General features: G+C 72.8%; 32 protein-coding genes and 3 pseudogenes. 2 read left to right on the forward strand and 33 right to left on the reverse strand.

Annotated elements, in window-relative coordinates; translation table 11 throughout:
• A pseudogene (locus ABZW10_RS35030) lies at positions 1-99 on the forward strand (ATP-binding protein); the annotation flags it as partial.
• 102 nt (positions 100-201) lie between these two features.
• On the opposite strand, the gene cimA reads toward ABZW10_RS35030, so the two are convergent.
• From cimA to ABZW10_RS35165, 27 genes and pseudogenes are all read right to left on the reverse strand, one after another.
• Positions 202-1,812, reverse strand: coding sequence for a citramalate synthase (gene cimA / locus ABZW10_RS35035; RefSeq protein ID WP_355374493.1), 1,611 nt, complete (start codon positions 1,810-1,812; stop codon positions 202-204).
• A gap of 325 nt (positions 1,813-2,137) precedes the next feature.
• Positions 2,138-2,707: a Uma2 family endonuclease gene (locus tag ABZW10_RS35040; protein WP_355374496.1), complete on the reverse strand. Its 570-nt coding sequence runs from the start codon at positions 2,705-2,707 to the stop codon at positions 2,138-2,140.
• A gap of 92 nt (positions 2,708-2,799) precedes the next feature.
• A complete protein-coding gene (locus tag ABZW10_RS35045; protein WP_355374499.1) occupies positions 2,800-3,912 on the reverse strand; it encodes a branched-chain amino acid aminotransferase in 1,113 nt (370 codons plus the stop codon).
• Positions 3,913-4,130: 218 nt separating this feature from the next.
• Positions 4,131-5,168, reverse strand: a complete 1,038-nt coding sequence (locus ABZW10_RS35050) for a 3-isopropylmalate dehydrogenase (protein WP_355374501.1) — start codon at positions 5,166-5,168, stop codon at positions 4,131-4,133.
• 118 nt (positions 5,169-5,286) lie between these two features.
• Positions 5,287-5,442 (reverse strand): annotated as a pseudogene (locus ABZW10_RS35055) (Uma2 family endonuclease); the annotation flags it as partial.
• A 102-nt stretch (positions 5,443-5,544) separates the two neighbouring features.
• Positions 5,545-8,946 (reverse strand): S8 family serine peptidase, encoded by a 3,402-nt coding sequence (locus ABZW10_RS35060; protein WP_355374504.1) that lies wholly within the window; start codon positions 8,944-8,946, stop codon positions 5,545-5,547.
• 263 nt (positions 8,947-9,209) lie between these two features.
• Positions 9,210-9,371, reverse strand: a complete 162-nt coding sequence (locus ABZW10_RS35065) for a hypothetical protein (RefSeq protein WP_355374506.1) — start codon at positions 9,369-9,371, stop codon at positions 9,210-9,212.
• A 310-nt stretch (positions 9,372-9,681) separates the two neighbouring features.
• Positions 9,682-11,265 carry a phosphoglycerate dehydrogenase gene (gene serA / locus ABZW10_RS35070; protein WP_355374508.1) on the reverse strand — a complete coding sequence of 528 codons (1,584 nt, stop codon included), beginning with the start codon at positions 11,263-11,265 and terminating at the stop codon, positions 9,682-9,684.
• A gap of 241 nt (positions 11,266-11,506) precedes the next feature.
• Positions 11,507-12,505 carry a ketol-acid reductoisomerase gene (gene ilvC / locus ABZW10_RS35075; RefSeq protein WP_350550163.1) on the reverse strand — a complete coding sequence of 333 codons (999 nt, stop codon included), beginning with the start codon at positions 12,503-12,505 and terminating at the stop codon, positions 11,507-11,509.
• A 157-nt stretch (positions 12,506-12,662) separates the two neighbouring features.
• Positions 12,663-13,187 (reverse strand): acetolactate synthase small subunit, encoded by a 525-nt coding sequence (gene ilvN / locus ABZW10_RS35080; protein WP_030302941.1) that lies wholly within the window; start codon positions 13,185-13,187, stop codon positions 12,663-12,665.
• Between the two features lie 35 nt (positions 13,188-13,222).
• Positions 13,223-15,076, reverse strand: a complete 1,854-nt coding sequence (locus tag ABZW10_RS35085; RefSeq protein WP_355374512.1) for an acetolactate synthase large subunit — start codon at positions 15,074-15,076, stop codon at positions 13,223-13,225.
• Between the two features lie 310 nt (positions 15,077-15,386).
• On the reverse strand, positions 15,387-18,314 hold the full coding sequence (locus tag ABZW10_RS35090) for an EAL domain-containing protein (protein ID WP_355374567.1): 2,928 nt from the start codon (positions 18,312-18,314) through the stop codon (positions 15,387-15,389).
• Between the two features lie 618 nt (positions 18,315-18,932).
• Entirely contained in the window at positions 18,933-21,968 is a 3,036-nt protein-coding gene (locus tag ABZW10_RS35095) for an AAA family ATPase (RefSeq protein WP_355374515.1), read from the reverse strand.
• 152 nt (positions 21,969-22,120) lie between these two features.
• A complete protein-coding gene (locus ABZW10_RS35100; RefSeq protein ID WP_355374517.1) occupies positions 22,121-22,282 on the reverse strand; it encodes a hypothetical protein in 162 nt (53 codons plus the stop codon).
• A gap of 268 nt (positions 22,283-22,550) precedes the next feature.
• Positions 22,551-24,062 (reverse strand): Asp-tRNA(Asn)/Glu-tRNA(Gln) amidotransferase subunit GatB, encoded by a 1,512-nt coding sequence (gene gatB / locus ABZW10_RS35105; protein ID WP_355374520.1) that lies wholly within the window; start codon positions 24,060-24,062, stop codon positions 22,551-22,553.
• Between the two features lie 74 nt (positions 24,063-24,136).
• A complete protein-coding gene (locus ABZW10_RS35110; protein ID WP_355374523.1) occupies positions 24,137-24,376 on the reverse strand; it encodes a hypothetical protein in 240 nt (79 codons plus the stop codon).
• On the reverse strand, positions 24,373-25,866 hold the full coding sequence (gene gatA, locus ABZW10_RS35115; protein ID WP_355374526.1) for an Asp-tRNA(Asn)/Glu-tRNA(Gln) amidotransferase subunit GatA: 1,494 nt from the start codon (positions 25,864-25,866) through the stop codon (positions 24,373-24,375). The genes ABZW10_RS35110 and gatA overlap by 4 nt, the downstream gene beginning before the upstream one ends.
• Before the next feature lie 5 nt (positions 25,867-25,871).
• Positions 25,872-26,168 carry an Asp-tRNA(Asn)/Glu-tRNA(Gln) amidotransferase subunit GatC gene (gene gatC, locus ABZW10_RS35120; protein WP_035845952.1) on the reverse strand — a complete coding sequence of 99 codons (297 nt, stop codon included), beginning with the start codon at positions 26,166-26,168 and terminating at the stop codon, positions 25,872-25,874.
• 241 nt (positions 26,169-26,409) lie between these two features.
• Positions 26,410-28,068: pseudogene (locus ABZW10_RS35125) on the reverse strand (bifunctional diguanylate cyclase/phosphodiesterase); the annotation flags it as partial.
• A 374-nt stretch (positions 28,069-28,442) separates the two neighbouring features.
• Complete coding sequence (ligA, locus tag ABZW10_RS35130; protein ID WP_355374570.1) at positions 28,443-30,800, reverse strand: NAD-dependent DNA ligase LigA; 2,358 nt, start codon at positions 30,798-30,800, stop codon at positions 28,443-28,445.
• Between the two features lie 24 nt (positions 30,801-30,824).
• Positions 30,825-31,853: a methionine synthase gene (locus tag ABZW10_RS35135; RefSeq protein ID WP_355374529.1), complete on the reverse strand. Its 1,029-nt coding sequence runs from the start codon at positions 31,851-31,853 to the stop codon at positions 30,825-30,827.
• A gap of 32 nt (positions 31,854-31,885) precedes the next feature.
• A complete protein-coding gene (locus tag ABZW10_RS35140; protein WP_355374532.1) occupies positions 31,886-32,575 on the reverse strand; it encodes an SDR family oxidoreductase in 690 nt (229 codons plus the stop codon).
• Between the two features lie 13 nt (positions 32,576-32,588).
• Complete coding sequence (locus tag ABZW10_RS35145; protein WP_355374533.1) at positions 32,589-33,113, reverse strand: TIGR00730 family Rossman fold protein; 525 nt, start codon at positions 33,111-33,113, stop codon at positions 32,589-32,591.
• A gap of 52 nt (positions 33,114-33,165) precedes the next feature.
• Positions 33,166-33,723: a Uma2 family endonuclease gene (locus ABZW10_RS35150; RefSeq protein WP_355374536.1), complete on the reverse strand. Its 558-nt coding sequence runs from the start codon at positions 33,721-33,723 to the stop codon at positions 33,166-33,168.
• Positions 33,698-34,213: an NUDIX domain-containing protein gene (locus tag ABZW10_RS35155; RefSeq protein ID WP_355374539.1), complete on the reverse strand. Its 516-nt coding sequence runs from the start codon at positions 34,211-34,213 to the stop codon at positions 33,698-33,700. The genes ABZW10_RS35150 and ABZW10_RS35155 overlap by 26 nt, the downstream gene beginning before the upstream one ends.
• 94 nt (positions 34,214-34,307) lie before the next feature.
• On the reverse strand, positions 34,308-35,447 hold the full coding sequence (gene mnmA, locus ABZW10_RS35160; RefSeq protein WP_355374542.1) for a tRNA 2-thiouridine(34) synthase MnmA: 1,140 nt from the start codon (positions 35,445-35,447) through the stop codon (positions 34,308-34,310).
• A 63-nt stretch (positions 35,448-35,510) separates the two neighbouring features.
• On the reverse strand, positions 35,511-36,692 hold the full coding sequence (locus tag ABZW10_RS35165) for a cysteine desulfurase family protein (protein ID WP_355374545.1): 1,182 nt from the start codon (positions 36,690-36,692) through the stop codon (positions 35,511-35,513).
• A gap of 172 nt (positions 36,693-36,864) precedes the next feature.
• On the opposite strand from ABZW10_RS35165, the gene ABZW10_RS35170 reads away from it, so the two are divergent.
• On the forward strand, positions 36,865-37,620 hold the full coding sequence (locus tag ABZW10_RS35170) for an IclR family transcriptional regulator (RefSeq protein ID WP_355374548.1): 756 nt from the start codon (positions 36,865-36,867) through the stop codon (positions 37,618-37,620).
• Here ABZW10_RS35170 and ABZW10_RS35175 read toward each other — a convergent pair.
• The 6 genes from ABZW10_RS35175 to ABZW10_RS35200 form a co-directional block, all read right to left on the reverse strand.
• On the reverse strand, positions 37,556-38,215 hold the full coding sequence (locus ABZW10_RS35175; protein WP_355374551.1) for a trimeric intracellular cation channel family protein: 660 nt from the start codon (positions 38,213-38,215) through the stop codon (positions 37,556-37,558). The genes ABZW10_RS35170 and ABZW10_RS35175 overlap by 65 nt on opposite strands.
• Before the next feature lie 190 nt (positions 38,216-38,405).
• Positions 38,406-39,452 (reverse strand): dipeptide ABC transporter ATP-binding protein, encoded by a 1,047-nt coding sequence (locus ABZW10_RS35180; protein ID WP_355374553.1) that lies wholly within the window; start codon positions 39,450-39,452, stop codon positions 38,406-38,408.
• 34 nt (positions 39,453-39,486) lie between these two features.
• On the reverse strand, positions 39,487-40,557 hold the full coding sequence (locus tag ABZW10_RS35185; RefSeq protein WP_355374556.1) for an ABC transporter ATP-binding protein: 1,071 nt from the start codon (positions 40,555-40,557) through the stop codon (positions 39,487-39,489).
• Entirely contained in the window at positions 40,554-41,564 is a 1,011-nt protein-coding gene (locus ABZW10_RS35190) for an ABC transporter permease (RefSeq protein ID WP_355374558.1), read from the reverse strand. Before ABZW10_RS35190 ends, ABZW10_RS35185 begins: the two co-directional genes overlap by 4 nt.
• Positions 41,565-41,662: 98 nt before the next feature.
• Positions 41,663-43,447, reverse strand: a complete 1,785-nt coding sequence (locus ABZW10_RS35195; protein ID WP_355374561.1) for an ABC transporter substrate-binding protein — start codon at positions 43,445-43,447, stop codon at positions 41,663-41,665.
• Positions 43,448-43,503: 56 nt separating this feature from the next.
• Positions 43,504-44,493: an ABC transporter permease gene (locus tag ABZW10_RS35200; protein ID WP_355374564.1), complete on the reverse strand. Its 990-nt coding sequence runs from the start codon at positions 44,491-44,493 to the stop codon at positions 43,504-43,506.
• Positions 44,494-45,091: the final 598 nt, after the last annotated feature.

Raw genomic sequence — 45,091 nt, forward strand, 5'->3', positions numbered from 1 at the left:
GACACCCCCGTCATCACCCTCGACGCCCGACGCCGCGACAGCGCCAAGAGCGCCCTCATCACCCTCGTCGAACACGCCCTCCTCGCCCGCCTGCGGTGAACCGGGGGCCGTGCCCGACGACGTACGGCCGCACGGCGCGGCCCGCGGACCCTCCGGTCCACGGGCCGCGCCGTCGTGCCTCCGCCCGCCGCCAGGCCGGCCTCAGGCGGCGTCCGGCTCCAGGCCGGCCCGCAGCAGGCCGTGGGTGTAGGCGTCCTCCAGCGCCAGCCAGGAGGCGGCCACCACGTTGTCGGCCACCCCGACCGTGGACCAGGTGGAGGTGCCGTCGGCGGTGTCGATCAGCACCCGGGTCTTGGAACCGGTGCCGTGCTGGCCCTCCAGGATGCGGACCTTGTAGTCCACCAGCTCCAGCTCGGCCAGCTGCGGGTAGATCCGCTCCAGGGCGGTGCGCAGCGCCCGGTCCAGCGCGTCGACCGGGCCGTTGCCCTCGCCGGTGGCGATCATCCGCTCGCCCTTGGCCCAGAGCTTGACCGTCGCCTCGTTGCCCGTGGTGCCGCCCGGGCCCTGCTCGCTGATCGTCCGCCAGGACTCCAGGGTGAAGAAGCGCTCCCGTCGGCCGCGCACCTCGTCGCGGAGCAGCAGCTCGAAGGAGGCGTCGGCGGACTCGTAGGTGTAGCCGAGGCTCTCCTGCTGCTTGACCTTGGCGACCACCCGGCCGGCGAGGTCCCGGTCGGTGGAGAGGTCGTAGCCGAGCTCCTTGCCCTTGAGCTCGACGGAGGCGCGGCCGGCCATGTCCGAGACCAGCATCCGCATGGTGTTGCCGACCGTCTCCGGGTCGATGTGCTGGTAGAGGTCGGGGTCGACCTTGATCGCCGAGGCGTGCAGCCCGGCCTTGTGGGCGAAGGCGGAGAAGCCGACGTAGGGCTGGTGGGTGGAGGGGGTCAGATTGACCAGTTCGGCGATCGCGTGCGAGATCCGGGTCATCTCGGCGAGGCTGCCGGGCGGCAGCACCCGGCGGTCGTACTTGAGCTCCAGCGCGCCGACCACCGGGAAGAGGTTGGCGTTGCCGACCCGCTCGCCGTAGCCGTTGGCGGTGCACTGGACGTGGGTGGCTCCGGCGTCGACCGCGGCCAGGGTGTTGGCGACGGCGCAGCCGGTGTCGTCCTGGGCGTGGATGCCGAGCCGGGCGCCGGTCTGTGCCAGGACGTCGGCGACGATCTCGCGCACGCCGGAGGGCAGCATCCCGCCGTTGGTGTCGCAGAGCACGACCACGTCGGCACCGGCCTCGTGGGCGGCGCGGACCACGGAGAGCGCGTACTCCCGGTTGGCCCGGTAGCCGTCGAAGAAGTGCTCGCAGTCGATGAAGACCCGGCGGCCCTGGGCGCGCAGGTGGGCGACGCTGTCCCGGACCATCTCCAGGTTCTCGTCGAGGGTGGTGCGCAGCGCCAGTTCGACGTGCCGGTCGTGCGACTTGGCGACCAGGGTGATCACGGGCGCGCCGGAGTTCACCAGCGCGGCCAGCTGCGGGTCGTCGGCGGCGCGGCCGCCGGCCCGGCGGGTGGCGCCGAAGGCGACCAGCTGGGCGTGCCGGAGGTCCAGCTCCTCGGCGGCGCGGGCGAAGAACTCGGTGTCCCGGGGGTTGGCACCGGGCCAGCCGCCCTCGATGAAGCCCACGCCGAACTCGTCCAGGTGCCGGGCGATGGCCAGCTTGTCGGCCACCGTGAGGTTGATGCCCTCACGCTGGGCGCCGTCGCGCAGGGTGGTGTCGAAGACGTGGAAGGCGTCGTCGGGGAGGTTGCTCGCCTGGGTCATGACCCTGGGTTCTCCGTTCCGGGAGGTCGGTTACTGCTCTGCCGGTTCTTGTCCGGCTCCACTGTCCAGCATCCCGCGCGCACCCGGTGTCCCTCGGCCCCTTGTGGGGGCTCCGGCCGGTCCGGGGGAAACAAAAAGACCCCTCGCGGGTGCGAGAGGTCTGCGCGCGGGTCTGGACGCTGGTGGTCGCCCCGCATCGGGTGGTGCGGTGGCGGTCACTGCGGACCGGCGCGCCTGCTGCTAATCATCAGCGACAGCGAGGACACGCTCGCAGTCTAGGCACATCCTCCGGACCGCGGCCCACCCGTCTCGCCATCCGGAACACCTACTCGACGAGCTCGGCGGTGTCGAGGGTGAAGTCGAACGGCTCCGGCAGATCGAGCGGATCACCGAGGGGGACGGTGGTCACGGTGGTGTAGTCGCCGCGTGAGGGCTCGCTGTGCAGCACGACCACGTTCCGGTCACGGTCGACCAGCAGGTAGAGCGGGATGCCCGCAGCCGCGTATCCCTTGCGCTTGTCGTGCCGGTCCGCGTCGGGCCTGCTCGACGTCACCTCGGAAACCATGAGAACGCCCTCGGGCTCGGACCAGGATCCGTGGCCCAGCATCGCGCCGCGGACCGTGAACGTGCCGTCCGGAATGAACCTCCCGGTCGGGACGATCAGCCCCTTCCCGCCGCCGAAGTCCATGTCTTTGGCACTCCGGCGGGCCACTTGCCAGCTGAGCCTGCCAACCACCGTCTCGTGTTCGCCGTCCGGCGGTGGGGTCACGACGATCTTCCCCTCGATGAGCTCGGCCTTGAACCCCTTGGGGGTGTCGAGGGCCAGAAAGGCTTCGAGGAGGTCATGGTCCGGAGCGCACGACGTCTCGGCGTATCCGTGCGGCAGAGCGGTCACGGTCCCTCCCTCTGTTTCGCCGGGCTCAACGACCTGAGCAGTTCGAGGTTACGGCTCCGGGTGCCCCGGTGTCCCGGGGCACCCGGGGACCGTCAGACGATCTTGTGCAGCCAGCCGTGGGTGTCGGGGGTCTGGCCGCCCTGGATGGCGAGGAGGGCGCGGCGCAGCTCCATGGTGACCGGGCCGGGCTCGCCGGCGCCGACGGTCCAGTCGCCGCCGCGGGACTTCACCGAGCCGACCGGGGTGATGACGGCGGCGGTGCCGCAGGCGAAGACCTCGGTGAGGGTACCGTCGGCGTTGCCCTGCTTCCACTCGTCGGTGGAGATCCGGCGCTCCTCGACCGCGTGGCCGAGGTCGGAGGCGAGCTGCAGCAGCGAGTCGCGGGTGATGCCGGGCAGCAGGGCGCCGGACAGCTCGGGGGTGACGATCCGGGCGTTCTCGCCCTCGCCGAAGACGAAGTAGAGGTTCATGCCGCCCATCTCCTCGATCCACCGGTGCTCGGCGGCGTCGAGCCAGACCACCTGGTCGCAGCCCTTGGCGGCGGCCTCGGCCTGGGCGACCAGCGAGGCGGCGTAGTTGCCGGCGCACTTGGCGGCACCGGTGCCGCCCGGGGCGGCGCGGACGTAGTCCTCGGAGAGCCAGACCGAGACCGGCTTCACGCCGCCGGGGAAGTAGGCGCCGGCCGGCGAGGCGATGATCATGAAGAGGTAGGAGTTGGCCGGGCGCACGCCCAGGCCGACCTCGGTGGCGAACATGAACGGGCGCAGGTAGAGGCTCTGCTCCGGCTCGTTCGGGACCCAGGCCTGCTCCTGCTGGACGAGCAGCTCGACCGCCTCGACGAAGGCCTCGACCGGCAGCTCGGGCATCGCCAGCCGGCGGGCGGAGGCCTGGAAGCGGGCGGCGTTGGCCTCCGGGCGGAAGGTCGCGATCGAGCCGTCGGCCTGGCGGTAGGCCTTGAGGCCCTCGAAGATCGCCTGGCCGTAGTGGAGGGTCATGTTGGCCGGGTCCATCTCGATCGGCGCGTAGGGCGCCAGCTGGGCGTCGTGCCAGCCCACGCCCTCGGTCCAGCGGATGGTGACCATGTGGTCGGTGAACACGCGCCCGAAGCCCGGGTTGGTCAGCCGGGCCTCGCGCTCCGCCTGGGGAAGCGGGTGCGCGGAGGGCTTGAGGTCGAACGTGATGGGCGCCTGGGTGGGCGTGCTCATGACTGTGTGTCCTTCACCGTGGGGTTGGTCCGGGCCGCCCGCCGGGTGGCGTCCCGCCCTTGTCGGGCAGAACGGACGCACGACGACACGGCCCACTGTCGATACTCGCATCCAGAGGGCCGTGCCGAACAGCCGCGGACTCGTTGGATGTCCGCAAGCTGCCGTTATCGGGTCCGGCCCAGCGGGGGCCGGAACACCGTCTGTCGGGTTCCGGCCTCCTAGGCGGATACTCGGGCGGCGAGCGCGTCGCCGACCTGGCCGGTGGTCCGGGCCCCGGTGCGCTCGGTGAGGTCCGCGGCGACCGCGTCCTCGATCCGGGCGGCCTCGGCGGGGTACCCGAGGTGGTCGAGCAGCATGGCGACCGACAGCACGGTGGCGGTCGGGTCGGCCTTGCCTTGGCCGGCGATGTCCGGCGCCGAGCCGTGCACGGGCTCGAACATCGACGGGAAGGCGCCGCTCGGGTTGATGTTGCCGCTGGCGGCCAGGCCGATCCCGCCGGTGACGGCGGCGGCCAGGTCGGTCAGGATGTCGCCGAACAGGTTGTCGGTCACGATGACGTCGAACCGCTCGGGCTGGGTGACGAAGAAGATGGTCGCCGCGTCGACGTGCAGGTAGTCGGTGGTGACCTCGGGGAACTCCCGGCCGACCTGCTCGAAGATCCGGGTCCACAGGTGGCCGGCGTGCACCAGCACGTTGTTCTTGTGCACCAGGGTCAGCTTCTTGCGCGGGCGCGCCTGGGCGCGGCGGTAGGCGTCACGCACCACGCGCTCGATGCCGAAGGCGGTGTTGAGGCTGACCTCGGTGGCCACCTCGTGCTCGGTCCCGGTGCGCAGCGTGCCGCCGTTGCCGACGTACGGGCCCTCGGTGCCCTCGCGGACGACCACGAAGTCGATCTCCGGGTCACCGGCCAGCGGGGACTTCACCCCGGGGAAGAGCCGGCCCGGACGGAGGTTGATGTGGTGGTCGAAGGCGAACCGCAGCTTGAGCAGCAGCCCGCGCTCCAGCACGCCGGACGGCACGCTCGGGTCGCCGATGGCGCCGAGCAGGATCGCGTCGTGGGCCTTGAGCTCGGCGAGGACGCTGTCCGGAAGGGTCTCACCGGTGCGGTGGTAGCGCCGGGCCCCGAGGTCGAACTCGGTGGTCTCCAGCTTCACATCGGCGGGAAGCACCGCACCCAGCACCTTGAGGCCCTCGGCCACCACTTCCTGGCCGATACCGTCACCGGGGACGACTGCGAGACGAATCGTGCGAGACATGCTCGGAGGCTACTCCGGTGTCCCACAGCCTGACATCTCGCGTCCACCATCCGGACAACGGGCCACCCGGGAAGGCTGTTTCCAGAGCCCGCTCAAGCCTGCGGAGCGTGCGCATGCGGAAGAGGGTCTGCGGGCTCACGAAGACCAGGCTGCCGTCGAGCAGCTCGGTGTGCGGCGGGAGATCCGGCAGCCGGTCGAGGTCCTCGGCGGTGTAGCCATCGACCGGGGGCCGAAGCCAGTCGGGGTACGGCGCGACGCTCACGGTTCCTCCCATACAGGCATCCTCGTGGCCTTTCTCGGGCTACTCGGACCGATCCCCCGGGACTTCATCCTTCCGAAGGGCGTGCACAGATCCGTGCACGCCCCTCGGCCGTTCCTAGGGCAGGGTCAGGATCTGGCTGCGGCGGGCCTCCGGGTTGAGGTGGTGGAGGAGGAGGATCCGGGACCGGTCGCCGGGGGTGCGGCGGATGTCGAGGACGGTGGCGGGGCGGACGGGGGCCGCGATCGCGGCGGCGCCGGGGGCGGTGCGGATGTCGACGGCGGGCTGCAGGACGTCGACGGCGAGGGTGGGCCGGGCGCCCTCCAGGCCGATCGCGGAGAAGGCCTCGGCCGGGTCCGGGGTGCCGGAGCCGGTGAGGCCGGACCACAGGGCGTAGTGGACGGTGCTGTGGCCGGGGCCGATGCCCGGCAGGGCGGACAGCCGGACCGGCAGGACCACCGCGTCGGAGTCCAGCAGGGCGGTGTCGGTGTCGCCCCAGCGGGCGTTCAGCGGCTGGACGTCCAGCTCGGCGCCGGTGCGGGCGTCCAGGGCGCGCGCCACCAGGACGTCACTGCCGCGCAGCCGGTCGGCCTTGACGATCACATCGGTGACGCCGTCCCCGTCGGTGTCCAGCGCGGCCCGGACGGCGAACAGCCCGACCGGGGTGGCGGCCGGCGCCCACACCTGGGCGCCGAGGTAGAGCCGGCCCTCGGCGAGCGGGTCGCCGGGGAGGGCGGGCGCGTCGGTGGCGGCGCCCACGGCGCGCAGGTCGGCGGCCCGGTCGCCGGGGCGCTCGACGCAGAGGTCCTGGAGGTGCCCGGCCTGCCCGGTGCCGTTCTCCTCCGGGACGAAGCCCGCGCCGGGGCCGACCTCCGCCCCGCCGTCCGGCGGGCAGTCGGGCCAGCGCCCGCCCTCCCCGCCGAGCGCGAAGGCGCTGACCAGGCCGGGTCCGCCGCCGGGGACGCCGGTGCCGGTGAGCGGGACCAGCGCGCCGCCGTGGGCGGCCCGGACGGGGGTGGTGGCGACCAGGTCGGAGGCGGCCCGCGGAGCGGCGAACAGCGGCACCCGCAGCCCGGGGGCGGCCGGGTCGTCCGGGGTGAGCAGCAGCCGGCCGGAGAGCTCGCCGCGGTAGCTGCGGGCCCGGCCGCCCTGGAGGGTGGCGGTCGTCGGGTCGGGGGCGCGGCCGAGCGCGCCGGGCACCCGGAGGGTGACCCGCACCCGCGCGGCGCCGCCGGGCGGGACCTCGACCCGGGCGGGCGCGAGCTCGAAGCGGGCGCCGGGCGCGTCGGTGGCGGCCGCGTAGCCGGTCCGGTAGGCGACCGGGGCGGCGGAGAGGTTGCGCACCTCGACCTCGCGGACCGGGGCGAGCGGCCCGGTGACCTCGACCGGGCCGAAGGAGACGCCGACGGCGCCCTCGACCGCCCCCTCCCCCGCCGCGTAGGCGACGGCCGGGGTGCGCACGGCGCGGTCCACGGCGGCCCGGCCGGCGCCGGTGCGCTCGGGCCCGTAGACCGGGCCGGTGCCGCCGTCGCCGAGCCAGGTGTCCCCGGCGGTGTTCATCAGCGCGGCCTTGACCTGCTCGGCGGTCCAGTCCGGGTGGACGGCGCGGACCAGTGCGGCCAGCCCGGCGACGTGCGGGGTGGCCATCGAGGTGCCGTCCTCGCGCTGGCCGCCGGTCCCGCTGCCGACCAGGGCGGACCAGATGGTCTCGCCGGGGGCGGCGAGGTCGGGTTTGACGACGCCGGGCACGCCGATGCCGCGCGAGGTGAAGTCGGTGAGGGTGTCGAGCCGCTGCGGCTGGTCCTGGGAGACGGCGCCGTGCAGCGGGTCGCCGGACGCGGCGAGGCGGACCCGGACCGTCCCGGCGGCGGCGCCCGCGCGCAGCCGTTCGCCGTCGGCGCGGCCGAGCAGGGCGAGCGGCACCCGGTCGTTGCCGGAGATCTCGGCGAGGTGGTCGTCGTCGGCGGCCAGCAGGGCGCCGATCGCGCCCGCGTCGGCGACGTGGTCGGCGCGCGGGCCGGAGCCGCAGGCGCGCTCGGACTCGCGGGTGCTCCAGGCGAGCACCGCGATCCGCCCGGAGAGCCGCTGCCGGTCAGCCTCGGAGAAGGCCGCGCAGCCGTCCGACTGCTCGGCGGGCAGAGCGAGTTCGCCGGTCACGTCGGCGGTGGACCAGTCCCGGTAGCGGGCGCTCCAGTGGGCCGGGACGACACCGGCGAGCGACGGCGGGTCGAGCACGGTGATGCCGTCGGCGTCGCCGTGCGGGTCGACGGAGGCGGCCACGGCGACGGCCCGGGCGGCGGTGCCGGGGCTGCCGCCGATGCCGTAGACGTCGCCCTCGTTGCCGGCGGCGGCGACCACCACGGTGCCGAGGGCGACGAGCCGGTCGACGGCGAGGGCGTCGGCGTCGTCGGTGGAGCCGAAGCGGCTGCCGAGCGAGAGGTTGAGGACGTCGAGGCGGTCGCTCGGGTCGCCGTCGCCGTCCGGGTCGGCGGCCAGGTCGAGGGCCTGGCCGAGCTGGTCGGTGGAGCCGTCGCAGCCGAAGACCCGGATCGCGTACAGCTGGGCGCCGGGGGCGGCGCCGGGGCCGACCTTGAAGCCGGCCGGGTCCAGGCCGGGCCGGTAGGGGCCGCGGTAGGTCCGTCCGTCGGCCGTGACACCGAGGCCGGCGGCGGTGCCGGCCACATGGGTGCCGTGGCCGTTGCGGTCGCAGTCGATCGGGTTGTCGTCGGGGTGCGGGTCGGGCTGGTAGTGCGGGGCGCCCGGGTCGGGCTGGTAGTCGTCGCCGACCAGGTCCCGGCCGCCGATCACCTTGGCGTTGGGGAACAGTCCGGCGGGCGCGGGCCCGGCGCCGTCGACGGACCGGAACGCCTCCTCGGTGCCCGGACCGCCGAAGTCGGCGTGGGTGTAGTCGATGCCGCTGTCCGCGACGCCGATCCGCACGCCCTGCCCGGTGCTGCCGGACGCCCCGTCCACCGCCGCCGCCGCACCGGCGGCCGGGCCGCCCGCCCAGACCTCGGGCGCGCCGGTGACCGGCACCGAGTGGGCGTTGTCGCGCCGCTTGCGGACGATCGGGTGCACGGCCGTGACCCCGGGCAGGGTGCGCAGCGCGGGCAGCCGGCCGGCCGGCACGCTCACCGCGAGGCCGGTGACCAGGGTGCGGGTGCGGTAGAGCTCCCGGGCGGCGGGCACCGTGCCGTGGACGGCCCCGGCCAGCCGGTCCAGCGCGGTGGAGACGCGGGCCCGCTGCTCGGCGCCGGCCCGGGCGGCCTCCCGGCGGACGGCGTCCGGGGAGCGCCGCCGGCTCCGGGCCTCGTCGCCGGCCCGCCGCCAGGCGGGGGCGACGGGCTCGGTGGCGAGTTCCAGCAGGACGGAGACGGGCCGGTCGGCGGCCCGGGCGGGCGGGGCCGTCGGCGGGCTGCCGGCGGCCGGGGCGGCGCCGGTGAGCAGCACCGGTCCGGCCAGCAGGGCCAGGGCGAGGCCGATCCGGGCGAGCGGTCGGCGGACGGTGGGACGACGCATGGGGTCCTCTCCCCCGGCCGGGGGAACTGATCCGCGTCCCGTACCGCTGACGCCCGCCCGCGCGGCCGTCGATCACCCTTCCGGGGGCCCCAAATTAGGAATATCGCGCCGGCCGGGGCGAGCAACCTCCCCTGAACGGTGGCAAGTTGCACCCCTTGGAGTGACATTCCACCGGCCCGTTCGGCCCATTCGGCGGATGAACGCCACTCGGGCGCCCCCGGCGCGAAGGGCCGGCCGACGATCGGCCGACGATCGGCGGAGGGTCAGTGGTGGCCGGTCACGCCGCCGTTGTCGCGGCGGTCCAGCGCACGCTGGAGCGCGGCGGCGGCGAAGGGGTTCGGCTCGGCGGCCCGGCGGCGGCGCGGAACGCGGGTCTGCGGAGCGGCGGGGGCGGAAGCGGCGTGACGGTCGGCGGTCGGGGGCATACCGGGCTCCTTGGTTCGATACGCGCCGTGGGGACGGACGCGGCGGTGGGGAGGAGGGGGGTACACCGGGCGGGGGTCACCTGCCCATGGGGCGTACACGCACGCACGGGCCGCACACCCTGGCTGCAGGGGCGGCGCACCGTACGGCTTCCACCACGGTAAGGCCCGGGACCTGCGGTGTCTGCACGAATACTTGGATTTCCTACTATCTGAGACGGCTGTCACCCTGAGGAACGCGCCAGGGCCCGGACCGCCGTACGTACGGCGGTCCGGGCCCTGGCGCGAGGTGCGGCGCGGGGCGGTCCGGGGCTCAGGCGCCCAGGTCGACCGAGCGCGCGAAGCGGGCGCCGATCTCGGCGGCGATGGCCGAGAGCACCTCCTGCGGGATCTCGCTGTCCACGGTGAGGGAGGCCAGCGCGCCGCTGCCCTCGCGGGCGACCTGCATGCCCGCGATGTTGATGCCGGCGTCGCCGAGGTGGCGGCCGAGGACGCCGACCACGCCCGGGCGGTCCTCGTACTTGAAGAAGGCCATGTGGTCGGTGAGCGCCACGTCCACGTCGAAGGCGTCCACGCCGACGATCTTCTGGATCTGCTTGGGGCCGGCCAGCGTGCCGGAGATGGCGATCTCCTCGCCGTTCGCGAGGGTGCCGCGCACGGTGATGACGTTGCGGTGCTCGGGGCTCTCGCTGGAGGTGGTCAGCCGGACCTCCACGCCGCGCTCCTGGGCGAACAGCGGGGCGTTGACGTAGGACACCGTCTCCGCCACGACGTCCTCGAACACGCCCTTGAGGGCCGACAGTTCGAGCACCTTGACGTCGTGCTGGGTGATCTCGCCGCGCACCTCGACGTCGAGCCGCACCGCCACCTCGCCGGCCAGCGCGGTGAAGATCCGGCCGAGCTTCTCGGCCAGCGGCAGGCCCGGGCGGACGTCCTCGGCGATCACGCCGCCCTGGACGTTGACCGCGTCCGGCACCAGCTCGCCGGCCAGCGCCAGGCGCACCGACCTGGCGACGGCGATGCCGGCCTTCTCCTGGGCCTCGTCGGTCGAGGCGCCCAGGTGCGGGGTGGCCACCACGTTGTCGAGGGCGAACAGCGGGGAGTCGGTGCACGGCTCCTTGGCGTAGACGTCCAGGCCGGCGCCGGCCACCCGGCCGTCGCGCAGGGCGCTGAGCAGCGCCTCCTCGTCGACGATGCCGCCGCGGGCGGCGTTGACGATCCGGACCGACGGCTTGACCTTGTGCAGCGCCTCGTCGCCGATCAGGCCGATGGTCTCCGGGGTCTTGGGGAGGTGGACGGTGATGAAGTCCGAGACCTCCAGCAGTTCCTCCAGCGAGACCAGCTTGACGCCCATCTGCGCGGCGCGGGCGGCCTGGATGTAGGGGTCGTACGCGACGATCTTCATGCCGAACGCGGACATCCGCTGGGCGACCAGCACGCCGATCCGGCCGAGGCCGACGACGCCGAGGGTCTTCTCGCTCAGCTCCACGCCGGTGTACTTGTTGCGCTTCCACTCGCCGCCCTTGAGCGCGGCGTTGGCCGGCGCGATGTTGCGGGCGACCGAGATCAGCAGGCCGCAGGCGAGCTCGGCGGCGGTGACGATGTTGGAGGTCGGAGCGTTCACGACCATGACGCCGGCCTTGGTGGCGGCGGAGACGTCCACGTTGTCGAGACCGACGCCGGCCCGGGCGACGACCTTGAGCTTGCGGGCGGCGGCCAGCGCCTCGGCGTCGACCTTGGTGGCGGAGCGGATCAGGATGGCGTCGACGTCCGCGATGGCGGTCAGCAGCTCGGTGCGGTCCGCGCCGTTGCAGTGACGGATCTCGAAGTCGGGGCCAAGGGCGTCGACCGTGGCGGGCGAGAGCTCTTCGGCGATCAGAACTACGGATTTGCTCACGACAGTGTGTCCTTAACTGTCCGGTTCCCCCGAGCACGAAGGTGGCGTGGAGGGCGGGGGAAGGTGGCATGCCGCGTAGGTAGACGCACGACGCTGTGGGCCTGACGCGCACTCGGAGTGTATCGGCGGGCTGGATAGCGGGCTGCTCCCGTCCGGCGAAATCACCCGGACGGGAGCAGCCTAGTTGTACAAGGGCGTTACAAAATCGAGAGGGTCCGATTCAGTGCGCGCCCGGCGTCGCTCAGGCCTCTTCCTTGACCCAGCTCATCAGCTTGCGCAGCTTCTTGCCGGTGGTCTCCAGCAGGTGGTCCTCGTCGGCCTTCTTGTACTCGTTGTACTTGGGCAGACCGGCCTTGTACTCGGCGATCCAGGTGTTGGCGAAGGTGCCGTCCTGGATCTCGGCGAGGACCTTCTTCATCTCGGCCTTGGTGGCGTCGGTGATGATGCGCGGGCCGGTGACGTAGTCGCCCCACTCGGCGGTCTCGGAGACCGACCAGCGCATCTTCTCCAGGCCGCCCTCGTACATCAGGTCGACGATGAGCTTCAGCTCGTGCAGGCACTCGAAGTAGGCGATCTCCGGCTGGTAGCCGGCCTCGACCAGGGTCTCGAAACCGGCCTTGACCAGGGCGGCGGTGCCACCGCAGAGGACGGCCTGCTCACCGAACAGGTCGGTCTCGGTCTCCTCGGTGAAGGTGGTCTTGATGACGCCGGCCTTGGTGGCGCCCAGGCCCTTGGCGTAGGACAGCGCCAGGTCGAAGGCCTTGCCGGAGGCGTCCTGCTCGACGGCGACGATCGCGGGGACGCCGCGGCCCTCCTCGTACTGGCGGCGGACCAGGTGGCCCGGGCCCTTCGGGGCGACCATGCAGACGTCGACGTCGGCCGGCGGCTTGATGAAGCCGAAGCGGATGTTCAGGCCGTGGCCGAAGAACAGGGCGTCGCCGGCCTTCAGGTGCGGGGCGATGTCCGCCTCGTAGACGTCGGCCTGGATCGGGTCCGGGACCAGGATCATGATGACGTCGGCCTCGGCCGCGGCCTCGGCGGGGGTGACCACGCGCAGGCCGGCCTCCTCGGCCTTCTGGCGGGACTTCGACTCCGGCTTCAGGCCGACGCGGACGTCCGCGCCCGAGTCGCGCAGGGACAGCGCGTGGGCGTGGCCCTGGCTGCCGTAGCCGATCACCGCGACCTTGCGGCCCTGGATGATGGACAGGTCGGCGTCGTCTTCGTAGAACAGCTCGGCCACGGGGGCACATCTCCTTGCGAGTGGTTTTCCTGGGTCTGCTTCGGTTCCTACCGTATGCGGACCCGGTGAAGGGGTGGGGCGGTACACAGGGGTGCCGCGCGCCAGCGCGCCGTTGGAAGGGCGGTGGCGGGCGACGTGGGCGGGACCGCGGCGCGGGTCAGGCGCTGCGGTCGAGGGCGCGCAGCGAGCGGTCCGTGATCGAACGGGCGCCGCGTCCGATGGCGACCAGGCCGGACTGGACCAACTCCTTGATGCCGTAAGGCTCCAGCATCCGGAGCATGGCCTCCAGCTTGTCCGAGCTGCCGGTGGCCTCGATGGTCACCGCGTCCGGGGACACGTCGACCGTCTTGGCGCGGAACAGCTGGACGATCTCGACGATCTGCGACCGGGTCTCGTTGTCGGCGCGGACCTTCACCAGGACCAGTTCCCGCTGGATCGCAGCGGACTGGTCGAGTTCGACGATCTTGATCACGTTGACGAGCTTGTTGAGCTGCTTGGTGACCTGCTCCAGCGGGAGGTCCTCGACGTTGACCACGATGGTCATCCGGGACACGTCCGGATGCTCGGTGGGGCCGACGGCGAGGGAGTCGATGTTGAAGCCCCGACGGGAGAACAGCGCGGCGATCCGGGCGAGCACGCCGGGCTTGTTCTCGACCAGGACGGAGAGGGTGTGCTTGGACATGGGTCGTGGGTTCCCTTGGTCGTTCCGGAAGGGGCTCAGTCGAGGTCGTCGCCGAAGTCGGGGCGCACCCCGCGGGCGAACTGGATCTCGTCGTTGCTGGTGCCGGCCGCGACCATCGGCCAGACCATGGCGTCCTGGTGGACGATGAAGTCGATGACCACCGGGCGGTCGTTGATCGCCATCGCCTGCTCGATGACCGCGTCGAGGTCCTCGGGGCGCTCGCAGCGCAGGCCGACGCAGCCCATCGCCTCGGAGAGCAGGACGAAGTCGGGGATCCGGGTGCCCTGGGCCGGCGGCTCGATGCCGTCGTGGCCGGGGCCGGAGTGCAGCACGGTGTTGGAGTAGCGCTGGTTGTAGAACAGCGTCTGCCACTGCCGGACCATGCCCAGGGAGCCGTTGTTGATGACCGCGACCTTGATCGGGATGTCGTTCAGGGCGCAGGTGGCCAGCTCCTGGTTGGTCATCTGGAAGCAGCCGTCGCCGTCGATCGCCCAGACCGCGCTCTCCGGGCGGCCCGCCTTGGCGCCCATCGCGGCCGGCACGGCGTAGCCCATGGTCCCCGCGCCGCCGGAGTTGAGCCAGGTGCCCGGCTTCTCGAAGCGGATGAACTGCGAGCTCCACATCTGGTGCTGGCCGACGCCCGCGGCGTAGATGGCGTCCGGGCCGACCAGCCGGCCGATCCGCTCGATGACCTGCTGCGGGGAGAGCTGGCCGCCCGCCGCGGGCTCGTAGCCCAGCGGGTAGGTCCGCTTCCACTCGTCGAGCCGCTCCCACCATTCGCTGTAGTCGCCCTTGTGGCCGGCGTCGAACTCGGCCTGGACGGCGACGATCAGGTCGGCCAGCACCTCGCGGGCGTCGCCGACGATCGGCACGTCGGCCGGGCGGTTCTTGCCGATCTCCGCCGGGTCGATGTCGGCGTGGACGACCTTGGCGTACGGCGCGAAGCTGTCCAGCTTGCCGGTGACCCGGTCGTCGAAGCGGGCGCCGAGGGTGAAGAGCAGGTCCGCCTTCTGCAGCGCGGTGACGGCCGGGACCGAGCCGTGCATGCCGGGCATGCCCAGGTGCTGCGGGTGGCTGTCCGGGAAGGCGCCGAGCGCCATCAGGGTGGTGACCACCGGGGCTCCGGTCAGCTCGGCGAGGATCCGCAGCTCGGCGGTGGCACCGGCCTTGATGACGCCGCCGCCGACGTACAGGACCGGGCGCTTGGCGGTGACCAGCAGCTTCGCGGCCTCGCGGATCTGCTTGGCGTGCGGCTTGGTGACCGGGCGGTAGCCGGGCAGCGAGGTCTCGGCCGGCCAGCGGAAGGTGGTGGTGGCCTGCAGGGCGTCCTTGGCGATGTCGACCAGGACCGGGCCGGGGCGGCCGGTGGCGGCGATGTGGAACGCCTCGGCGATCACCCGGGGGATCTCGGCCGGGTCGGTGACCAGGTAGTTGTGCTTGGTGATCGGCATGGTGATGCCGCAGATGTCCGCCTCCTGGAAGGCGTCCGTGCCGATCGCCTGGGAGGCGACCTGGCCGGTGATCGCGACGATCGGCACCGAGTCCATGTACGCGTCGGCGATCGGCGTGACCAGGTTGGTGGCGCCCGGGCCGGAGGTCGCCATGCAGACGCCGACCCGGCCGGTGGCCTGCGCGTACCCGGTGGCGGCGTGACCGGCGCCCTGCTCGTGGCGGACGAGGATGTGACGCACCTTGGTGGAGTCCATCAGCGGGTCGTACGCGGGAAGGATGGCCCCGCCGGGGATGCCGAAGACGGTGTCCGCACCGACGGCCTCCAGCGAGCGGATGAGCGACTGGGCGCCGGTCATGGTCTCGACGACGTGCTGCGGAGCGGGAGCGTGGGCGGCCGGGGTGTCCCCGCGGCGGGGGGCTGCGGCGTGCTCAGTCATCTGCCTGTCTCTTCTCGGTTCTGGCCGGCCCGGTGGTTGCGGGCCCCGGGGGGTCGAGGGGTGGGGTCCCGCTTGCGGGCCGATCGCCGGCTCTGCCCCAATCGTCCCTTTCGCGGGGCCACGGGGCCAGGGGTCTTGCAGTGGTGGAACGGCGTCGGTGCAACAAAAAACCCCTCGTGCCCAAGGGCATGCGAGGGGTGGCGCGTCGGTCTGTCACGAGCGGGGCATGGCCCGCTCAGCCGACGCGCCCGCCAAGTACGAGAATTCGGGTGCGCATGGCAACGACCTTCCTCCCGTCAAGGCCCGACTGTCAAGCAGGTGGGACGACAGTCTCGCCATGCGGACCCGCTCCCGGACCTGCCACGGCCGGATGTTCGGGCAGGTCGGAGGCGCTGCGGTGAGATGCGACACGTCCCTTTCCACCCTCCGCGCGCCCACTCGTCCGAGTGTCCGCGGTCAGGTACACCCGCCGGACCGGGGGCGGGCCGGGCGGCCTCGGCACCGGGTAGACGCGGCGGGCCAGCGCGCGCCGCAGCCGGGCCTCCTCCAGCGGCGCGGAGAAGGCCGAGCCCTGCACCTGACGGCAGCCCAACTCCTGCAGCACGGCCACCTGGCGGGGCAGGTCGACGCCCTCGGCGCCGGTGACCAGTCCGAGGTCCCGGCCGAGCCGCAGGGCGTGCCCGGCGAGCGTGCGGGCGAGCGCGGAGTCGCCCAGGCCGTGGACCAGCGAGCGGTCCAGCTTGAGGCCGTCGAAGGGCATCCGGGCGAGTGCGCCGAGCGAGCCGCCGCCGGCCCCGAAGCCGGCCAGCGCGGTGGAGACGCCGAGCCGGCGCAGCGCGGCGAGCCGGCGGCCGAGTTCGTCGGCCAGCTCGTCCGGGCCCGTCCGGGCCACCTCGACGATCAGTTGGCCGCCCGGCAGCCCGCTGTCGCGCAGCGCGGCGGCCACCGTCTCGTACAGGCCGGGCGCGCAGAGCCGCTCGGCGGAGAGCCGGACCGAGACCGGGACCGGCGGCGGGTCCGGACGCCCGCGGGCGGGCAGGGCGCGGCGCAGCGCGGCGGCGGTGACCGCCTCGCGGACCAGCCAGCGGGAGAACCGGGCGGCGGCGTCGCGGTGTTCGGTGGAGCGCAGGAACTCGGCGGGGGTGAGCAGCAGCCCCTGGGCGGAGCGCCAGCGGGCCTGCGCCTCGACGGCGGTGACCGCTCCGCTCGCGAGGTCCACCACGGGCTGGTGGAGCAGGGCGAAGCCGCCCTCCCGGACGGCCGCCCGCAGCCGCTCGTCCAGTTCGGTGCGGCGCTCCAGGTCGGCGCGCATGGCCGGGCTGTAGAGCATCACCCGGCCCTTGCCCTCGGACTTGGCGCGGTACATCGCGAGGTCGGCGTTGCGCATCAGCTCGTCGGCGGCGGCGCGCGGATCGGCGGCCGGGCCGCGTTCGGGGCTGCCGAAGGCGATGCCGATGCTGGCGGCGACGCTGAGTTCGCTGCCGCCGATCCAGTACGGCTCGGAGAGCGCGGTGCGCAGCCGATCGGCGAGTTCCTGGACCTGGAGGCGGCCGAGCGGGCCGCAGACCAGCGCGGCGAACTCGTCGCCGCCGAACCGGGCGACGGTGTCCCCGCAGCGCACGGCGCCCTGGAGCCGGCGGGCGGCCTGGACGAGCAGTTCGTCGCCGACCTGGTGGCCGGCGGTGTCGTTGACCGCCTTGAAGCCGTCCAGGTCGAGGAAGAGCACGGCGACCCCGGCACCGGCCTCGTCCTGCGGGCCGCGGATGGCCAGCGCGGTGCGCAGCCGCTGGGTGAACAGCGCCCGGTTGGGCAGGTCGGTGAGCGGGTCATGGAACGCGTTGTGCTGCAACTGGGCCTGGAGCATGACGCGTTCGGTGACGTCACGGCTGTTCAGGATGAGGCCGTCGCGGTACCGGTCGACGGTCGACTCGACGTGCAGCCACTCGCCGGCGCCGGAGCCGATCCGGCATTCCACCCGCGCGGCGGGCAGCGGTTCGCCGCCCGGGTCGCGATGGGCGGCGAGCCGGCCGCGGGCCAGGAAGCGGCGGACCTCCAGCAGCACCCGGTCGACGTCCTCGGGGTGGATGAGGTCGAGCAGGTTGCCGCCGACCAGTTCCTCCGGGTCGCGCCCGTAGACGCCGAGCGCGGCCGGCGAGACGTAGGAGAGCACGCCGTTGGCGCCGGCGATCATGATGACGTCGCTGGAGCCCTGCACCAGGGAGCGGAAGTGCGCCTCCTTGTGGGCGAGTTCCTGGGCCAGCGAGAGGTTGTCGAGCAGCATGATGCCCTGCCGCAGGATCAGCGCGAGGCCGACGGTGCAGGCGGCCGAGGCCACCACCCGGTCCAGCGAGCGCCCGCCGAGGGCGTTGTAGAGGATCCCGGCGGTGCAGACGGCGGCGGCCGCGTACGGGGTGAGCGCGCTGAAGGTGGTGGCCACCCGGCGGCGCGGCAGCCCGCCGACCGCGGGGTGCTCGCGCAGCGGTCGGCGCCAGCGCGGGGACCACGGCGCCCAGGCGAGCAGCAGACTGCCCGCGAACCAGCCGGCGTCCAGCAGTTCGCCGGAGTGGTAGCTGCTGCGCAGCTCGGGCGAGGTGAACAGGGCGTCGCAGAGCACCGTGACGGCGAGGCCGACCATGGCGGTGTGGACGGCGGCCCGGTTGCCGTCCCGGCCGCCGAAGCGCAGGCCGACGACCAGCGAGACGAGCAGGATGTCCAGCACCGGGTAGGCCAGGTTGAGCGCGAGCCGCAGCGGGGAGCCGGCCTCGCCGGCGGCGGTGCGGCCGAGCGCGAGGCTCCAGCTGAGGGTGAACAGCGAGCCGGCCACCAGCCAGCCGTCGAGCAGCAGGCAGAGCCAGCCGGCGGCGCTGCGCGGGCGCTGGGCGAGCACCAGGACGCCGGTGATGGCGAGCGGGGCGAAGAGCAGGAAGGCGTACTCGGCGAGCGAGTTCGGCGGCAGCGGGGTGCGTTCGACCAGCTCGTACCAGCCCCAGGTGCCGTTGCCGAAGGCGACCATGAGCGAGGAGAGGCCGAACAGCAGCCAGGCCGGGCGGGCGTGGCCGCCGACCGTACAGCCGTAGGCGAGGCAGGAGAGCGCGGCGGCGAGCGCGGCGGCGGCCAGGCCGAAGTCGCCCATGAAGACGGCGATCCGGCGCGATCCCCAGCCGAGCGCCGCACCGAGTGTGTAGGCGAGGCAGAGCACGCCGAGGACGGCGCCGGGCAGCTTGCGGCTGTAGAGCACCCGGCGCAGCGCCGCGGGTCTGCCGCGGCCGGGCGCCGGCGGGGCCGGCGCGTGGACGGCGGGCCGGGACGCGCCGCGCGGGGGCGGGCCCGACGGGAGCGGGACGCCGACGGGCGCACCGGTCACCGGCGGACCGCTCACGGGCGGCGGTCCGCCCACGAGCAGGTCGGTGTCCGGCGCCTCCGGCCGTCCGGCTCCGGGCAGCACCGCGTCGGTGGAGCTCACTCGGCCTCTCCCCCTCCGGCCCGGGACCTCGCGCCCCGGTCACGGACCACCGGCCGCGCGCCTGGTGGCCGTGCGCGGTGACCTGGCGCCCCGTCAGGGCGGTGGCCCAGGGGGCGGGGGGCCTGCCGGCCGTCCCGCCACACCGATGTTCCCGTTCGGGACCCTACACCACTTCGGTCACTCAATGACACGCACACTCAACTTAGAGTAATGGCCCCGGGGTAGGGAATTGCGCCCGATTCCACCGGAACGGGCCGGTTGGCGGGGGCGCACGGGCGGGGGCTCACGCGGCGCGCACGGGAGCACGGGGCAGCGCCCGCACGGCACCGGCCGGGCCGACGACGGCGCGGCCGGGAACACGACGGCGGACGGGCGGGCGCCGGGCGGCGGCGCTCAGCGGGCGGCCGGGGCCAGATCCTCGGGGAACAGCCGCAAACGGTGGGCCAGCGCGGCGGCTTCGCCCCGGCCGCCCACCGCGAGCTTGCCGAGGATGTTGGAGACGTGCACGCTCGCCGTCTTCGGCGAGATGTACAGCTCCTCGGCGATCTGCCGGTTGGTGCGCCCCCGCGCGAGCAATCGGAGCACGTCCCGCTCACGGGGGGTGAGGCCGAAGGACTCCCCGGCCGGCGGCGCCGCGGCCGGTGCGGGACGGCCCGCGACGAGCGTCAGGCCCGCCCGCTCGGCCAGCGCGTCGATCTCGGCCCGCAGCCCGGCGTCGCCCCGCGCGGAGGCCAGTTCCCGCGCCTCGCGCAGCAGTCCGGCCCCGGCCTCACGGCGCCCGGCCAGCACCTCGGCCTCGCCGGCCCGCAGCAGGGCGAACGCCAGCGGGTACGGCAGGCCGGTCGGGCGCAGCCGCTCGATCGCGGCGGCCCAGTGCGCCGGGGTGTCCGCCCCCTCGGCCCGGGCCAGTTCGCCCTCCAGCAGCCGGGCCCAGCCGTGGTGCAGCGGCGCCGCCGGGTTCAGCCCGGCCGCCGCCCCGGCGATCCGGGCCAGTACCGCGGCCCGGCCCGGCTCGGCCTGCGGCAGGCCCCGGCTGTCCGCCTCGACGCCCGCGCCGTCGACCAGCAGCGGGTAGTAGTCGGCCAGGTAGCCGCGCGGGACCTCCTCCGCGAGGGCGGCGAGCAGTTCGGCGCGGGCCTCCAGCGGGCGGCCCGCCAGGGCGGCGATCCGTACCGCGAGCCGGCTGATCGGCACCGAGTGCTGGATCTGGCCGACCCGGTTGGCGGCCCGGGCCCCGGCGAGCAGCGCGGTGGCGCCGGCCAGGTCGCCGCGGAGCAGGGCGAGGTCGCCGCGCAGCCGGTCCAGGAACTCGGCGTGGGTGCCGGTCGGGCTGGTCAGGTCCCCCTCGGAGAGCACCAGCTCGGCCTCGTCGATCCGCCCGAGGTCCAGCAGCGCCTCGGCGAGGTTGCCGGTCAGGATGGTGCCGATGTTGCGCTGCAGGCCGTTGCGGCGGGCCGAGTCCAGCCCCTCGCGGGCCAGCGCCACGGCCTCCTCCGGCCGGCCGAGGCCGCGCTGCACCGAGGCCAGGTTGTTGAGACCGCGCAGCAGCAGGTCGGTGGCGCCGAGCCGGCGGGTGGCCTCGACCGCCGCGGTCAGCTGGGCCACCCCGGCCTCCGGGTCGGTGTCCAGGTCGTTGCGCAGCCCGCCGAGCGTCATCAGGGCGTGCTGCTCGACCGTGTGCGCGCCCACCTCGCGGGCGATCCGGGCGGCCCGCTCGGCGAGCGCGACCAGCTCGGGGCGGGGGTTGGAGAGCATCCCGGCGCCGGCCCCGAGGGCGAACACCTCGGCCTGCACGGCGGACGGCGGCAGCGGCTCGACCAGCCGGTGCGCGTAGGCGATCTCCGCCTCGTCGCCGGAGCGGCGCAGATGGCCGAGCATCCGGGCGCGGTTGATCCGGAACCAGGCGGCACGGGCCGGGTGCTCGGTCTCGTCGACGAGCTGGAGCGCCCGCTTCGCCAGGCTCAGCCCGCGCTCCCGGTCCCCGCTGCGGCGGGCCGCGACCACCGCCTCGGCCAGCACGTCGATCTGGCAGAGCCGGTCGCAGTCCTCGTCGTGCCGGTCGTCGTCGCAGGAGCAGGGCGGGTAGGTCTCGGCCCAGTCGTACGGGCGCAGGGTGCCGGCCAGCTGCTCGGCGGGGACCTCGTCCCACAGCTCCAGGGCCCGTTCCAGCATGCGCAGTTGCTCGGCGAAGGCGTTGCGGCGGCGGGCGGCCCGGGCGGCGTCCAGCGCGGTCGGCAGGGCCCGGACCGGGTCGTGCGCGTGGTACCAGTAGTTGGCCAGCCGGGCCGGGCGGGCGTCGGCACCGACCAGCTGCGGCTCGGCCTCCAGGGCCTCGGCGAACCGGCGGTTGATCCGGTGCCGCTCGCCGGGCAGCAGGTCGTCCGAGACGGCCTCGCGGACCAGCGCGTGCCGGAACCGGTAGCCGTCGCCGTCGGGGTCCGGGCGCAGGATGTTGGCGCCGACCGCGGCGCGCAGCGAGTCGATCAGCTGCTCCTCGTCCTCCAGGACGGCGGCGAGCAGGGCGTGTTCGACGCAGGACCCGCCCTCGGCGGCGATCCGCAGCACCCGCTGGGTCTCCTCGTCCAGCGCCTCGACCCGCACCAGCAGGATGTCCCGCAGGGAGTCGGTGAGCCCGGCCGAACCGCCCTCCCGCAGCGCGGTGGCCAGTTCCTCGACGAAGAACGGATTGCCCTCCGAGCGGCGGTGGACCCGCTCGACCAGCTGCCGGTCGGGCGCGGCGGTGCCGAGGATGCCGGCCAGCTGCGCGGCCACCTCGCCGGGGCCGAACCGCTCCAGCTCCAGCCGGCGCACCGTGCGCAGCCGCTCCAGCTCGGCCAGGAAGGGCCGCAGCGGGTGGCGGCGGTGCAGGTCGTCGCTGCGGTAGGTGGCGACCAGCAGGACGCGGGCCCGGTGCAGGGTGCGGACCAGGTAGGCGAACAGCTCCCGGGTGGAGCGGTCGGACCAGTGCAGGTCCTCGACGGCGAGCACGAAAGTACGGTCCGTGCCGAGTCGTTCGAACAGCCTCGTGGTGTGCTCGAACAGCCGGGCCCGGCCGTACTCGTCGTTGGGTTCGCCGTCGGCCTCGCCGAAGTCGGGCAGCAACCGGGCGAGATGGCCCTCCATCCCGGCGGCGGCGTGCTCCAGGTCGGTGCCCAGACAGCGGTGCAGCCGGCGCAGCGCGGTGGCCAGCGGCGCGTACGGCAGCCCCTCGGCGCCGATCTCCAGACAGCCGCCGTCGGTGGTGAGCACGCCTCGGTCGTCGGCCCGGCGGAGGAACTCCTCCAGCAGCCGGGTCTTGCCGACGCCCGCCTCGCCGCCGATCAGCACGGTCTGCGGCTCGCCGCGACCGGCCCGGTGCAGCGCGTCCATCAGGTCGGTGAGCTCCGGATCGCGGCCGACGAAGACGGGACTCACCGAGGTCTGCTGCATGGAGGCGAGCATGCCACAGAGGCCCGGCCCGCTCCGAGGGGTTATCGCGCCCGGCGAACGCCCCGGGAGGCCCGGCGAACGCCCGGAAGGGGAGGCGCACCCCCGTGCCGCCTCCCCCTCCGTTCCCCGCTCGGCACCTGGGTGCCGGTCCGTCAGCATTCGCCGGGACGCACGGCCCGCCGCCGGGTGCGCCGGCCGGCACTCGGCCACCGGCCGGCGCGCTCGGCGGTCCGCGCCGCCCGGACCAGCCGCTGGTGCTCGGCCTCGGCCCGGAGCTCCCGCCCCTGCTGCTTGATGAGCTCGTACTCGATCACGGTGGTTCCCCTCGTGGGTTCTCGGTCTCTTCCGTCTGCTGAGGAGAGACTCCTCTCCCAGGGGGGTGGCCGGCATCGGCAGGCTTGCGGATCTTCCGGGCCACGATCGCCTTAGGAACCCGGCCATGGGGACGACGAAGGCCCGGTCCTACCCCTGGTACGGGGTAAGACCGGGCCTCGGACCGGCCTCAGGCGACTAAGTAGGCCTTAGACCGCCTTAGACACCGTGGAAACCCAGGCGGAAACGCCCAGCTCCTCCAGGCTGTGCCTACTGTCCTTCCACGGCGAGCCGCTCCAGGATCAGGTCCTTCACGCGGGCCGCGTCGGCCTGGCCGCGGGTGGCCTTCATGACCGCGCCGACCAGCGCGCCGACCGCGGCGACCTTGCCGTCGCGGATCTTGGCGGCGATCGCCTCGTTCTCGGCGATGGCCTGGTCGACCGCGGCACCCAGCGCGGAGTCGTCCGAGACGACGGCCAGGCCGCGCTTCTCGACGATCTCGTCCGGCTCGCCCTCGCCGGCCAGCACGCCCTCGATGACCTGGCGGGCCAGCTTGTCGTTCAGCTTGCCCTCGGCGACCAGCGCGGTGACCCGGGCGACCTGCGCCGGGGTGATCGGCTGCTCGGCCAGCTCGGTGCCGGTCTCGTTGGCCCGGCGGGCCAGCTCGCCCATCCACCACTTGCGGGCCTGGTCGGCCGGGGCACCGGCGGCGATGGTCTCCTGGATCGGCTCGACGGCACCGGCGTTCAGCACCGACTGCATGTCCTTGTCCGACAGGCCCCACTCGGCCTGCAGCCGGGCCCGGCGCACCCGGGGCAGCTCGGGCAGCGCGGCGCGCAGCTCCTCGACCCACGCGCGGGCCGGGGCGATCGGCACCAGGTCCGGCTCCGGGAAGTACCGGTAGTCCTCGGCGTTGTCCTTGATCCGGCCGGAGGTGGTGGAGCCGTCCTCCTCGTGGAAGTGCCGGGTCTCCTGGACGATCGTGCCGCCGTCGGTCAGCACCGTGGCGTGCCGCTGGATCTCGAACCGGGCGGCCCGCTCGACGCTGCGCAGCGAGTTGACGTTCTTGGTCTCCGAGCGGGTGCCGAAGGTCTCGGTGCCGTTCGGGCGCAGCGACAGGTTGACGTCGCAGCGCATCTGGCCCTTGTCCATCCGGGCCTCGGAGACGCCCAGCGAGCGGATCACCTCGCGCAGCTCGGCGACGTACGCGCGGGCGACCTCGGGTGCCCGCTCGCCGGCACCGGTGATCGGCTTGGTGACGATCTCGATCAGCGGGATGCCGGCCCGGTTGTAGTCCAGCAGCGAGTGCGTGGCGCCGTGGATGCGGCCGGTCGCGCCGCCGACGTGGCTGGACTTGCCGGTGTCCTCCTCCATGTGGGCGCGCTCGATCTCCACGCGGAAGGTCGAGCCGTCCTCCAGCTGCACGTCGAGGTAGCCGTTGAAGGCGATCGGCTCGTCGTACTGCGAGGTCTGGAAGTTCTTCGGCATGTCCGGGTAGAAGTAGTTCTTCCGCGCGAACCGGCACCACTCGGCGATCTCGCAGTTCAGCGCCAGGCCGATCTTGACGGCCGACTCCACGCCCACCGCGTTGACCACCGGCAGCGAGCCCGGCAGCCCCAGACAGGTCGGGCAGACCTGGCTGTTCGGCTCGGCACCCAGCTCGGTCGAACAACCGCAGAACATCTTGGTCTTGGTACCCAGCTCGACGTGGACCTCCAGGCCCATCACCGGGTCGTACGACGCGAGAGCGTCCTCGTAGGAGACCAGGTTCTTGACGCTCACAGCGTCCCCTTCACTCAAAAGTCTTCGGTGGTGCGGGTCCGGCCGGTACCGCTGTACCGGCCGGACCCCACGGGCTAGCCCAGCAGGACGTCGTCGTCGCCGAGGCGGCGCAGCTCGCGCACGAGCAGGGCGGTGCCGGTGACCAGGGCGGCGGCGCCGATCAGGGCGTTGACGAGCTTGAGGGTGTCACTCTCGTCGCGGGCCTTGCGGACGTCCTTGACGATGGAGATCGCGCCGAACGTGCTGGTCCCGATGGACAGCCACAGCCCGGGCTTCGAGTGCTTGAAGCCCTTGGCCTTCTCGATCTTGCTCACAGTGCCGGTGCCTCCTCCAGCAGGGTGTGCCCCCACTTGTCGTTGAGTGCGGCCTCGACGGCGCCGCCCACGCGGTACAGGCGGTCGTCCGCCATCGCGGGTGCGATGATCTGCAGGCCGACCGGGAGATTGTCCTCCGGGGCCAGGCCGCAGGGCAGCGACATGGCCGCGTTGCCCGCCAGGTTGGACGGAATCGTGCAGAGGTCGGCCAGATACATCGCCATCGGGTCGTCGGCGCGCTCGCCGATCGGGAAGGCGGTGGTCGGGGTGGTCGGCGAGACCAGGACGTCCACGCCGGCGAAGGCCGCGTCGAAGTCGCGGGAGATCAGCGTGCGCACCTTCTGGGCCGAGCCGTAGTAGGCGTCGTAGTAGCCCGAGGAGAGCGCGTAGGTGCCGAGGATGATACGGCGCTTGACCTCGGCGCCGAAGCCGGCCTCGCGGGTCAGCGCGGTGACGTCCTCGGCGGAGCGGGTGCCGTCGTCGCCGACCCGCAGGCCGTAGCGCATCGCGTCGAAGCGGGCCAGGTTGGACGAGGCCTCGCTGGGCGCGATCAGGTAGTACGCGGGCAGCGCCAGGGTGAACGACGGGCAGGAGACCTCGACGACCTCGGCGCCCAGCTCGCGCAGCAGCTCCACCGACTCGTTGAAGCGCTGCATGACGCCGGCCTGGTAGCCCTCGCCCGCGAACTCCTTCACCACGCCGATCCGCATGCCCCGGATGTCGCGCATCCGCGCCGCCTCGACCACGGCCGGGACCGGCGCGTCGATCGAGGTGGAGTCCAGCGGGTCGTGGCCGGCGATGGCCTCGTGCAGCAGCGCCGCGTCCAGCACGGTGCGGGCGCACGGGCCGCCCTGGTCCAGGCTGCTGGAGAAGGCCACCAGACCGTAGCGGGAGACCGAGCCGTAGGTCGGCTTGACGCCGACGGTGCCGGTGACGGCGCCGGGCTGGCGGATCGAGCCGCCGGTGTCGGTGCCGATCGCCAGCGGGGCCTCGAAGGCGGCCAGCGCCGCCGCCGAGCCGCCGCCGGAGCCGCCGGGGATCCGGGAGAGGTCCCACGGGTTGCCGGTGGTGCCGTAGGCGGAGTTCTCGGTGGAGGAGCCCATCGCGAACTCGTCCATGTTGGTCTTGCCGAGGATGACGACGCCGGCGTCCTTGAGCCGCGAGGTCAGGGTGGCGTCGTACGGCGGGATCCAGCCCTCGAGGATCTTCGAGCCGCAGGTGGTCGGCACGCCCTTGGTGGTGAAGACGTCCTTCAGCGCCAGCGGGACACCGGCCAGCGGGCCCAGCTCCTCGCCCTTGGCGCGCTTCTCGTCGACGGCCCGGGCCGCGCTCAGCGCGCCCTCGGTGTCGACGTGCAGGAAGGCGTTGACCTTCTGGTCGACGGCCTCGATGCGGTCCAGGTGCGCCTGCGCGACCTCGACGGCGGAGACCTCGCCCTTGGCGATGGCGGTGGCCGTCTCGGCGGCGCTGTAACGAATCAGGTCGGTCATCTCGGTCAGTCCTCCCCGAGGATCTGGGGAACGCGGAAACGCTGCTCCTCGGCGGCCGGGGCGCCGGCCAGCGCCTGCTCCGGGGTGAGCGACGGCCGGACCTCGTCCGCGCGCATGACGTTGGTCAGCGGCAGCGGGTGGGAGGTGGGCGGGACGTCCTGTCCGGCGACCTCGGAAACGCGGGCGACCGCGCCGATGATCACGTCGAGCTGCTCGGCGAAGTGGTCCAGCTCTTCGGCCTGCAACTCAAGACGCGACAGCCGAGCGAGGTGGGCGACCTCCTCGCGCGTGATGCCAGGCATGCAGCGATCCTCAGGGTGAGTTCTGGTGAGGCCCGGATCCGCCTTCCGGCGGCCCGGGCCCGGGTCGGGAGCGGCCGGTCCGGCGCTCCCGTCCTCGTGGTCTGTGGCCCCATCCTAGGGGGCGCGGCCCGGCCACCGGCCAACGACCAGCGGCGGTCCGGGGTCGCCCCCGCCGCACGGCGCCGCGCGCGGCCCGCCCGGGGCGGCTCCACCGCCGGTCCCATGCCGGTCCGATGCCGTTCTACTGCGGGCGGGTCGGCGCCCAGCTCTGCTGCTTGGGAACCTGGACCTCCACCGCGGCGGCCTGCACCGCCTGGACCACCGGCGGCAGCACGGGCTTGACCACCGGCGGCAGCCGGTCGGCGGAGGCGGCGGCGGCGAACCGCTCCACCGGCGGGGCGCCGGTGCGGTGCACCCGCAGCCAGGCGGTGGCCTGCTCGGCCGGCAGCGCCGCGGAGACCAGCCAGCCCTGCACCGCGTCCACGCCCATGCAGTTCAGCCGTTCCCAGGTCTCGTCGTCCTCGACGCCCTCGGCGACCACGGTCAGGCCGAGCGAGTGGGCCAGCTCGACCGAGCAGCGGACCACTGCCGCGTCGTGGTCGTCGGCGACCATCCGGGAGACGAAGGAGCGGTCGATCTTCAGCTCGCCGACCGGCAGGCTGCGCAGCCGCACCAGCGAGGAGTGGCCGGTCCCGAAGTCGTCCAGGGACATCCCGACCCCGTAGCCGCGCAGTTCGGCGAGGGTGTCGGCGGCCCGCCGGGAGTCGTCCAGCAGCAGCCGCTCGGTGATCTCCAGCTGGAGCGCGTGGGCCGGCACCTGGTGGCGCACGAGGTGGCCGGCGACCCGTTGGGCGAAGCCGGGGTTGAGCACGTCGCGCGGCGAGACGTTCACCGCGACCTGCACCTGCAGGCCCTGCTCGCGCCAGTGGGCGAGCTGGCCGACGGCGGCCTCCAGCACGTAGTCGGTCAGCCGGGGCATCAGCCCGCTGGACTCGGCGAGGCCGACGAACTCGTCCGGCGAGACCCGGCCCTGGCCGGGGCGCTCCCAGCGCAGCAGCGCCTCCAGTCCGACCACCCGGCCGTCGAAGGCCACCTTGGGCTGGTAGTGCAGCTGCACCTCCCCGGTCTCCAGGGCCCGCCGCAGGTCGCCCAGCAGTCCGATCCGGTACGGGGTGTCGGCGTCCTGCGCCTCGTGGTACTGCTCGACCGAGGTGCGTCCGCGCTGTGCGTGGCCCATCGCGACGTCGGCGCGGCGCAGCAGCGACTCGGCGTCCTGGGCGTGCCGGGGGAAGACGCAGACGCCCGCGCTGGCCTCCAGGACGAGCAGCAGCCCGTCCAGCCGGATCGGCGCGGCCAGTTCGGCGATCAGCGCCTTGGCCACCTTCTCCAGCGAGTCCGGGCAGCCGATGCCGGGCAGCAGCACGGCGAACTCGTCGCCGCCCATCCGGGCCACCATCGGCCGGCCGCGGTAGTGCCGGGGCAGTCCGGCGAAGACGTCGTCGATGGACTCGCGGGTGGCGCTGCCGGCCGCCCCGCCGGAGCGCAGGGCCCGGTGCAGCCGGCGGGCGATGTGGACGAGCAGCCGGTCGCCGGCGGTGTGGCCGAGGGTGTCGTTGAGCGACCGGAAGCGGTCGAGGTCGAGCAGGATCAGCCCGACGCTGTACCCCTCGGAGTGCTCGGCGATGGCCTCCTGGGCGGCGAGGAGTAACGCCTGGCGGTTGGGCAGATCGGTCAGCGGATCGGTCAGCTGGTCGCGGGCCCGGTCGCGGGCGATCCGCCAGGCGGCGACCAGGACGGCCAGCGGCACCGCGAACAGCGGCAGCAGTTCCGCCTCGTAGCGGTAGACCAGCACGGCCAGCGGGATCAGCGGCGCCGCGCCGGCCAGCAGCACGCCGAGCAGCAGGACGGCCCCCGCCACCCCCTGCGGCGGGCGTGTGGGCACGCCGCCGGTCGTACGATCCATAAGCCCTGTCCTCCGTCGGGCCCGCCCCGTCGGGCCGCCTAGCGGTGAGGCACCGTACCGGTACCGGCAGCCTGCCGGGCACGGAGCGACCCCGCGGAGTCCGGCTCAGCCGGTCCCCCCACCCCTGCTGACACTCTGTTGCGCTCCAGGGTATGCGTGGCTTCACCCGACGGGCAGACTTTCAGACAACCGGACATACGCCACCGTGCCCCGGTGCCGCACGGTGTCACGATGCCCGCTAACACTGTGCGGCACCCGATGACGTTGCATCAGGACGATAACAAGCCGGATTCGGGGCTTCCGCGCGCGGGTCAGTCCTCGGCGGGCTCCTCCCCGGGTGCGGCGGCGGGCGCCTCCGCACCCGCCTCCGCCTTGGCGGTGGCGGCCTTCTTCTTCGCGGGCGCCTTCTTCACCGGCACCTCCTCCGGCTCCGGCGGCAGCCCCAGGTGGACCCGGGCGGCGGCCGACCCCTGCTCCAGCAGGATCGCGAAGCCCTGGTCGTCCAGGACCGGCAGCCCGAGCTGCACGGCCTTGTCGTACTTGGACCCCGGGTTGTCGCCGGCGACCACGAAGTGGGTCTTCTTCGAGACCGAGCCGGTCACCTTCGCGCCCCGCGAGGTCAGCGCCTCCTTGGCGCCGTCCCGGGTGTGCCCGGCCAGGGTGCCGGTGACGACGACCGTCAGCCCCTCCAGCGGACGCTCGCCCTCCTCCTCGGCGGCCTCCTCGGTGAAGCGGACGCCGGCGGCGCGCCACTTCTCGACGATCTCCCGGTGCCAGTCCACCTGGTACCACTCGATGATCGACCGCGCGGTGCCCGCGCCGACGCCCTCGGTGGCGGCCAGCCGTTCCTCGCTCGCCGCGAAGATCGCGTCCAGGTCGCGGAACTCCCGGGCGAGGTCCTGGGCGGCCACCGGGCCGACGTGCCGGATCGAGAGGCCGTTGAGGAAGCGCCAGAGCGGGCGGTCCTTCGCCTTCTCGATGTTCTCCAGCATCAGCCCGGTGTTCTTCTTCGGCGCACCGGCGGTGGTGGCGAAGAAGAACACCTCCTTCTCCTCGCCGGTCTCGTCGTCGAGCTTCGGCATGCCGGTCTTCTGGTCGCGCACCAGCACCTTGATCGGGAGCAGCTGCTCGACCGTCAGGCCGAAGATGTCGCCCTCGTTGCCCACCGGCGCCTCGGCCGGCTCCAGCGGCTGGGTCAGCGCGGTGGCCGCGACGTAGCCGAGCCCCTCGATGTCCAGCGCCGAGCGTCCGCCGAGGAAGGCGATCCGCTCACGGATCTGGGCCGGGCAGAACCGGGCGTTGGGGCAGCGCAGGTCGATGTCTCCCTCGGCCATCGGCCGCAGCTCGCTGTCGCACTCGGGGCAGTGCGAGGGCATCACGAACGCCTGCTCGGTGCCGTCCCGCAGGTCGTACACCGGACCGAGGATCTCCGGGATCACGTCGCCGGCCTTGCGCAGCACCACGGTGTCGCCGAGCAGGACGTCCTTGGCCTTGACGACCTCCTGGTTGTGCAGCGTCGCGTACTGCACCATCGAGCCGGCCACCTTCACCGGCTCGGCGAGCACCGCGTACGGGGTGGCCCGGCCGGTGCGGCCGATGCCGACCTTGATCGCGGCCAGCTTCCCGGTGACCTCCTCCGGCGGGTACTTCCAGGCGATCGCCCAGCGCGGCGACTTCGAGGTGGAACCGAGCCGGCCCTGCAGGGCGATCTCGTCCACCTTGACGACCACGCCGTCGATCTCGTGCTCGACCGAGTGCCGCTGCTCGCCGAAGTTCTTGATGAACTCCCGCACCTCGGCCAGCGTGCCGACCACCCGGTTGTGCCGCGCGGTCGGCAGGCCCCACGCGCGCAGCAGGTCGTAGGCGTGCGACTGGCAGTCGATGTCGAAGCCGGAGCGCGCCCCGATGCCGTGCACCACCATGTGCAGCGGACGGGAGGCGGTGACCAGCGGGTCCTTCTGGCGCAGCGAGCCGGCGGCGGCGTTGCGCGGGTTCATGAACAGCCGGATCATCGCCCGGGGCCGCTTGCCCTCCTTGGCGCGCTCCTCGTTCTCCACCCGGCGGCGCTCGTTCTCCTCCGCGAAGGAGGCGTTGAGCGCCTCGAAGGCCTCGGTCGGGAAGTAGACCTCGCCGCGGATCTCCACCAGCTCCGGGACGTCGTCGCCCTGGAGCCGGTGCGGGATCTCCTTGATGGTGCGGACGTTGGCGGTGATGTCCTCGCCGACCCGGCCGTCGCCGCGGGTCGCCGCCTGCACCAACTGGCCGTTCTCGTAGGTGAGGTTGACGGCCAGGCCGTCCACCTTGAGCTCGCACAGGTAGTGGTACTCGATGCCGGCCAGCTCGGTGGCGACCCGCTCGGCCCAGGCGGCGAGCTCCTCGTCGTCCATCGCGTTGTCCAGGCTGAGCAGCCGCTCCCGGTGCTCGACCGGGGCGAACAGCAGGGTCGGCGCGCCGCCGACCCGCTGCGTGGGCGACTCCGGGGTGACCAGCGCCGGGTGCTCCGCCTCCAGCCCCTCCAGCTCGCGCATCAGCGTGTCGAACTCGGCGTCGCTGACGACCGGCGCGTCCTGCTCGTAGTAGCGGGCCCGGTGGTCGGTGATCTCGGCCGCCAGCTCCGCGTGCCGCTTGCGCACTTCCGCCGGAACGTCCTCCCAGCCCTCGACAGCCACCACCGCAAGCCCTCCGTCAATCTCTCATTCCGGGTTGTCCACCAGGCTCTGGGCCGCCTTCACACTGAGTGACAACGCGGTGCGCGCATGGGCCGGGGAGGCCCCGGCCAGCCCGCAGGTGGGCGTCACCAGCACACGACGGCCCAGCAGCTCCGGGGCGAACCCGAGCCTGCGCCACAACGTCCTGACACCCTGGACACTACCGGCCGGGTCCGACATCGCCCTTGATTGAGCGGGGGCCTGGTCGGTGGAGGGAACAACACCGGCGAGGATCACGGTGCCGGCCTCGACCGCCTCGCCGAGGTCGTCGTCCTCACGCTCGGTCAGCAGCGAGAAGTCCAGCGAGACGCCGGCCACCCCGGCCCGGCGCAGCAGCGGCAGCGGCACCCGGGGCGCGCAGCAGTGCACCACGACAGGCGCGTCCAGGGCGCCGATCAGGTCCCGCAGCGCCTCCTCGGCGAGCTGGCGGTCGACCGCGCGCAGCCGCTGGAAGCCGCTGGCGGTCTTCACCTCGCCGGCCAGCACGGCGGGCAGCGAGGGCTCGTCGAGCTGGAGCACCACCTCCGCGCCGGGCACCCGCCGGCGGACCTCGGCGAGGTGGCGGCGCAGGCCCTCGGTCAGCGAACCGGCGATGTCCCGGCAGGCACCGGGGTCGGCGAGGGCCTTCTCGCCGTGCTTGAGCTCGACGGAGGCGGCCAGCGTCCACGGGCCGACCGCCTGCACCTTGAGCGCACCCGTGTACCCCTGGGTGAACTCCTCCAGCGCGTCGAGGTCCTCGCCGAGCCAGGAGTGGGCGCGCCGGGTGTCCCGGCCGGGACGGTCGGCGAACCGCCAGCCGCTCGGCTCGGTCTGCGCGAACAGCTCGACCAGCAGGCCGGCGGAGCGCCCGATCATGTCGGCGCCGGGCCCGCGGGCGGGCAGCTCCGGGAGGAACGGGAGGTGCTCCAGCGCGCCGGTGGAGGTCTTGGCGGCCTCCCGGGCGTCGGTACCGGGCAGCGAGCCGACGCCGGTGGCGGCGCCGACCAGGTCGGGGAAGGGGTGTCCGTTGCTCACCCGCCCGAGCCTAGTGCGCCGCCACCCTGCGCCTAACGCCCCGGGCGGACGGTGATGTCGGTGATCTCCGCGTCGCGGGAGGCGTCCAGCGCGGCCAGGACCGCCTTGGCCACCGACTCGGGCTCGATCCACTGCCCGGCGTCGTACGCCTTGCCCTCCTGCTGGTGCACCTTGACCTGCATCGCGGTGGCGGTGCGGCCCGGGTACACCGAGGTGACCCGCACGCCGTTGCCGTGCTCCTCCAGCCGCAGCGCGTCCGCGAGCGCCTTCAGCCCGTGCTTGCTCGCCGCGTACGCCGACCACTCGGCGCTCGCCCGCAGCCCGGCACCGGAGTTCACGAACACCACGTGCCCCTTCACCAGCCGCACCGAGGGCAGCAGCAGCCGGGTCAGCTCGGCGGGGGCGACCAGGTTGACGTTCAGGGTGTCCTGCCAGGCCTTGACCGGCAGCTCGCCGACCGGGCCCAGCTCGACCATGCCCGCCACGTGCAGCAGCGAGTCCAGCTCGACCGGCAGCGCCTGGTGTCCGAAGGCCCAGGACAGCTTGGCCGGGTCGCCGAGGTCGCCGACCAGGGTCTTCGCGCCGGGGAAGCGCTCGCGCAGCTCGGCGGCCCGACGGGCGTCGCGGGCCAGCAGCCAGAGCTCGTCGCCGCGCGCGGCGAGACGTTCGGCGAGGACGGCGCCGATGCCGGAGCCGGCGCCGGTGATCAGATGAGTGGCCATGGTCCCGATCCTCTCAGGCCTTCAGCTGCTCGAAGACCTGGGCCGGGGTGTCGGCGAAGGTGATCAGCTCGGCCAGCGGGCGCGGCAGGAAGCCCTCCGCGTCCATCCGCTCCATCTGGGTCCGCAGGCCCGCGTAGAACCCCTCGGTGTCCAGGACGACCACCGGCTTGTCGTGCAGCGCGTGCTTCTTGAGCTCCAGCACCTCGGTGACCTCGTCCAGCGTGCCCAGCCCGCCGACCAGCACGACGACCGCGTCCGCCCGCGACAGCAGCAGCGCCTTGCGCTCGGCGAGGTCGGCGGTGACGACCAGCTCGTCGGCGCCCTCGTACGACTTGTGCTTCAGGAACTCGACGGAGATCCCGACCAGCTGCCCGCCGGCCGCCTTCACCCCGTCCGCCAGCTCCCCCATCAGGCCGGTGTTGGAGCCGCCCCACACCAGGGTGTGCCCGCCCTCCCCGAGGAGCCGGGCGAACTCGGCGGCGGGGGCGGAGTAGCGGTCGTCGAGCGAGGCAGCGGAGCAGAAAACGCAGATATTCATAGTGGAATCCGGTCTATCACGCCCTGGCGCCCTCCTTCACCACCTTTGTTCCTCAGCCCTTGTACGGCACGAGCGCCTCCAGGCTCAGCATGAAGCCGAAGGGTTCCGGGATGTGGATCTCGTCGCCGAACTTCCGGTCGCTGCGGGTGTGGTACCGGTCGTGGTCGGGCTCGGAGAACAGCGTCACGGTCTGCTCGCGCGGGTCCACGATCAGGTAGAGCGGGATGCGCATCACGGCGTAGTCGTGCAGCTTGTCCATCCAGTCGTTGCCCGGGTTGGACGGCGAGACGACCTCCACCGCGATCAGCGCCTCGGCGGCGGGGGCGCGGTTGCCCGACTCGGAGAGGACCTCCACCGGTAGGTAGGTCAGATCGGGCTCGCGCCCCTTGGAGACGTCCGGGCTGACGATCTCGCTGCGTTCACTGGGGAGGTAGCCGTCCGGGGCATGCCGCTCGAACTGCCTGCGCACCTGGGCGATGTTGAGCTGATGGATGTTCGACGGCGACGCCTGCATGATCAGGGTGTCCCCGGACCACTCGATCCGGACGCCCTCCGGGGCGATCCGCTCCAGCTCCTCGATGAAATCACGGTGCTGCTCGTAGAAGCTCATGCCGTCCCTCCGGGTCTTCAGGCGCATCCGACGACGACCAGCCAAGCAGATGCCGACCGTCATGGGTCCGCACGGCCGGTTCGGCGCCGTCCCGGAGAGCGTCCAGGATGCGCACCGCGTACACCTCGGCCATGCGGTCGCAGACCTCGCCCGGCGTGAGCCAGTCGACGGCGGTCGACTCCTCCGAGAGCCGCTCGCTGCCGCTCTCCGGGCGGCAGCGGAACACCAGGGCGACGATTCCGCGGCTCACGTTCTTGTAGACGCCGGTCAGCCGCTCCACACCGACCTTGATCCCGGTCTCCTCGAACACCTCCCGCCGCACGCCGTCCTCCACGGCCTCCGTCAGCTCCAGCACCCCGCCCGGCGGCTCCCACGCCCCGTTGTCGGCCCGCCGGATCGCCAGCACCCGGCCGTCCTCCCGCACCACCACCCCTGCGACGGACACCGAGTGGAGCGGCGGTGACCCGGAGTTCCCGGCGCTGTTACCCATGTGCAGGAGAATAGGAGCCTTGAAGGGCCGTTCACGCCGAACCGGCGATGACCCGGTGAGACCGTCGGACGATGCTCCCGCGCCGAGTCCGGGCTCAGACGGTGACGGCCGGGCGCCGGGTGGTGGCGATGGTGGCGGAGCCGACGACCCGGGTGCCGTCGTAGAGCACCACGGCCTGGCCGGGGGCGATGCCGCGGGCCGGGGTGTCGAGGGCGACGTGGAGGGTGCCGTCGACGACCGAGGCGTCCACCGGGACCTCCTCGCCGTGGGCGCGCAGCTGGGCGGTGTAGCGGCCGTCGGCCAGCGGCTCGGTGCCGCACCAGCGGGGGCGGACGGCGGTCAGGCCGGTGACGTCCAGGCCCTCGACCGGGCCGACCGTCACGGTGTTGTTCACCGGGGAGATGTCGAGCACGTACCGGGGCTTGCCGTCCGCGGCCGGGCGGCCGATCCGCAGGCCCTTGCGCTGGCCGATGGTGAAGCCGTACGCGCCGTCGTGCTCGCCGAGCTTGGTGCCGTCGACGTCCAGGATGTCGCCGGTGGCGGTGCCGAGGTGCTGGGCCAGGAAGCCCTGGGTGTCGCCGTCCGCGATGAAGCAGATGTCGTGGCTGTCCGGCTTCTTGGCGACGGCCAGGCCGCGCCGCCCGGCCTCCTCGCGGATGACGTCCTTGGTGGTGTCGCCGAGCGGGAAGAGCGAGTGGGCGAGCTGCTCGGCGTCGAGCACGCCGAGCACGTAGGACTGGTCCTTGGCGGCGTCGACGGCGCGGTGCAGCTCGCGCGAGCCGTCCGGGAGGTCGACGATCCGGGCGTAGTGGCCGGTGCAGACGGCGTCGAAGCCCAGCGCGATCGCCTTGTCCAGCAGCGCGGCGAACTTGATCTTCTCGTTGCAGCGCAGGCACGGGTTGGGGGTGCGGCCGGCCGCGTACTCGGCGACGAAGTCGTCGATGACGTCCTCGCGGAAGCGCTCGGCGAGGTCCCAGACGTAGAACGGGATGCCGATCACGTCGGCGGCGCGGCGCGCGTCCCGGGAGTCCTCGATGGTGCAGCAGCCGCGCGCACCGGTCCGGAAGGACTGCGGGTTGCTGGAGAGCGCCAGGTGCACGCCGGTCACCTCGTGCCCGGCCTCGACGGCGCGGGCGGCGGCGACGGCGGAGTCCACCCCGCCGGACATCGCCGCGAGCACACGCAGGCGGCCGGTGGTGGACGGAGCGGTCGGGGCACCCGGGAAGTCAGTCATGATGAGTCCAAGCGTACGTGGTGCCGCCCGGCATTCCGCCGGGGTTTCCCCGCCGCCCGGACCCTAGCGCCGGACGGCGGCGAGACCCGCGTTGCGGGCGCGCTGGACGGCCGGCGCGATGGCCTCGGTGAGGGCGGTGACATCGGCCCGGGTGGAGGTGTGGCCGAGCGAGAAGCGCAGCGAGGCGCGGGCCAGCAGCGGGTCGACGCCCATCGCCAGCAGCACGTGGCTGGGCTGCGGGACGCCGGCCGAGCAGGCCGAGCCGGTGGAGCACTCGATGCCCTGGGCGTCGAGCAGCATCAGCAGGGCGTCGCCCTCGCAGCCGGGGAAGGAGAAGTGCGCGTTGGCGGGCAGCCGCCCCTCCGCCGCCGGGTCGCCGTTGAGCACCGCGTCCGGGACGGCGGCCAGCACCGCCGCGACCAGCTCGTCGCGCAGCGCGCCCAGCGTGACGGCGTGCTCCGCGCGCCGCTCGACGGCGACGGCCGCCGCGGCGGCGAAGCCGGCGGCGCCGGGCGCGTCCAGGGTGCCGGAGCGCACGTCGCGCTCCTGGCCGCCGCCGTGCAGCAGCGGGACCGGCGCCGCGCCGCGCGACAGCAGCAGGGCGCCGATGCCGAACGGGCCGCCGATCTTGTGACCGGTGACGGTGAGCGCGGTGAGTCCGGAGTCGGCGAAGGAGACCGGGACCTGACCGAGCGCCTGCACCGCGTCGGCGTGCATCGGGATGCCGTACTCGGCGGCCACCGCGGCGAGTTCGGCGACCGGCTGGACCGTGCCGACCTCGTTGTTGGCCCACATCACGGTGACCAGCGCGACCGAGGCCGGGTCGCGCTCGATCGCCTCGCGCAGCGCCGTCGGGTGGACCCGGCCGAGCGCGTCCACCGGCAGGTAGTCGACGGTGGCGCCCTCGTGCTCGGCGAGCCAGTGCACCGCGTCCAGCACCGCGTGGTGCTCGACCGGGCTGCACAGCACCCGGGTACGGGCCGGGTCGGCGCCGCGGCGGGCCCAGAACAGGCCCTTGACCGCCAGGTTGTCGGACTCGGTGCCGCCACCGGTGAGGATGATCTCGCTGGGCCGGGCGCCGAGCGATTCGGCCAGCGACTCGCGGGCCTCCTCGACCACCCGGCGGGCCCGACGGCCGGCCGCGTGCAGGGAGGAAGCGTTGCCGACGACCCCCAGGTGCGCCGACATCGCGGCGATCGCCTCGGGCAGCATCGGCGTGGTCGCCGCATGGTCCAGGTATGGCATAACCATCCGATTGTAGAGGCCCCCCGGCTCGCACCGGACCGATCAGGCCACCGGACGCCGCGCACCGCGGCGCTGCCCGTCCGGGCAACCCGGTACGGGGCGCGGCCCACGAGCGGCTAGCCTGACGGCCACCACCACGCGGCCGGACCGGAACCAGGACTCAGGGGGCGGAATGTCGCAGTCGGTCGATCGCGCCCTGACCCTGCTCGGATCCCTCGGCGACGGCCCGGCCACCCTGGAACAGGCCGCCACCTCGATCGGCGTGCACAAGTCCACCGCGCTGCGCCTGCTGCGCACGCTGGAGGAGCACGGATTCGTCCACCGGCTGTCCGACCGGCGCTACCGGGTGGGCGGCCGGGTGCTGTCGCTGGCGCAGCGGGCGCTGCAGGAGATCGACGTCCGGCAGGTCGCCGCGCCGTACCTGGCCTCGCTGCACGAGCGCTTCGGCTGCACGGTGCAGTTGGCGGTGCTGCAGGACGACGAGGTGCTGTACCTGGACGAGCTGGCCGGGCGGTGGAGCGGCGCGGCGGGCCGGCCGACCCGGATCGGGCGGCGGGCGCCGGCCGCCGGGACGGCGATCGGCCGGGTGCTGCTGGCCGGGCTGCCGCAGGACGGCCGGGCGGAGGAGGAGCTGTCGGCCGATCTGGCGGCGGTGCGCCGGCGGGGCTGGGCGGCGGAGTCGGCCGAGCACCCGGAGGCGGGGACCTGCGTGGCGGCGCCGGTGGCGGGCAGTGACCGGCGGGCGGTCGCGGCCTGCGCCCTCTCGGCGCCGACCGACCGGGTGTCACCGGCCGAGCTGGTGAAGCTGGTGCCCGAGCTGCTCTGCACGGCGGAGGCGATCTCGCTGGCGTACGGCGGCTCGCCTACTCCTCGCTGGTGCGAGAACCGTTGCGGTGCCAGGCCCGTGGTGCGCGCCAGCCGTACTTGAGGGCGAGCATCCGCAGGCCGAACGCGGTGAGCGCGGCGGCGGTGCCGGTGACGGCGGTGAGGCCGTCGAGGGCGATCAGGACGGCGACCAGCGCGGCACCGACCAGGGCGGGCACGGCGTAGATCTCGCGGTCCCAGCGCAGCAGCGAGGGGATCTCGCCGGCCAGGACGTCGCGCATGACGCCGCCACCGGCCGCGGTCACCATGCCGAGGGCGACGGAGGGGACGGCGCCGAGGCCGAAGTCGTGGGCCTTGGCGGTGCCGGTGACGCAGAACAGGCCGAGGCCGAGCGCGTCGAGGGTCTGCACGGCGCGGTTGATCCGTTCGACCTCGGGGTGCAGGAAGAAGACGACCACGGCGGCGATCAGCGGATCGACGAAGTAGCCCAGATTGGTGAAGGCGGCGACCGGGGTGGCCCCGATGACGAGGTCGCGCATGACGCCGCCGCCGAGCGCGGTGACCTCGGCGAGCACACAGATGCCGAAGATGTCCATGTTCCTGCGGACGGCGAGCAGCCCACCGGAGAGGGCGAAGACGAAGATGCCGACGAGGTCCAGCGACTGCTGCACGTCGGAGGGGAAGATCTGCGAGGTCACCGCACCAGTGTGACCCGGCCGAGCCTCCCCTCCGATCGGACGGTCACGCGGAGGCGGGCGCCTTGTCCCCGGAGGCGCCCTCGGGGCTGTGCTAGCCGTTCCCCTCGCTGCCCTCGGGGCTGTGCCAGCCGTTCCCCTCGCTGCCCTCGGGGCCGTGCCAGCTGTTCCCCTCGCTGCCCTCGGGACTGTACTAGCTGTTCCCCTCGCTGCCCTCGGGGAAGTGACAGGCCACCTGGTGCCCCGCCGTCGCCGCGGTGAGCGGCGGCTCCTGGCTCGCGCAGATCTCCTGGGCCTTCCAGCAGCGGGTGCGGAAGCGGCAGCCGCTGGGCGGGTTGATCGGCGAGGGCACGTCGCCCTTGAGCAGGATCCGCTCCCGCCCGGCGCGCTGTCGGCGGCGCGGGTCGGGCACCGGCACGGCGGACATCAGCGCGGTGGTGTACGGGTGCCTCGGGCTGCGGTAGAGCGAGTCCCGGTCGGCGATCTCGACGATCTTGCCGAGGTACATCACCGCGACCCGGTCGGAGACGTGCCGGACCACCGAGAGGTCGTGCGCGATGATCAGGTAGGTCAGCCCGAGCTCCCGCTGGAGGTCGTCGAGCAGGTTGACCACCTGGGCCTGGATGGAGACGTCCAGGGCGGAGACCGGCTCGTCCGCGACGATCATCTTGGGCCTCAGGGCGAGCGCCCGGGCGATGCCGATGCGCTGGCGCTGCCCGCCGGAGAACTCGTGCGGGTAGCGGTTGTAGTGCTCGGGGCTGAGCCCGCACAGCTCCAGCAGTTCCTGGACGGCCTTCTTGATCCCGCCCTCGGGCGCGGCGTTCTGCAGCTTGAACGGCGCGCCGACGATGGTGCCGACGGTGTGCCGGGGGTTCAGCGAGGAGTACGGGTCCTGGAAGATCATCTGGATGTCGCGGCGCAGTGGCCGCATCGCCCCGACGCCCAGGTGGGTGATGTCGACGCCCTCGAACTCGACCGTGCCGCCGGTGGGCTCGTCGAGCCGGGTGACCAGCCGGCCCATCGTCGACTTGCCGCAGCCGGACTCGCCGACGACGCCCAGGGTCTCACCGGCGTGGACGGTGAAGTCGATGCCGTCGACCGCCCGGACGGCGCCGGTCTGACGCCGCAGCAGGCCGCTGTGGATCGGGAAGTGCCGGGTCAGCCCGGTCACCTTGAGCAGCGGCCGCCGGTCCGGGGCGGGCGTCTGCGAGGGGATGCTCGCCGCCTGAGTGTCCGTCATCGGTTCTCTCCAGAAAGGTGGTACGAGGCCGGGCTCACAGCCGGGGCGCGATCTCTTCGGCGAAGATGCGGTGCCGCTCGGCGAGCGCGAGGTGACAGGCGGCGTGGTGTCCGGGCGCGACCTCGGTGAGCTTCGGGGTCTCCTCGGTGGAGCGCCCGCCGGTCAGCTCCGCGTAGGGGCAGCGCGGGTGGAAGGCGCAGCCGGACGGCACGTTGATCAGGCTGGGCGGGGTGCCCTTGACCGGGACGAGGCGGTCCTGCAGCTCGCGGTCCAGGCGCGGCATCGAGCCCAGCAGGCCCCAGGTGTAGGGGTGTTCGGGCGCGTCGAAGAGGGTCTCGGCCGGGCCGCGCTCGACGCACCTGCCGCCGTACATGACGAGGATGTCGTCGGCCAGCTCGGCGACCACCCCGAGGTCGTGGGTGATGATGATGACGGCCGAGCCGAACTCCTCCTGGAGGTCCCGGATGAGGTCCAGGATCTGCGCCTGGACGGTGACGTCCAGGGCGGTGGTGGGCTCGTCGGCGATCAGCAGCGACGGGTCGTTGACCAGCGCCATGGCGATCATGGCGCGCTGGCGCATGCCGCCGGAGAACTGGTGCGGGTAGTCGTCGACCCGGCGGTCGGGCTGCGGGATGCCGACCCGGTCGAGCATCTCGACGGCCCGGGCGCGGGCCTGCCGCTTGCTCGCCTGCGGGTGGTGCACCCGGTAGGCCTCGACGATCTGCTGCCCCACCGTGTAGTAGGGGTGCATCGCGGTGAGCGGGTCCTGGAAGATCATCGCCATCTTCTTGCCGCGCAGTTCGCGGACCCGGTCGGGTCCGGCCGCGATGAGGTCCTCGCCGTCGAGCCGGATCTCGCCGGTGATCCGGGCCCGCTTGGAGCGGTGCAGGCCCATGATGCCCAGCGAGGTGACGGACTTGCCGGAGCCGGACTCGCCGACGATGCCGAGGGTGCGGCCCTTGGCGAGGTCGAAGCTCACCCCGTCGACGGAGCGGACCAGGCCGTCGTCGGTGTCGAAGTGGATCCGCAGGTCCCGCACCGAGAGGAAGGACTCCTCGCCGCCCGGGGCGGCCGCGCGGGCCGGGGTCTTCTGGAGCTCGGTCACGACAGCCTCACCCGGGGGTCGACAGCGGCGTACAGGAGGTCAACCACGAGGTTGCAGAGGACGATGAAGAAGGCGGCCAGCAGGGTGACGCCGAGGATCTTCGGCAGGTCGTTGTCGGTGATCGCCTGGACGGCGAACTGGCCGACGCCCTGGAGCGAGAAGACCTGCTCGGTGATCAGCGCGCCGCCGAGCAGCAGGCCGAGGTCCATGCCGAAGATGGTGACGATCGGGGTGAGCGCGGCGCGCAGCCCGTGCCGGGTGACGACCTTGGACTCGGCCAGGCCCTTGGCCCGGGCGGTGCGGATGTAGTCCTCGCTCATGGTCTCCAGCATTCCGGCGCGGGTGAGCCGGGCGTAGAGCGCGGAGTAGAGGAAGGCCAGCGAGATCCACGGGAGGATCAGGTTGCGGGCCCACATCAGCGGGTTGTCGGTGAAGTTGGTGTACTCGAGGTTGTCGAGGATCGGCCACTCGTAGCTGAACACGGTGAGCAGCAGCGCGCCGGTGAAGAAGACCGGCAGCGAGACGCCGGCGAGCGCGATGCCCATCGAGATCCGGTCGAAGATCGAGCGCGGCTTGAGCGCGGAGACGACGCCGGTGGCGACGCCGGAGACCAGCCAGAGCACCGCGGCGCCGATGGCCAGCGAGAGGGTGACCGGGATCCGCTTGGACAGCTCGGGCCAGACCTCGAGGTGGTTCTTGAAGGAGTAGCCGAAGCAGGGCACGTGGCAGGTGGCCGGTTCCGGACCGAAGGTGTACTCGGCTCCGGTGACCAGCGCCTTGAGGAAGTTCCAGTACTGCGTGTACAGCGGCTGGTCGAGGCCGAGGTTCTGCTTGACCGCCTGGACCGCCTCGGGCGAGGGGTTCTTCCCGATGTACTGGGTGGCCAGCTGGTCGACCGTCTCGCCGGCGAGACGCGGGAGCAGGAAGAAGATCGCGAAGGTGACGGCGCTGACGACCAGCAGCAGCAGCACGGCCGCGAAGATCCTGCGGATGATGTAGGCAAACACAGTTGGTCGGCTCCGGCCGCCCGCCGCCGTCCGGGATCCTCCGGACGGCGGCGGGCGCCGCTGCCTTCACCTGCCTTCAGGGATGCGGAGCCAGGCTCTTACTTGGTGGTGCCGATGTTCAGGTAGTCGTACTCACCCGAGAAGGCCGGCGTGGACGCGAGGTTGGTGGCGTTGTCCGGGCGGTACAGGAAGACCTTGAAGTAGGTCAGCGGGACGTAGACCGCCTGGTCCATGACCTTCTTGTCGATGTCGCCGTAGATCTTCTCGCGGGCCGCCTTGTCCGGGTTGGTCGCGGCGTCGTCGAGCAGCTTGTTGACCGCGGCATCGTTCAGCGAGGCCAGGTTGCTGTTGCCGGAGGCCTTGATCGCGCGGCCGTCGACGATCTGCTGCAGGAAGCCGTAGCCGGTCGGCCAGTCGGCGCCCCACTGCATCATCATCAGGCCGATGTTGTGCTCCTTGGCGAACGCCGGGGCGCCCGCGCTGTCGGCCAGGTACTTGCCCTGCGGGTACTGCTGGATCTCGGCGCTGATGCCGACCTTCTTCAGCGCGGCCTGGATCGAGGTCGCGGCGGCGACCTCGGTGGCGCGCTCGGTGCGGGCGGACAGCACGGTGCTGAAGCCACCGTCCTTGCCGCAGGCCTTCAGGGCCTCCTTGGCCTTGGCCTCGTCGCCCTTGTTGTCCTTGGTCTCCCAGACGTTGAAGTCCTGGTGGCCCGGGATGTCCGGCGGGAGCACGGTGTTGGCGACCTGGCCGCGGATCGGGCCGCCGAGCGAGGTCTGCACGGAGACCTTGTCGACCGCGTACTGCACGGCCTTGCGGCACTCGATGTTGTCGAACGGCGCGACGTCGGTGTTGATCGCCATGTAGACCAGGCGGCCGCCGTAGGCGTTGTCGGTGCTCGCCTTGAGCTTCGGGTTCTGCAGGATCTGCGCCTGGGTCTGCGGGTCGACGCCGCCGCCCACCAGGTCGACCTGGGCGTTGCCGGCCAGCAGGTCCTTGTCGATGGTGGCCTGGTCGATGTTCATCTTGAGCACGATCTTGTCCGGCAGCTGCTTCCGGATCGGGTCGGTGCTCGGGTCCCAGTTGGTGTTCGGGACCAGGACGGCCTGCTTGCCGTCCTCGTAGGACTCGAACTTGAAGGAGCCCGAGGAGACGATCTTCTTGACGTAGTCGGCGCCGGTGTCCTTGGCCTGCGGGACCGGGACCGTCTGCGGGGCGCTGACCAGGTAGTCGAAGTCGGCGAAGGCGTGCTTCAGGTGGAAGACGATCGTGGTGTCGTCGGGCGTCTCGATCGACTTGAGGTCGCCGGTCTTGTCCTTGTACGGACCCGCGTACGGCGTCTCGTTGTCGACCAGCAGCTCCTTGAAGTACGTCGGACCGTTGGAGGCCACGTCCGGCGCGAAGTTGGAGCGCTCGACGGCGTACTTGACGTCCTTCGAGGTGATCGGGGTGCCGTCGTCGAACTTCAGGCCCTTGCGCAGCTTGTACGTCCAGGTGAGGCCGTCCGCGCTGACCTGGCCGAGCGACTCGGCGAGGTCCGGGACGAGCTTGTTGCCCGCCTCGCCGGCGCCCGGCTGGAAGGTGGTGAGCGGACGCCCGTACAGACGCGAGAAGTTGTAGATGTAGGCGTAGTACGTGTTGCCCGGGTCGAGCGAGTCCGGGGTCCCCTTCATCTCGAAGGTGACCGTCCCGCCCTTCTTGTCCGAGGCGTTGACGATGTTCTTGGTGGCCGCGTTGGCCCCGGAGCCGCCGGCGGCCTCGGTGCCGGTGGCGGCGGAGGTGGACTTGGTGTCGTCGCTCTTCTTGCTCGACGAGCAGCCGGTGACGACCAGGACCGCGGCGGCGGCCATGGCGGTCAGCGCGACGGTGCGGGACCTACGCATGGGTGAGATCAACCCCTTGAGGAAGTGATGGCTGAACGAGGGATCCTGACGTGTGGTCAGTTGCTCTTGGGATCGAGGGCGTCACGCAGCCCGTCGCCGAGCAGGTTGAAGGCGAGCACGGTGATGAAGATCGCCAGACCGGGGACCACCATGTACTGGGGGTCCACCTGGTAGTACCGGATCGCGTCCTGGAGCATCCCGCCCCAGGAGGCCTGCGGAGGCTGGATGCCGACGCCGAGGAAGCTCAGACCGGCCTCGAAGAGGATGTTGGTCGGGATCAGCAGGGTCGCGTAGACCAGGATCTGGCCGACCAGGTTGGGCAGCAGCTCCTTGAACAGGATGAACGGGCCCCGGGCGCCCAGACTGCGGGCCGCGTGGACGAACTCGCGCTCGCGCAGCGAGAGGGTCTGTGCGCGCACGATGCGGCCGATGTAGGGCCAGTTGAAGAAGCCGATCACGAAGACCAGCACCACGATGTGCAGCGGCAGGCCGTGCAGACCGAACGCGCCGCCCTGCAGCGAGGTGGAGATCGCGATGGCGAAGAGCAGCAGCGGGAAGGCGAGGAAGACGTCCATCACCCGGCTGATCACGGCGTCCACCCAGCCGCCGTAGTAGCCGGCCATGACGCCGAGCACGGTGCCGATGGTGTTGGACAGCACGGTCGCCCCGAAGGCGACCAGCAGGGAGACCCAGGAGCCCTCGATCACACGGGTCAGCAGGTCACGGCCCTGCAGCGGGTCGACGCCGAGCGGGTGGTCCCAGCTCATGCCGCCCCAGTCACCCAGCGGGAGGCCACCGAGGTCGGCGTCCAGCAGGTCCTGGTTGAGGGCGTCGGGGTCCAGGCCGAAGATCGACTCGATCGGCTTGGCGAGCACGGCGAGCAGGATCAGCAGGATCACCACGACACCGCCGGCGACGGCGGCCTTGTCCCGCTTGAAGCGGGTCCAGGCGATCCGGCCGAGCGAGCGGCCCTCGATCTTCTTGGCCGGGCTCGCGGCGGCGTCTGCCTCCGGTGCGTTGCCGGCGGTCTTGATGGGTGCGGTCATGGTCAGTTCGGTCCCCTCGCCGACGGTGGCCGGCCCACGGGTGCCGGACGCCGGGATCGGCGGCTCGGCTGGTGCGGACGTGCTTGGGTGCGGAGGTGCGGGAGTACGGGTGGGGTGCTTCCCCAGCGGTACGACGTGCTCAGTGCTGCTGCCACGCGGGATGGGCGTCACGTGGATCATGCGGTCCGCCAGCGCGTTCGCCTTTGTGGGACGCCAACCACGCGCTGTGGGCTGTTGCAGAACTCTCTGCCATCCGAACTGGCTTGCGCCAGCCCTGCCAACCGACAGATGCCCAACTGTGATCTGTGCGCATGCACCTCCCCGATCTTCGGCATAGCCCTCTTCACACAGCTGTAACAGCCATGTCAAGATGTCTGCCACCCACTTCACCGGGAACGTCCGGAAAAGCACCGAGACCGGCCTGACACTGCGTCAGGCCGGTCTCAGGGACGGGTGTTGAGCGTGCCCGGGACGGTCCGGGAGAAGGTGGAGAGGGCCTAGGGCCAATGCCAGTGACTTTGTCCTTCGATCCTCGTTGGTTGTGGTGTGGCGAGGGTGGGGCAGGTCAAGTCGCCTGCGGGTGAGCGGTTGTCGGACC

The organism is Kitasatospora sp. NPDC004723 (assembly GCF_040609255.1).
GTDB lineage: Bacteria > Actinomycetota > Actinomycetes > Streptomycetales > Streptomycetaceae > Kitasatospora.

Excerpts from the sequence above, each read along its gene's own strand:
- ABZW10_RS35085 (WP_355374512.1), bottom strand. The coding sequence starts at position 15,076 with ATGACTGAGCACGCCGCAGCCCCCCGCCGCGGGGACACCCCGGCCGCC.
- ABZW10_RS35050 (WP_355374501.1), bottom strand. The coding sequence starts at position 5,168 with ATGTCTCGCACGATTCGTCTCGCAGTCGTCCCCGGTGACGGTATCGGC.
- ABZW10_RS35155 (WP_355374539.1), bottom strand. The coding sequence starts at position 34,213 with ATGGGTAACAGCGCCGGGAACTCCGGGTCACCGCCGCTCCACTCGGTG.
- ABZW10_RS35180 (WP_355374553.1), bottom strand. The coding sequence starts at position 39,452 with ATGACGGACACTCAGGCGGCGAGCATCCCCTCGCAGACGCCCGCCCCG.
- cimA (WP_355374493.1), bottom strand. The coding sequence starts at position 1,812 with ATGACCCAGGCGAGCAACCTCCCCGACGACGCCTTCCACGTCTTCGAC.
- ABZW10_RS35165 (WP_355374545.1), bottom strand. The coding sequence starts at position 36,692 with ATGCCATACCTGGACCATGCGGCGACCACGCCGATGCTGCCCGAGGCG.
- ABZW10_RS35170 (WP_355374548.1), top strand. The coding sequence starts at position 36,865 with ATGTCGCAGTCGGTCGATCGCGCCCTGACCCTGCTCGGATCCCTCGGC.
- ilvN (WP_030302941.1), bottom strand. The coding sequence starts at position 13,187 with ATGTCCAAGCACACCCTCTCCGTCCTGGTCGAGAACAAGCCCGGCGTG.
- ABZW10_RS35200 (WP_355374564.1), bottom strand. The coding sequence starts at position 44,493 with ATGACCGCACCCATCAAGACCGCCGGCAACGCACCGGAGGCAGACGCC.
- ABZW10_RS35045 (WP_355374499.1), bottom strand. The coding sequence starts at position 3,912 with ATGAGCACGCCCACCCAGGCGCCCATCACGTTCGACCTCAAGCCCTCC.
- gatA (WP_355374526.1), bottom strand. The coding sequence starts at position 25,866 with ATGACCGACCTGATTCGTTACAGCGCCGCCGAGACGGCCACCGCCATC.
- ABZW10_RS35195 (WP_355374561.1), bottom strand. The coding sequence starts at position 43,447 with ATGCGTAGGTCCCGCACCGTCGCGCTGACCGCCATGGCCGCCGCCGCG.
- ABZW10_RS35140 (WP_355374532.1), bottom strand. The coding sequence starts at position 32,575 with ATGGCCACTCATCTGATCACCGGCGCCGGCTCCGGCATCGGCGCCGTC.
- ABZW10_RS35060 (WP_355374504.1), bottom strand. The coding sequence starts at position 8,946 with ATGCGTCGTCCCACCGTCCGCCGACCGCTCGCCCGGATCGGCCTCGCC.
- mnmA (WP_355374542.1), bottom strand. The coding sequence starts at position 35,447 with ATGACTGACTTCCCGGGTGCCCCGACCGCTCCGTCCACCACCGGCCGC.
- ABZW10_RS35095 (WP_355374515.1), bottom strand. The coding sequence starts at position 21,968 with ATGCAGCAGACCTCGGTGAGTCCCGTCTTCGTCGGCCGCGATCCGGAG.
- ABZW10_RS35065 (WP_355374506.1), bottom strand. The coding sequence starts at position 9,371 with ATGCCCCCGACCGCCGACCGTCACGCCGCTTCCGCCCCCGCCGCTCCG.
- ABZW10_RS35145 (WP_355374533.1), bottom strand. The coding sequence starts at position 33,113 with ATGAATATCTGCGTTTTCTGCTCCGCTGCCTCGCTCGACGACCGCTAC.
- ABZW10_RS35150 (WP_355374536.1), bottom strand. The coding sequence starts at position 33,723 with ATGAGCTTCTACGAGCAGCACCGTGATTTCATCGAGGAGCTGGAGCGG.
- gatC (WP_035845952.1), bottom strand. The coding sequence starts at position 26,168 with ATGCCTGGCATCACGCGCGAGGAGGTCGCCCACCTCGCTCGGCTGTCG.